At 58.6% G+C, this 45,757-nt stretch carries 36 protein-coding genes and 3 pseudogenes; 12 read left to right on the forward strand and 27 right to left on the reverse strand.

The annotated features are described in order from the left end of the window. The 12 genes and pseudogenes from EDD52_RS24125 to EDD52_RS20240 all read right to left on the reverse strand — a co-directional run. A pseudogene (locus EDD52_RS24125) lies at positions 1 to 428 on the reverse strand (IS21 family transposase); the annotation flags it as partial. A gap of 112 nt (positions 429 to 540) precedes the next feature. After that, positions 541 to 693 carry a hypothetical protein gene (locus tag EDD52_RS23755; protein ID WP_165907602.1) on the reverse strand — a complete coding sequence of 51 codons (153 nt, stop codon included), beginning with the start codon at positions 691 to 693 and terminating at the stop codon, positions 541 to 543. 11 nt (positions 694 to 704) lie between these two features. After that, complete coding sequence (gene kce, locus EDD52_RS20195) at positions 705 to 1,640, reverse strand: 3,5-dioxohexanoate:acetyl-CoA acetone transferase (RefSeq protein WP_132248379.1); 936 nt, start codon at positions 1,638 to 1,640, stop codon at positions 705 to 707. Next, complete coding sequence (locus tag EDD52_RS20200; RefSeq protein ID WP_243652037.1) at positions 1,552 to 2,664, reverse strand: branched-chain amino acid ABC transporter permease; 1,113 nt, start codon at positions 2,662 to 2,664, stop codon at positions 1,552 to 1,554. Before EDD52_RS20200 ends, kce begins: the two co-directional genes overlap by 89 nt. Further along, the gene (locus EDD52_RS20205) at positions 2,661 to 3,524 is read right to left on the reverse strand and encodes a branched-chain amino acid ABC transporter permease (RefSeq protein ID WP_132248380.1); all 864 of its coding nucleotides are present in this window, start codon (positions 3,522 to 3,524) and stop codon (positions 2,661 to 2,663) included. The genes EDD52_RS20200 and EDD52_RS20205 overlap by 4 nt, the downstream gene beginning before the upstream one ends. A gap of 1 nt (position 3,525) precedes the next feature. Continuing rightward, positions 3,526 to 4,233, reverse strand: coding sequence for an ABC transporter ATP-binding protein (locus tag EDD52_RS20210; RefSeq protein ID WP_132248382.1), 708 nt, complete (start codon positions 4,231 to 4,233; stop codon positions 3,526 to 3,528). Next, entirely contained in the window at positions 4,226 to 4,954 is a 729-nt protein-coding gene (locus EDD52_RS20215; RefSeq protein ID WP_132248384.1) for an ABC transporter ATP-binding protein, read from the reverse strand. The genes EDD52_RS20210 and EDD52_RS20215 overlap by 8 nt, the downstream gene beginning before the upstream one ends. A gap of 57 nt (positions 4,955 to 5,011) precedes the next feature. Continuing rightward, entirely contained in the window at positions 5,012 to 6,286 is a 1,275-nt protein-coding gene (locus EDD52_RS20220) for an ABC transporter substrate-binding protein (protein ID WP_132248386.1), read from the reverse strand. Positions 6,287 to 6,341: 55 nt separating this feature from the next. After that, the gene (locus EDD52_RS20225; RefSeq protein WP_132248388.1) at positions 6,342 to 7,271 is read right to left on the reverse strand and encodes a 3-hydroxyacyl-CoA dehydrogenase family protein; all 930 of its coding nucleotides are present in this window, start codon (positions 7,269 to 7,271) and stop codon (positions 6,342 to 6,344) included. 3 nt (positions 7,272 to 7,274) lie between these two features. Then, entirely contained in the window at positions 7,275 to 8,072 is a 798-nt protein-coding gene (locus tag EDD52_RS20230) for an SDR family NAD(P)-dependent oxidoreductase (protein WP_132248390.1), read from the reverse strand. Between the two features lie 3 nt (positions 8,073 to 8,075). Continuing rightward, positions 8,076 to 8,420: a cupin domain-containing protein gene (locus tag EDD52_RS20235; RefSeq protein WP_132248392.1), complete on the reverse strand. Its 345-nt coding sequence runs from the start codon at positions 8,418 to 8,420 to the stop codon at positions 8,076 to 8,078. A gap of 68 nt (positions 8,421 to 8,488) precedes the next feature. Further along, on the reverse strand, positions 8,489 to 9,325 hold the full coding sequence (locus tag EDD52_RS20240) for a cyclase family protein (protein WP_165907603.1): 837 nt from the start codon (positions 9,323 to 9,325) through the stop codon (positions 8,489 to 8,491). A 214-nt stretch (positions 9,326 to 9,539) separates the two neighbouring features. Between EDD52_RS20240 and EDD52_RS20245 the strand changes: the two genes are divergently transcribed. Next, on the forward strand, positions 9,540 to 10,304 hold the full coding sequence (locus EDD52_RS20245; RefSeq protein ID WP_132248394.1) for an IclR family transcriptional regulator: 765 nt from the start codon (positions 9,540 to 9,542) through the stop codon (positions 10,302 to 10,304). Between the two features lie 499 nt (positions 10,305 to 10,803). Here EDD52_RS20245 and EDD52_RS20250 read toward each other — a convergent pair whose 3' ends face one another. After that, complete coding sequence (locus EDD52_RS20250) at positions 10,804 to 11,817, reverse strand: zinc-binding alcohol dehydrogenase family protein (protein WP_132248396.1); 1,014 nt, start codon at positions 11,815 to 11,817, stop codon at positions 10,804 to 10,806. A 454-nt stretch (positions 11,818 to 12,271) separates the two neighbouring features. Between EDD52_RS20250 and EDD52_RS20260 the strand changes: the two genes are divergently transcribed. Further along, on the forward strand, positions 12,272 to 12,487 hold the full coding sequence (locus EDD52_RS20260) for a helix-turn-helix domain-containing protein (RefSeq protein ID WP_243652038.1): 216 nt from the start codon (positions 12,272 to 12,274) through the stop codon (positions 12,485 to 12,487). Positions 12,488 to 12,920: 433 nt separating this feature from the next. Continuing rightward, entirely contained in the window at positions 12,921 to 14,348 is a 1,428-nt protein-coding gene (locus EDD52_RS20265; RefSeq protein WP_132248400.1) for a multicopper oxidase family protein, read from the forward strand. A gap of 499 nt (positions 14,349 to 14,847) precedes the next feature. Here the strand turns inward: EDD52_RS20265 and EDD52_RS20270 are convergent, their stop codons facing one another. The 8 genes from EDD52_RS20270 to EDD52_RS20305 all read right to left on the reverse strand — a co-directional run bounded on the left by EDD52_RS20270 (position 14,848) and on the right by EDD52_RS20305 (position 23,579). Next, entirely contained in the window at positions 14,848 to 15,345 is a 498-nt protein-coding gene (locus EDD52_RS20270; protein WP_132248402.1) for a nucleoside deaminase, read from the reverse strand. After that, positions 15,338 to 16,309 (reverse strand): ABC transporter ATP-binding protein, encoded by a 972-nt coding sequence (locus EDD52_RS20275; RefSeq protein WP_132248404.1) that lies wholly within the window; start codon positions 16,307 to 16,309, stop codon positions 15,338 to 15,340. Before EDD52_RS20275 ends, EDD52_RS20270 begins: the two co-directional genes overlap by 8 nt. Beyond that, positions 16,306 to 17,298: an ABC transporter ATP-binding protein gene (locus EDD52_RS20280; protein WP_132248406.1), complete on the reverse strand. Its 993-nt coding sequence runs from the start codon at positions 17,296 to 17,298 to the stop codon at positions 16,306 to 16,308. Before EDD52_RS20280 ends, EDD52_RS20275 begins: the two co-directional genes overlap by 4 nt. Further along, complete coding sequence (locus EDD52_RS20285) at positions 17,295 to 18,731, reverse strand: chlorohydrolase family protein (protein ID WP_132248408.1); 1,437 nt, start codon at positions 18,729 to 18,731, stop codon at positions 17,295 to 17,297. The genes EDD52_RS20280 and EDD52_RS20285 overlap by 4 nt, the downstream gene beginning before the upstream one ends. Next, positions 18,731 to 19,912, reverse strand: a complete 1,182-nt coding sequence (locus EDD52_RS20290; protein WP_132248410.1) for an amidohydrolase family protein — start codon at positions 19,910 to 19,912, stop codon at positions 18,731 to 18,733. The genes EDD52_RS20285 and EDD52_RS20290 overlap by 1 nt, the downstream gene beginning before the upstream one ends. A gap of 5 nt (positions 19,913 to 19,917) precedes the next feature. Beyond that, on the reverse strand, positions 19,918 to 20,874 hold the full coding sequence (locus tag EDD52_RS20295; RefSeq protein ID WP_132248412.1) for an ABC transporter permease: 957 nt from the start codon (positions 20,872 to 20,874) through the stop codon (positions 19,918 to 19,920). Between the two features lie 13 nt (positions 20,875 to 20,887). After that, positions 20,888 to 21,871 (reverse strand): ABC transporter permease, encoded by a 984-nt coding sequence (locus EDD52_RS20300; RefSeq protein ID WP_132248414.1) that lies wholly within the window; start codon positions 21,869 to 21,871, stop codon positions 20,888 to 20,890. A 130-nt stretch (positions 21,872 to 22,001) separates the two neighbouring features. Next, positions 22,002 to 23,579, reverse strand: coding sequence for an ABC transporter substrate-binding protein (locus EDD52_RS20305; protein WP_132248416.1), 1,578 nt, complete (start codon positions 23,577 to 23,579; stop codon positions 22,002 to 22,004). Positions 23,580 to 23,742: 163 nt separating this feature from the next. On the opposite strand from EDD52_RS20305, the gene EDD52_RS20310 reads away from it, so the two are divergent. Together EDD52_RS20310 and EDD52_RS20315 are read left to right on the forward strand one after the other, a co-directional pair. After that, on the forward strand, positions 23,743 to 24,432 hold the full coding sequence (locus EDD52_RS20310) for a GntR family transcriptional regulator (protein ID WP_132248418.1): 690 nt from the start codon (positions 23,743 to 23,745) through the stop codon (positions 24,430 to 24,432). Beyond that, a complete protein-coding gene (locus EDD52_RS20315) occupies positions 24,429 to 25,103 on the forward strand; it encodes a flavin reductase family protein (RefSeq protein ID WP_132248420.1) in 675 nt (224 codons plus the stop codon). Before EDD52_RS20310 ends, EDD52_RS20315 begins: the two co-directional genes overlap by 4 nt. 1,164 nt (positions 25,104 to 26,267) lie before the next feature. Here the strand turns inward: EDD52_RS20315 and EDD52_RS20320 are convergent. From EDD52_RS20320 to EDD52_RS20335, 4 genes are read right to left on the reverse strand one after another with little or no spacing between them, the layout of a single operon-like run. Beyond that, positions 26,268 to 28,091 carry a TniQ family protein gene (locus EDD52_RS20320; RefSeq protein ID WP_132248422.1) on the reverse strand — a complete coding sequence of 608 codons (1,824 nt, stop codon included), beginning with the start codon at positions 28,089 to 28,091 and terminating at the stop codon, positions 26,268 to 26,270. Beyond that, entirely contained in the window at positions 28,091 to 29,095 is a 1,005-nt protein-coding gene (locus tag EDD52_RS20325; protein ID WP_165907604.1) for a TniB family NTP-binding protein, read from the reverse strand. Before EDD52_RS20325 ends, EDD52_RS20320 begins: the two co-directional genes overlap by 1 nt. Positions 29,096 to 29,097: 2 nt before the next feature. Further along, entirely contained in the window at positions 29,098 to 31,317 is a 2,220-nt protein-coding gene (locus EDD52_RS20330) for a Mu transposase C-terminal domain-containing protein (RefSeq protein WP_132248426.1), read from the reverse strand. Continuing rightward, the gene (locus tag EDD52_RS20335) at positions 31,314 to 31,988 is read right to left on the reverse strand and encodes a hypothetical protein (RefSeq protein ID WP_132248428.1); all 675 of its coding nucleotides are present in this window, start codon (positions 31,986 to 31,988) and stop codon (positions 31,314 to 31,316) included. The genes EDD52_RS20330 and EDD52_RS20335 overlap by 4 nt, the downstream gene beginning before the upstream one ends. 892 nt (positions 31,989 to 32,880) lie before the next feature. Here EDD52_RS20335 and EDD52_RS20340 point away from each other — a divergent pair. Genes EDD52_RS20340 through EDD52_RS20355 form a run of 4 tightly spaced genes read left to right on the forward strand, consistent with a single transcriptional unit; the run spans position 32,881 to position 40,309 of the window. After that, complete coding sequence (locus tag EDD52_RS20340; protein ID WP_132248430.1) at positions 32,881 to 35,319, forward strand: type I restriction-modification system subunit M; 2,439 nt, start codon at positions 32,881 to 32,883, stop codon at positions 35,317 to 35,319. Beyond that, on the forward strand, positions 35,316 to 36,488 hold the full coding sequence (locus EDD52_RS20345; protein WP_132248432.1) for a restriction endonuclease subunit S: 1,173 nt from the start codon (positions 35,316 to 35,318) through the stop codon (positions 36,486 to 36,488). The genes EDD52_RS20340 and EDD52_RS20345 overlap by 4 nt, the downstream gene beginning before the upstream one ends. A gap of 43 nt (positions 36,489 to 36,531) precedes the next feature. After that, complete coding sequence (locus EDD52_RS20350) at positions 36,532 to 39,600, forward strand: type I restriction endonuclease subunit R (RefSeq protein WP_132248434.1); 3,069 nt, start codon at positions 36,532 to 36,534, stop codon at positions 39,598 to 39,600. Further along, entirely contained in the window at positions 39,590 to 40,309 is a 720-nt protein-coding gene (locus EDD52_RS20355; protein WP_132248436.1) for a M48 family metallopeptidase, read from the forward strand. The genes EDD52_RS20350 and EDD52_RS20355 overlap by 11 nt, the downstream gene beginning before the upstream one ends. 234 nt (positions 40,310 to 40,543) lie before the next feature. Here EDD52_RS20355 and EDD52_RS20360 read toward each other — a convergent pair whose 3' ends face one another. Further along, positions 40,544 to 41,167, reverse strand: a complete 624-nt coding sequence (locus EDD52_RS20360) for an HNH endonuclease (protein WP_132248438.1) — start codon at positions 41,165 to 41,167, stop codon at positions 40,544 to 40,546. A gap of 2 nt (positions 41,168 to 41,169) precedes the next feature. Next, a complete protein-coding gene (locus tag EDD52_RS20365; protein WP_132248440.1) occupies positions 41,170 to 42,639 on the reverse strand; it encodes an AAA family ATPase in 1,470 nt (489 codons plus the stop codon). 301 nt (positions 42,640 to 42,940) lie between these two features. Between EDD52_RS20365 and EDD52_RS20370 the strand changes: the two are divergent. The 3 genes and pseudogenes from EDD52_RS20370 to EDD52_RS20380 form a co-directional block, all read left to right on the forward strand. Continuing rightward, positions 42,941 to 44,074, forward strand: a pseudogene (locus tag EDD52_RS20370) (IS3 family transposase). Between the two features lie 17 nt (positions 44,075 to 44,091). After that, positions 44,092 to 44,370, forward strand: a pseudogene (locus EDD52_RS20375) (transposase); the annotation flags it as partial. A 299-nt stretch (positions 44,371 to 44,669) separates the two neighbouring features. Beyond that, on the forward strand, positions 44,670 to 45,757 hold a 1,088-nt coding region (locus tag EDD52_RS20380; protein ID WP_243652039.1), incomplete at its 3' end, for an IS110 family RNA-guided transposase.

A 45,757-nucleotide genomic window follows, 5' to 3' on the forward strand; every position in this document is an offset into this window, starting at 1 on the left:
CAGCTTGCACTCGACCCCGTCAATCACACCAAGCGTCTCGCCAAAATCCACCTGCGCGTGACCGGGCGCGTGCGACAGCGGGACGAACACTTCCTTTGATCGGCGTTGCTTCTCGCGGACATAATCCGTGACGATCGTGATCCCCCGGTGAAGCCATGCTCCTCCCGCAGCCGGGCATGGATGCGCTTGGCCGTATGCCGCTGCTTCTTGATGACCCGTTTGTCGTCTTCGAGGATCTGATCGATAATCGGAATGAACGGATCAAGCTTCGGGCGGACAGGCAAAGCAGTTCGCCGATATCCCGGGGGAACGGAATGCAGCAGGATCTTTGCCACCGTTTTGCGGTCGATCCCAAAAAGACGACCAGCTGCACTCTTGCTCATACCATCAACATGGCACGCTCGATGGACACGGTTGTATAAATCCACAGAATACATCTCCCCACCCTCCGCTCAGCAGCTTCAGGTGTCAGACTGCGGAATTTTACTCCGCGACGGTCAGATCATCAGACCGTTTCTGCGGACATTTTGTCTCCGGGATTCACACCAGGTTGATCAGATGGCTTTCGAATTCATGCCCGATCTCAGCGATGACGATCCGTACCCGTTTCGAACAGCTCGACATCGGCGCATGCCACAGATGCAGCCCGGAGAGGTCTTTCAGAGAGGCATCCTGAGGTTCGATCCTGGGCATTGTCTTAGTCCTTAGAAATTGACCCGGTCGCCGCCCTTGAGCGCGAGGATCTCCCGCGCTTCGTCGGGCGTTGCAACCTCGCAGCCGAGGTCTTCGACGATGCGGCGGATCTTGGCGACCTGCTGGGCGTTGCTTGTCGCCAGTTTTCCGCGGCTGATGAACAGGCTGTCCTCCAGCCCGACGCGCACGTTGCCGCCCATCTGGCTGGCGGTGGTGGCGAGATTCATCTGCGAGCCGCCCGCGCCCAGCACTGACCAGCGGAAATCGTCGCCAAACAGCCGGTCGGCCGTGCGTTTCATGAACACCAGGTTATCGACCTCCGGCCCGATGCCGCCAAGGATGCCAAAGATGAACTGGATGAAGACCGGCGCCTTGAAGAGCCCGATATCCATGCAGAATTTCAGGTTGTAGAGGTGGCCCACGTCGTAGCATTCATGCTCGAACTTGATGTCATGCGGGGCCAGCGTGTCGGCGGCTTCCTTGATGTCACGAAAGGTATTGCGGAAGATATTGCCATCGGAATTGGCAACGTAGTCCTTCTCCCAGTCGAACTTCCAGTCGTCATCCTTGTAGCGGTTGGCAAGCGGGTGGAACGAGAAATTCATGCTGCCCATGTTCAGCGAACACATTTCGGGGCTGAACGTCTTGGCCGGTGTGATCCGGTCCTGGATCGACAGGCTCAGCGAACCGCCGGTTGAAATATTCACCACCGCGTCCGTCGCCTGCTTGATGCGCGGTAGGAAGGGCTGGAAATCCTTCACGTCGACCGAGGGAGCGCCGGTTTCATTATCGCGCGCGTGCAGGTGCAGGATCGACGCGCCTGCCTCGGCCGCATCCATCGCCTGCTGGGCGATGTCGTCATAGCTGAAGGGCAGCGCATCCGACATGGTCGGCGTGTGGATCGCCCCGGTGATGGCGCAGGTGATGACGGTCTTTTGGCGTGCCATTGATCAGGCTCCTTTGGATGGGTCTCGCTTGACGCGGTAGCCAAGCGGAAAGAGTTGCAGGTCGAACCGGTCGCGGATGAAACCCCAGACACCCTTGGGCGCTTTCAGCATCATCACGATGGCGAAAAGACCCAGAACCATCAGGTAGATCGTTCCGAGATCGGCCAGCGTTTCGCGCAGGGCGAAGAAGATCAGAGTGCCGATGATCGGCCCTTCGATGGTGCCGATGCCGCCGATAACGACGATGAAGATCACGAAGGCGGTCCAGTCGTTGACGTTGAACGCGGCCGTCGGGCGAAATCCGCAGCTTTTGCAGGGAGATGAGTGCGCCGATCATGGCGGTGAGCGCCGATGTCGTGACGTAGACAAAGAACTTTGTCCGCCAGATGTCGATGCCCAGAGAGCCAGCCGCCAGTTCGTTGTCGCGGATCGCGGTCAGTGCCAACCCCTTGCGCGAGCGCAAAAGCAGGTAGACCACGGTGACGACCAGAAGCGCCGCGCCCAATGCCAGCCAATAGCTGAGAGCCTCACGCGCAGAGCGGCCATCGGCCATCGAGCGCACGATATCCGTGGGAAGCGATGTGCCCGAACCGCCGCCAAGCGCCGACACCTGGGCAAAGCTCAGCCGGAAGACCTCGGCCATGACCCATGTGCCGATGGCGAAATAGGCACCCCGCAGGCGGAAGATCAGCGCGGCGACCGGGACAGAGATCAAAGCGCCCAGCACGCCGGCCGCAGCAATAGCGACCAGAGGCGGCAGACCCGCAAACATGGTCAGCGCGAACAGCATGTAGCCGCCAAAGCCCACATAGGCTTGCTGCCCGACCGAGACCAGCCCGGCATAGCCTGCCAGAAGGTTCCAAAGCGAGGCCAGCGACAGGTAGAGAAACAGCTCTCCCAACAGTCGCAGGTCGGCACGACCCGCCCACCAGGGGGCAGCGATCAGAAGTGCAACGGCGATTGCGCCGATCACGGCGGCCGCTCGGGCCGCGGCAGAGCTGCGGGTTACAGTGTATTGGGTCATCCGCTGATCCTCGGGAAAAGGCCGTTCGGACGCACGGCAAGGACGATGAGAAAGGCGAGGTGCCCGGCCAAAAGCTGCCAGCCGGGATTGATGGCAGCGCCCAGTGTCTGCGCCACGCCAAGGATGATGCCACCGGCCAGCGTGCCCCAAAGGTTGCCAAGCCCGCCAATGATGACCGCCTCGAAGCCGAAGATCAGTCTTCCGCCCCCGATCGAGGGGTCAAAGCTGGTGCGGATGCCCAGAAGCAGCCCCGCGACGGCCGTCACGGCAAGGGCCAGCGCCATGGCCTGACCAAAGACATGGCGTTTGTTCAGACCCATGAGTTGCGCGATGTCCTGATTGTCGGACACGGCGCGGAAGGCTCGGCCAAGCGCGGTGCGATAGAACGTCCATTGCAGCCCGGCAACCACCGCCACGGCGATGGCGAAGGTCAACAGCGGCAGGACGCCCACGGCCAGCGGGCCAAGCGCGATACTGGCAGTCTCCAGCGCACCTGCATCCAGTTTCTGCGGATCGGCGGAATACCCTTCAAGCAAGGCGTTCTGGATGATGACCGACAGGCCGAAAGTGACAAGCAGGGGCGGCAGGATATCGTCGCCCAGGGTTTGGTTCAGCACAGCCCGTTGCAGGACATATCCAATCCCCGCCATGGCCGGGACGACCACGATCAGCGCCACCAGCGGATGCAGACCTAGCATCACGGTGGTCGTCAGCCCCAGATAGGCGGCCAGAACGATCAGGTCGCCATGGGCGATATTGACCAGCCGCATGACCCCGAAGATCAGGCTGAGCCCCGCTGCAAAGAGCGCGTAGAGCCCGCCCAGAAGGGTGCCTTGCAGAATTGCATTGATCCATTCCATGTCATTCGATCCCGAAATAGGCGCGGGAAATATCCTCGCGCGAGACGGTTGAGGACGCGCCTTCAAGTGAGACGCGCCCGTCTTGGAGGCAGTAGACCCGGGAGGAGACGGCAAGCGCCTTGGTCACGTCCTGCTCGACAATCACCGCCGACATGCCGCCGCCGACAATACCGGGGAGCGCGTCGTAGATGTCCTTGATGATGATGGGCGCAAGGCCAAGGCTGATCTCGTCAAAGAGGATCAGGTCGGGGTTCGACATCAGGGCGCGACCGATGGCGACCATCTGCTGCTGCCCGCCCGAAAGCGAAGTGGAGGCCTGATGCTTGCGCTCGTCGAGGATCGGAAACAGCTCATAAACCTTGGAGAGCGACCACGGGCCTTTTCGGCCGACACGCCCCCCGATGATCAGGTTCTCCTCGACCGAAAGCGACGGGAAAAGCTGCCGCCCCTCGGGCACAAGCGCCAGCCCACGTGCGGCCACCTGATCGGCACGAAGCGCCCCAATGGGCTGATTGCGATAGCGGATCTGGTCCGGCCCGTTGCGCATCAGCCCGGCAATCGACCGCAAGAGCGTTGTCTTGCCCGCACCGTTGGCGCCGATGATCGCCAGCACCTCGCCTTCGTCAACCGTCAGATCAAGCCCGTAGAGAGCCTGAAAATCGCCGTAGAAAGCTTCGAGTTTCGAAATGTTCAGAATGGGTTCAGGCATCAGCGTCGATCCCCAGATAGATTTCCTTGACCTCGCGGCTGTCCATCACTTCGCGCGGATCGCCCTCGGCTATCTTTCGGCCGAAATCGATCACCACCAGGCGGCTGACCACTGCAAGCAGCGCATGGACCACATGTTCGATCCAGATGATCGAAACGCCCGTGGCGTGAACGTCCTTGATGGTCTGCACCAGCGAGTGGCATTCGGCCTCTGTCAGCCCGCCCGCGATCTCGTCCAGCAACAGCAGCTTAGGCTTGGCACAAAGCGCGCGGGTCATCTCCAGCCGCTTGCGGTTGAGCAGCGTCAGGCTGCCCGCCGGGGTGTTGGCCTTGTCCATCAGCCCGGTCTGTTCCAGCACGTCAAGGCACAGGGTTTCCGCCGCACGGCCCGAAAGACCCGCGGCCTGGGTGGCCGCGATCATGGCGTTCTCGAAAACGGTCATATGGGTGAAGGGCTGCGGCACCTGAAAGCTGCGGGCAATGCCCATACGGCTCCGTGCAGCAGCGCTTTGCGCGGTGACGTCCCGCCCGTCGAAATGCACCTTGCCGCTGTCGGCGGCAAGCGTGCCGGTGATCAGGTTGAACATCGATGTCTTGCCTGCGCCGTTCGGCCCGATCACACCCAACGCTTCGCCCTGGGACAGCTCATAGTTCAGCTGGTCGGCCACCTTGACCGCGCCGAAGGCCCTGGACAGGCCTTCGAGTTTCAGGATCTTACTCATGTGAGCCTCGTGATACAGAGCCATGGGCGGCACCGGGCGCGCCGGTGCCGCGATGTTTCAGAGCAATTTCAGCTCGCCCGTGGTCGGGATTTCCGGCGCATGCGCGTTGGCCACGATCTTGAGGTCAAACGCGTCGCCCTCTTTCTGCCACTGCCCAGAGACAAGCGGCGTCTTGGTGACGTTGTTGATCGGACCATTGGACCAGTCTACCGGACCCACGATGGTGTCGAGCTTGGTCCCGGCGACCGCGGCGGCGATGGCCTCGTAATCCCCCAGATCCTCGGCCCGCTTGACCACGTCTGCGACCACTTCGAACAAGGCATGTTTGAAGCCGATCGGCTGGGTCCACGGACGGCCAGAGGCTGCCGTGTACCCCTCGGCAAGCGCCTTGGCCGACGCGCCAGTCAGGGACGACGCGAAGGGGTGGTTGGGAGACCACCAGACTTCGGAGGAGAGCCCGTCTCCGCGCTCGCCGAGGGATTCGATGACTGATGGGAACAGCAGCGCCTTACCGATCGTCACGATCTTGGGGTTGAAACCCTGCTGCGCCGCCTGCGCCCAGAAAGTCGCAAAGTCAGGCGCGATCATGTTGCCGGTGACGATCTCGGCGCCCACGTCCTTGAACGCATTGATGTAGCTGGAAAAGTCATCCGTCAGTGGCTGATAGCGACCGGGATCGGTCAGGCTGTACCCGGCGGCTTCCAGCGGCTTTGGCAAACCAAGCTCTGCGTCGCCCCAGGCATTGCCATCCGCGTCGTTCGGGAACAGCCCGCCGACCACTTTCGCCACACCCGCGCTGTCCCACATATCGAGGAAGGCCGCGATCACGTCTTCGAGCCCCCAGAAGAAGTGGTAGGTATAGTCGAAGCCTGTCCCCGGCACGCCGTTGCGGCCAAAGAAATACGGCTGCCACGGGCAGTCGGTGGTGATGCAGGGCACCTCGTTGATCTCGGCCTGGTCCGACACCGGGTTCACAGTATCGGGGGTCGAGGCCGCGACGATGATGTCGACCTCGTCACCAAGGATCAGGTCCGCCGCGACCTCTGCCGCGCGGTTCGGGTTCGACTGGCTGTCCTTCGAGATGATCTCGATGTTCCAGGTCTTTCCGTTGTTTTCGATACCGGCGTTGAAGTGGTCCTGAATGGCGGCCAGCACGTAATCATCGGCCTCGGCAAACCCGGCCAGCGGCCCGGTGCGGGGGCTGACATGGCCAACCCCGAGGGTCGGGTTTTGCGCATAGGCGCGGGTGCCGGTCAGGACCGCCGGGGCGGCCAGCATCGCGGCGCTCGCGGTCAGGAATCCACGGCGTGTGGGGGTCAGCAATTTTTTCATTTTTATCTCCTCCTCCCGGCCTCCCCGCCGGGTTTGTTGTGAAGTCACTGCAGTTTCAGTCGTCCAGAATGCCTTCGAGCCGGGTCAGATGGCGGGCCACCCGGGCGCGCACTTCGTTGGCTTCGGTTTCTGTCCATTTGCGGAAACCTTCGCCGGTTTTCATGCCCAGTTTCCCGTCGCGGACAAGCTGTTCAAGATAAGGCGACGGGCCCTGACGGCTTTCGAGATCGAACAGAACGTTCTCGTGGATATCCAGCGTCAGATCGGTGCCGACCAGATCGGCGTTTTCCAGCGGGCCAAGCACGGCAAGGCGGCGGCCAAAGCAGGATTTCACCACTGTATCAACAGCCTCCGCGTCGCAGATCCCGCGCTCGACAAGGCTCACCGCTTCGCGCCAAAGCGCGTGCTGCAAGCGGTTGCCAATAAAGCCGGGCACGTCTTTTTCCACGATCACCGGCGTCTTTCCGGCACTTTCCAGCAGGGCATACATCCGCCGGGCCACATCCCCATCCGTCCACTCGGTCTTGATGACCTCGACCAGTGGGATCAGGTGCGGCGGGTTCCACCAATGGGTTCCCAATGCGCGTTCGCGCAGCTTCAGCCCCTCCATGATCCTGGTGATCTGGATGACCGAGGTGTTGGAGGCCAGAACCGCGTGGTCCGGCGCGTGCTCCTCCACTTCGGCGAAGATCTGGCGCTTGAGGTCCAGCTTTTCCGGTGCGGCCTCAAAGACGAAATCCGCATTGCGGACAGCCGAACCGATCGAGGAACACAGCTCGATCATTTTCAGCGCGCGGGCAATCTTTGCCTCGTCCGCACCCAGAACCTTCAGGCTGTCGGAAATCCGCTTCGGCGCGGATTTCAGCGTCTCGGCATGCGGGTCCGAAATGGTCACATACTGCCCGGCACGCGCCAGCGTCAGGGCGATGCCGTGACCCATAAGCCCGGCACCGATAACGGCCATCTGCTGCTTTTTGGGAACCATCGTTCAGCCCGCCGTATAGCCACCGTCAGCATATAGAATATGCCCGGTGTAAAAATCGGATGCCCTGGAGGCGAGGAACAGCAGCGGCCCTGCGAGGTCTTCCGGTTCGCCCAGTCGGCCCTTGGGCACGCGGGCAAGGAAACCGGCGCGCACGGTCTTGGCCTTTTCGTCGTCGCCAAACATCCAGGCGGTCAGCGGCGAGCGGAAAACAGTGGGCGCAATCGCGTTGACGGTGATGCCGGTGGGGCCAAGTTCGCACCCCAGCGCCTTGACGATGCCATCGGTCGCGGCCTTGGAGGCGCAATAGGCGGTATACCCCGCCGGATGACCCAAAAGCCCGCGTGCCGAGGACACCAGAACAATCTTGCCGCCATCGCCCTGCGCCTTCATCTGCCCGGCTGCGGCCCGTGCCAGCAGCCAGCTTTGCGTGACATTGGCATCCATGACGGATTCAAAGGTTTCGGGCGACATGTCATTGATCAGCGCCACCTTGTTCATACCCGAGGCCACGACAAGAATGTCGAGCCGCCCGTAGGCCTCGACCGCCTGAGCGACCAGACCATTGCAGGTTTCCTCGTCCGAGGGGCGCTTGTTGATCGTGGTCACCTCGGCGCCCGTGTCGCGGCATTCCTGCGCGATCTCGTCCAGCGCCTCCTGATTGCCCGCCACAAGCACCAGCTTGCAGCCCGCCCCGGCAAGAACGCGCGCGGCGACCATGCCGAAAGCGCCCGAAGCCCCGGTGATCAGCGCCACCTGCCCCTTTACCTCGAACATCGATAGGGGATTTGACAATGCGTTCATCTCTCAGGCCTCCGGCGGGTATGGAATGACGACCAGCATCTTGCATGTGTCGTTAGAGCGGTTCTCGATCTTGCGGACTTCATTCGGCGGGATGGTGCAGCTGTCCATCCGGCCCAGCACGACCTCTTCGTCGCCTACGATCACCGTCATCTCGCCTTCGAGCACGACATAGACCTTCTCAACAGGGGTGCTGTCGGGCCCTGCGCCGCCGCCGGGCAGAAACTGGCTGAACCCCACCCACTGATTGGTCGGCCCGCCCTCTTCGAAACCCTGAAGCCTGAGCCCGTGGCATTCGAAATGGTTGGGCGCGGTATAGGGTTGAGCATCCTTGAAACGTTTTACATGCATGGTGTCCTCCCTCGCACTCGCATCGTGAAAAGAAGCCGCCGGTTCCCCGGCGGCCAGTCAGGGAGTGATCAGAATTCGGACCCGTCATCGATGCGGAAGTTCTGCGACTTGTCGATCATCGCAACAAGGCGCACGATGCAGCCGTCGCCGCGGTCCCAGTTCCAGGGGAAGAATGCAAAGGTGCAGCGCTTGCCCGTCACCGCGTCCAGATCGCCACCGACATTTTCGATACCCATGATGCCGTTCTTGAACAGGATGTTGTGCACCGGCTCCCAATCGGGGAACGCGTCTTTCCAATCCACGCCGCCGGACCATTCCTTGTACTCTTCGGCAAGGTGGGGCAGCAGAGGACCATTGCGCTGCGGGCCGATTGCGGTGGCCAGTGGGTGGTCATTGGCTTGTGTGTCGTGGCCTACGACCTTGACGCCCTTTTCGACCATCCATTCGCCAGCCGACGCAACGAAGCCGGGGCAATAGGCAAAGTAGTCGCCATCTTCATACTGCTTGTGCCATCCGGTATTGATGATGAGCACGTCGCCTTTGCGGATCGCATGACCACAAGCTTTTTCCAGATCCTCGCCGGTGATCGGTTCCCATTTCTTTTTGGGCAACGACACGACGATGCCGGTGCCGAAAAAATGCGGCAGCGGCACTTCGTCGATGAATGGCGTGCCCTGCACCACGTGCGCCGGCGCGTCGATGTGCGTGGTGGCATGCATCGTGGTGGTGATGCGCTGGCTCAGCACACCTGACTTGGCCATGTAGTGAATGCGTTCGATCTTGGTATCTTCGAAATAGGGCCAGTTGGGGTTCTGAAACCCGAAACGGTGGCTGAGATTATAGAACTCCAGCCCCATGTCGTTATCGGTATTTGCCTGAAACTCGATTCCGCGGATCTCGACCATCGGATGCACCTTCTCTGTTCACCGGCGAGGTGCCGGCGTCGGATTGTATGTCTATGCAGGAAGCTCCTCCTACTGTACCGAATACCGGTACATACTGACCACCATGCGGTCAATAAAAACTTGTAATACGGTTGCCATGCACCGCATTGCGATACATAACTAACGAAACAGAAACCGCCCCATATTGAACTGAATCGGAAGGTGCAGACGTTAGATGGTTGAAGAAAATGACAAAAAAGACCGCAGCGGCATTCAGGTCATTGCGCGGGCTGCCGCCATTCTGCGCGTTCTGAAAGAGGAACGGGGCGGGCTCAGCCTTGGTCAGATTGCCCGTCGGGTCGACTTGCCCCGCTCCACGGTACAGAGAATCACGGGCGCCCTGTCCACAGAGCGGTTCATCATTCAGGACCCGAATGGCGGCGGTATCCGGCTGGGTCCAGAGCTGGGAGCCTTTGCCGAAGCGGCCAATTTCAATATCGTGGAACGCTGCCGCGCGATCCTGAACGAGGTCACTCAGAAGACCGGCGAAACCACGGATCTCGCCGTGCTGCGTAATGGCGGGATGATCTTTCTTGACCAGGTGCCTGGGTTGCACCGTTTGCGCACCGTGTCCTCCGTGGGAGAGGTCTTTCCCCTGACCACCACTGCCAACGGTCTCGCCTGCCTTGCGCTCATGCCCGAAGACGAGGCGCGCCACCTGATCGACCAGGAAACCGCCGGTGGATTATCAGATGATGAGCTCAAGGCGCTGCTGGCCAATCTGCAAGACATCCGCGCGAGCGGGCTGGCCCATGATATTGATGAACACACCGCCGGAATTTCCGCCATTGGATTTGCGTTCCGTGACCTCAGCGGGAATTACCACGCGATTTCGGTGCCGGTTCCGACAATGCGCTTTGCCGACATACGGTCGCGTCTGGAAACCGCGCTGCAGGAGGCAAGACAAAAGGTGCAGGCGGAGTTTTCATCCGGGAAATAGCTGCGATCTATTGGCGTGGATCTGACCGGAACGGGTGCTGACGACCTTCGCCGCCAGAAGCGCCTTCAGGTCGGCCACTGCTTTCGATGCCCCTAGGCTACCCTTGTAGCCCCATTGGCGCGAACTCACTGCAAAAATCCACTCAGATCACATGCCGACTGCGTTTCATCAAAGACAAGTCCGAGGATTACGATCAGTGCCTTGCCTGTCATTCCTGCAATGCAAAATCGATCTGAATTTGGGTGCCATCGGGATCGCGCTGGCGGAACTGAGCGATCTTTAACTGCTCCAGAACAAACCGCTGTTAAGGAATAGCCCCATCACCGCCCTCCTCGACCGGGCAGATCGCAGCGTCATCCCCCGCTAAAGCCACGCGCCCGGGAATGGAAAATCCGGGCGCGGACCAGAGCGCAGGCTTTTGACGTCGCCAGACCGATCCATCACCGTTTTGAGCTGGGTCGTTCGGATATTGTCGCGATCAAGCCTGCGCATATACAGTTCAGAACCCTTCCAGAACGATCTTGCCCTTGGCCTTGCCACTTTCGATCAGCGCATGGGCACGCTTGAGGTTTCCTGCGTTGATCCTCCCGAAGCTTTCGGTTGCGGTCGACCGGATCTTGCCCGCATCGATCATGCCAGCCACCGCATTCAGAATTTCACCCTGACGCGCGATGTCGTCTGTGGTGAAAAGCGAACGGGTGAACATCAGTTCCCAATGGATCGACACGGCCTTGCCTTTGAACGGCATGATGTCGAACCCTTTGGGGTCATCGATCAGACCAAACCGGCCTTGCGGCGCGATGAATTCGGCGATCTGGGGCACATAGGTTTCGGAGTAGTTGGTCGAGAAGACAAAGGCAGGCGCACCGATGTTGAGGGCTGCGATCTGCTCTGGCAGCGGTTTGGAGTGGTCCACGACGTGATGGGCGCCCAGTTCCCTGACCCAGTCCTGCGTTTCCGGACGCGAAGCCGTGGCGATGATCGTCAGGTCGGTCTGCTCTCGCAGAAGCTGGATCGCGATGGACCCCACGCCGCCAGCCCCACCGATGATGACAATGGCATTGGCCGCACCCGGCACCGGATCAGCAACCTTGAGGCGGTCAAAGATCATTTCCTGAGCCGTCAGGGTTGTCAGCGGCAATGCCGCGGCAGCAGAGGTTTCAATGGTTTTCGGCGCGTGACCGACAATGCGCGCATCAACAAGGTGATACTCGGCATTGGTGCCATCGCGGTTGATCGCGCCTGCATACCAGACCTTGTCGCCCGCCTTGAACTGGCTGACCTCGCTTCCGATCTCGACAACCTCCCCCACTGCATCCCACCCCAGGATCACGGGTGCGTCACCCTCGGCGGGGCGGTTCTGGCGAACCTTTGTATCGACGGGGTTGACCGACACGGCTGCAACCCTGACCAGAATATCGTGGCCGGTCGCAGTTGGTTTGGCGACCTCAAGGTCGATCAGGGCGTCGGCGCGATCAATTGCGCCGTTTGTGGTGTAGCCGATGGCTTTCATCTTCGTTCTCCGAATGGATGGATGGTGCGCTGTCCGTCAGGGGTGCCGCGCGTTGGTTGGGCAAGGTTTGGTTTTCAGGGCAAGTCAGGCCTGGTCGCTGGCGTCTTCACACGTTTTTCGCGCCATGCGTAAGTTACTGATGTCGGGAACAAGTCCATCGCAGAGTGAGGGGGCTTTGCCCGTGGTTACCCGCGAACAAAGCGGCGCACCCACCCTGCGGATTCGACAACGGACGCTGCCAACCCACGGGCGCGGGTTCCGGTCAGATCATAGGGCGAAACCTGGCGAAAGGGGCGCGGTGTACGCTTTGCTTGGACTGGTTCGCGGTTGCGCAGCACCGCGTGAGCGTTGGCCGCGACTGCAGTTTTGGGCATTGGTGGAGTCCTCTAAAGACCTGCTCTGTTGAGCATCATATAAAGTGCAGAAATTCGCAGATAAACGGGCGCAATGCGAAATGATAATTCGGAAATTCCGCATAATACTGATCGAGAATTTCCGCTTGTTTCTGACCATGACCGAAGACGGCAGCCTTGTCGCAGCGGATCGCGAGGCCGGGCTTTCCGCCATCACGGTTTCAGAACATCTTGCAGCGCTTGAGGCGCGTTACGGCGCGGTCCTGTTCAACGGCACGACGCGCTCGCCAAGCCTGACGGATGAAGGCCAAGCCTAGTTGAACATCGACAAGATTACGTTGAGCGAGATCGGGCGCGGCCACGGCGCGTGATCTCATTCACCGAGGCCCTGAACGCATTATTCCAAAGTCGGACCGCTATTAGCGGCGACCTTTCCAGACGCCCCCAATGCTGTTCGGCATCTGGCTCCAAACCGTTGGGATGCAGGCCCCGCTTCAATGATAGCCGGATCAATCTCCGCGCTGTTCTCCACGGCGCACGGCTGCACGCCTATTGCGAAGCGCGGCGTGGTCACTGGCCTGATGCTCACGGCAGCACTCAATGCGTTCCGGCGCTCGCCTTCCCCCGGCCGTGCGAACTGCGCCGTTCGATAAGTTTCGAAACCCGCACTGCTCATATGATACTATTCGTGACAGTAGCGCTGACCTCGGTCACCATGCCATCGGTCAACCTGTGAAAAGGAAACTGCCAATGCGCGCATTCTCTCGCCGCTCTGCTTTGCAAGCGATTGGGGCGTTTGCCGGAACGGCATTGTCGCCCCGCGCATCCTTTGCCGGTGACGGCCTGCCCGTGCTGCGGGCAGCGCCCTCAAAAGCCCAGCTTGCCCCTGAAGGATACCCCGCCACACCGGTCTGGGCCTATTCGACCGGGGCAGCAGGCACAGTTCCAGGCCCGGAAATCAGGGTGACCGCAGGTGACCGGGTCAGGTACCGGCTGGTCAATGATTTGCCGCAACCGACCGCCGTGCACTGGCATGGCATTCGGATTGCAAATGCGATGGATGGCGCGGCGCCGTTGACCCAGGCGGCCGTTCAACCAGGGGGTAGTTTCGGCTATGACTTCGTCGTTCCGGATCCCGGAACATACTGGTATCACTCGCATAACCGCAGCGCGGAACAGGTCGCACGTGGGCTTGCCGGCCCGTTGATCGTGGAGGATCAAGACCCCTGGCTGGGCGAAGACGGGGCCGCGACCCGCGAAATTGTAATGGTTCTGGATGATTGGCTGCTTGGCGGCGATGCGAGGATTGTCGAAGGCAGATGGGACGATCTGCACGCGGCCTCACATAACGGGCGCATGGGAAACACGGTTACGGTGAACGGCGCCGCCTATCCCGAATTGGCTATCCGTCCCAAAGAGCGTGTGCGGCTGCGCATCATCAACGCTGCCACGGATCGGATCATGCCGCTGTCATTTCCGCACCTGTCTGCGCGCGTGATTGCGTTGGATGGTCACCCTGTCATGCCACGGGATGTAGAAACGCTTGTTCTCGGGCCAGCCCAGCGTGCGGATGTAGTGATTGACGGTCGCAGCGATGGCGAGGCCCGCGCCGCACTTCTGCTCGATCCCGGCAACGGGGAATGGGTGGATATCGCAGGCTTCACCCATTCCGGCGAGGCGCTTTCGACACATGGCCCTGACGTGCGGCCCCTGCCCGCATGGCGCACACTCCCCGCGCCGGACTTGTCGAACCCGCAACACGAAACGCTGCTGATGGAGGGCGGCGCCATGCGTGGGATGCAGGAGGCGCGCTATAACGGCGAAACGATGGGCTTTCGCGAACTGGCCGCCAACGGCGTGGTCTGGGCGTTCAACGGGGCGGCAAATGACATGAGCGCACCGATGTTCAGCGCCAATCTGGGCCGGACCGTCCAATTGGAGATGACCAACCGTTCGATGTTCCCCCATGCGATCCACCTGCACGGCCATCATTTCACGGTTCTGGCACGCCATGGTTCTGCCAACACCAAAGGCGACGTGCGCGATACCGTCTTGATCGGTGCGGATGAAACCGTTGAAATCGCTTTCGTGGCCGACAATCCCGGTGCGTGGATGATCCATTGCCATATGTTGTCACATCAGAAATCGGGCATGATGGGCTGGTTCGAAGTGGCCTGACATCCGCCGCCCCTGCCCTTCAACGACGAACAAGGGTCATGCCGATGCCTTTGGGCGTGGTCAGATCCTCAAAGACCAGCGCGCCGATAAGTATCAGGCGCGACTGTGGCCGAAATCAACTTGAACCCCTTCTGATGCCTTCGTGGCAAAGGGGAGTGTTGGACGGCATGTGGCTGGCACGTAGCGTTACCGTCGGCATCGGGAAGGGCAGTGGCACGGGCGATTACCTTGCCCATTGAATCACCGAAAGGGCACCGCGATACGATCTTGCCATGCCCAACCCAGCGCTTTTCCTACGATCCGAAGAGAGACGAGGTTCCGAGCCGCATCAAATCCATTTACGAGGCAGGATACGCCTTGCGATTGGGAGACCATCGATGCCCAAGCGGATAGCTTCTCAGCACGCGGCACGGCAGACATCACGCGCGCGACATGGACACAAATGGCCGCCCACCACAGGCGTCGGCCATCATGGAACGCGATGGAACATGGCCGACGGTCAGACCCGCGACCGCGCAAGACTGGCCCAATCGTGCAGGATCTTTGTGGCCTCCACGTCCAGATGTTGTTCCGACGGCATGATACGCTCGGTGACTGCGTGCCCGCACTCATGGGTCAATCGGTCGACATCCACCGGAAAGCGCGCGGCCTCGGGCAGATCCGCGATGGCCCCACCGGCCTGCGCCATGTCGGCGGCGTAGTAAAGCGCTGCGATCCCGGCGATGTTCATCGCCGCCACACAAAGTGCACAAGGCTCACAGCTTGAATACAACTCGCAGCCGCGCAGATCGACCGTTTCAAGATTGCGGCAGGCATCCCGGATCGCCTCAGTCTCGCCGTGCGAGGTGGGATCGTGGTTCATCACCGAGCGGTTGATCCCCTCGCCGACGATCTTGCCGTCCTTGACGATGACCGCACCGAAAGGCTCTGTCCCCGGGGTCTCAAGAGCCTTTGCCGAGATCTCGATGGCGCGACGCAGGAAGGTTTCATTATACATCGGGAGTTCCTTCTTCGGCCGCGAAACAGGCAACCCGGCGGTTGTGGACATGCGCACGACGCTGCGGACGCTCTGACTTGCAGCGATCAAACACAAGCGGGCAGCGCGGATGAAAGCTGCATCCCGATGGGGGCGAGACCGGCGAGGGCACCTCCCCCGCCATCGGGCTGCGATCGCGCCGCGGTGCCTCCAGATCGGGGATCGTGTCAAGCAGCAGCCGCGTGTAGGGATGCAGCGGGTTGGCAAAGAGGTCGGCCGTCGGCTGGATCTCGACGATGCGGCCCAGATACATCACCGCGATCACATCGGCCATGTGGCGCACAACGCTAAGATCGTGGCTGATGAACAGATAGGTCAGCTCCATCTCTTTCTGCAGCCGTTTCATCAGGTTCAGCACCTGCGCCTGCACCGACACATCAAGCGCCGAAGTCGGCTCGTCACAGACCAGAAACTCCGGCTCCCCGGCCAGAGCCCGGGCGATGGAGATGCGCTGCCGCTGACCGCCGGAAAACTCGTGCGGGAATTTCAGCCCGTCGGCTGGTGCCAGTCCCACGGTGCGCAACAGCTCGTCCACTCGTGCCGAGACGTCAGCCTCTGGCGTGTCAGGCTTCAGCGTGCGCAGCGGCTCGGCGATGATCCGGGCGACACGCCAGCGCGGGTTGAGGCTGGCAAACGGGTCCTGAAAAATCATCTGCAGACGATCACGGTCGCCATGAAACCGGATGCTGCCGCCAGACGGGGGATGCAGCCCGGTGACCAGCTTGGCGATGGTGCTTTTTCCGCAGCCGCTTTCACCAACCAGCGCCAGCGTCTGGCCGCGCTGGATGATGAAATCGACACCATCGACGGCGCGCAGGGTCTTGCGTGGCTTGCGCTCGATCACGCGGTTGAGCCAGGGGGCAGAGACGTCAAAGCGGCGTTCCAGCGCGTCAACTTCCAGTATGGCATTGGGGCGAACGGTCATGCGGCTTCTCCTTGATCGACAGTGCCGGTCTGCGCCAACCAGCAGGCGGCGCCGGTGGTCTCGCCGCTGGCGATGCGCGGTACTTCACTGCGGCAGCGCGGCCCGGCATGGGCGCAACGCGGGTTGAAGGCGCAGCCCGGCGGGATGGCATTGAGCCGCGGCATCGAACCGGGGATCATCTGCAATTCCTCCACATCCTTGCGCAGCGACGGGATCGAGCCCATCAGCCCGGCGGTGTAGGGATGGCGCGGGCGCCGTACCACGTCATCGACCTCGCCGATTTCGGCCAGCCGCCCGGCATACATCACCGCCACCCGGTCGGCGGTTTCGGCGATCACGCCCATGTCGTGCGTCACCAGCATCACCGCCGTGCCCCGTTCGCGGCAAAGCCGTTTCAGCAGCGCCGTGATTTGCGCCTGAATCGACACGTCCAGTGCGGTGGTCGGCTCGTCAGCCACGATCAGTTCGGGCTCGGCACACAGGGCCAAGGCGATCACGATCCGCTGCCGCATACCGCCAGAGAATTGGTGCGGATAGCTGTCGATACGCTCTTCCACCGCCGGGATGCCGACCTCGCGCATCAGCTCTTTGGCGCGCTCGCGGGCCTGACGCTTGTCCAGATCGGTGTGCAGCCGGATGGTTTCGACCAATTGGTCACCGACCCGAAACAGCGGGTTGAGCGAAGTCAGCGGATCCTGAAAGATCGCGCCGATCCGGCGGCCGCGCACCGCCTGCATGGCGCGGTCGTCAAGATCGTCGATCCGGTCGCCTGACAGGTGGATCGTGCCAGCAGCGATCCGTCCCGGCGGCTCAAGCAGGCCAAGGATCGACATGCCGGTCATCGACTTACCGGCACCGGATTCACCGACCACGCCGAGGATCTCGCCACGGTGAATTTGCAGCGAGATATCGTCGACAGCGGTCAGCACGCCCTTGCGGGTGGGAAATTCAACGCGCAGATTCTGCACGTCAAGAACAACATCGCTCATGGCGTGGCCCTTTCGTAGCTGGGGGTGAAGATCTTGGACACCGGTGGGTGGCCTGCGGTGCGGTCCGGGTATTTGGCGATCAGCCCGTCAAACTGCGCCTGAGCGAGAGCCGCGTCTGCGGTCTGGTCGACACCCGGGATCAAGCCATCGGCCATCACCCGCCGCCCATCGATCCAGACGTCGCGCACATCACGGCCAGAGGCGGAAGTCATCAGCGTCTGCACCGGGTCCGGTGTTTGCAGCGTATGGCGCAGGTCGATCACCGCGATATCGGCCTTGGCGCCGACCGCCAGCCGACCAAGATCGGGCCTGTTCAACGCCCCCGCACCGCAGAGGGTGGCAGCGTCGAACATGGCTTCGGATCGGATCGCATCCACACCCCCGGCCAGCCGTGCGGTCATCATGCCGATCTGCATGTTGAGGATCATGTCGGCCGGGTGCGTATCGGTGCCAAGCCCGATATTGATGCCCATGGCGCGAACCTTCGGGAAGCTCTTCAGCATGCCGCCATGGCGCGCGGCGACCAACGGGCAGTGCACCAGCGTGGCCCCTGCCCCGGCGATCTTATCAAACTCCGCCTGGGTTGCCTGCGTGCCATGCGGCAACAACCAATTCGGATGCAGCACCTTGATCCGGTCAAGCCATTCGATGGGGGCGCAACCGTGCTGTTCGCGCACCAGCCGCAGCTCTACCAAGGACTGGCTGCAATGCTGACGCACCGGCGCGCCCATCTCGGCCGCGATATCTGCGGTGCGCTGCAATAGCCGCTCGGTGCAGGTTTCGATCCGGTCAGGGGCAAACATTGCGCGGATGCGCCCACCGGCAATGCCATCGATCCGCTGCGCGAAGTCGGCAGCGTCTTCCAGACCGGCCAGCCCCCGCGCCTCGTCAAAAATGGCACGGATATTGCCCGTTTCATCCGTCACCTGCCCGCCCGTACGATAGGCCGGACCAAGATAGACCCGCAGGCCAAGATCTTCGGCCGCCGCAGCCGCCGCTTCGAACTCTGCCACGGTTTCGCCCCATTCGCGATAAAAGAGCGACGCGATGGGCAGCGCCGTGGTGATGCCGTTTCGGATCAGTTGAGCGAAGGCGTGGCGCTTTTGAAACGCCAACTCCTCTGGCGTGTACATTTCATACTGGCCACGTTTGACGTAACTTTCCGGCCAGACCCGCCCCTTTTTCCACGCCGGACCGTTGTCGTAGCCAAGGATCGTGGTGTCCAGATCGGACAGCGCATCAAGATCGATGAAACCGGGAGAGATCACCGCCGCGCCATAGTCGATTCTACGCGCGACCCCCCCGTCGAAATCGGTGCCTACATGCAGCAGCTCTGTCCCGTCGATCACCACCACGCCGTTTTCATAAACAACGTGGCGGCCATCGCGGTAGCCGATCACCCATTGTGCCGAAAGAAGCGTGCGTCCTTGCATCACGGTGCCTCGATCACGCAGGCGCCGTCGCGGGCAATGACCGCACCCGCCTTCAGCACCAGCTTGCGCGGAGCGTGGGTAACAACAGCTTCGGCGAGGGTTTCGCCCTCGACCAGCAGGCAATCCGCACGGCAGCCGGGCTCCAGCCCATAGCCGTCAACCTCCATGATCGCGGCACCGCCAAAGGTGCAGATTTCCAGCGCCAGTTCCACCTCGTCATCGCGGCGCAGGTTGTTGCGCATGCCGATCTGCATCGCCTTTTCCAACATGTCCGAGTTGCCATAGGGCCCCCAAGTGTCGCGGATGCCGTCGCAGCCCGCGCCGGTGAGAATGCCTTGGGCCTTGAGTTCTTTGACCATGGGCACAGGCGCCGAGGCGGGTGCTGTCGTCAGAATATGGATGCGGTTCTCGGCCAGTTTCTCTTGCAGGCCCGCCACATAGGCACGATCCACCGCACCAAGGCAAAAGGCGTGAGAGATTGACACCTTGCCCTGCATGCCAAGCGCTACGGTCCGGTCGATGATTTCCTCCATCGAGAACCAGCCGAGCGCGTCGCGTTCATGCAGGTGAATATCGATCGGCTTGCCGTGTTTCCCGGCCAGCGCAAAGACGGTATCGAGATGCCCTTTGGGGTCATGCTCCATCCCGCAGGGATCGATGCCGCCCACCAGATCGGCACCCATCGCCAGCGCCTCGTCCATCAATTCGGCCGTGCCAGGGCGGGTCATCATTCCCGACTGCGGGAAGGCCACGATCTGGATATCGATCATTCCGGCGAGCTTTTCGCGGGTGGCCATCACCCCCTCGATCCCGGCCAGACCGTGATGCGTGTCTACATCCACATGGCTGCGAATATGGGTGCATCCGTGCGACATGGCGAGGATGGCATGACGCTCGCTTTGCACCTGTGGATCAAGGCCCAGCGAGACCTTGACCTCGCGCTCATTATTGATCTTGTCGATCAAGCGCGGGCCGACCTCGTTGCGATACCATGGCAGGCCCAGCAGCGATTTGTCGAGATGGGTATGCGCCTCGACCAGACCGGGGATCAGGATGCGCCCGCCGCCGTCGATCACCTCGGCTCCAGTGGGCGCGTCGGCGGAAAACACGCCGTCAGTGATATGCATATCTGTTGCCGGGCCACCCATCGGGCGCACATTCTTGAGGGTCTTGGAAGTCACTGTACTCACCGCAGTTTGGGGTTAAGCGCGTCGCGCAGCCAGTCGCCGATCATGTTGACCGACAGCACGATCAGGCAAAGCTGGATCGACGGGAAGACCACGATCCACCAGAGGCCGGAAAAGAGATACTGGTTGCCGATGCGGATAAGCGTGCCGAGCGATGGCTGGTCCGGCGGCATGCCCACGCCAAGGAAGGACAGCGTCGCCTCTGACAGGATGGCGAGACCGAAGTTCAGCGTCGCGGCCACAAGGATCGGGGTCAGGCAGTTGGGCAGGATGTGGTGCAGCATGATCCGCCAGGATTTCACCCGGATCAGCTTTGCCGCCTGCACGTATTCCTTCTTGGCCTCGACCATGGCAGAGGCGCGCACCGTGCGCGCATATTGCACCCAGGACGGCACCGCGATGGCAAAGATCAGGATCGGCGCCGCCAGCACGTCCTTCAGCCCTGTGGGCAGCGAGGCCGAGGCAATGGCGGTGATCAGGATGGCGATCAGGATGAAGGGCATCGACAACAGCACGTCGCCCACCCGCATGATCACGTTGTCAATCCAGCCACCGAAATAGCCCGCCACCAGCCCCAGCGCGAGGCCCACGGCCAATGCCAGCAGTACCGACGCAAAGCCGATGATCAGCGAGATGCGCGAGCCATAGAGCACCGCCGAGAGGATATCGCGCCCTTGCGTGTCGGTGCCCAGAAGATAGGGCCATTGGCCGCCCGCCTCCCAGATCGGCGGGATCTCGGAATTCCAGAGCTCCAGTGCTGCAAGGTCATATGGGTTCTGCGGTGTGATCAGCGGCGCAAGAAACGCAGTCACGGCCACCAGCGCCAGCAGCACCGCGGCAAAGATCGCCGAAGGATGCGCGCGGAAGGAATACCACAGGTCACTGTCACGCAGCTGGGTCAGCCGCGAAGGGCGCTTCGGGGCGGCGGATGTGGTCAGGGGGATTGAGTTGTCCATGGGGGTCTCCGGTTCAGCCATTGCCACGGGCGCTGTCGTCGCGCAGGCGCGGATCAACCCAGGCATAGGTGATGTCGACAAGGGTATTGAGGGCGACGAAGATGAAGGAAACGATCAGCAGGTAGGCCGCCATCACAGGCAGATCGACGAAGGTGACCGCCTGAATGAACAGCATCCCCATCCCCGGCCATTGAAACACCGTTTCGGTCACGAGGGCAAAGGCGATCAGGTTGCCGATCTGCATGCCCGTCAGCGTGATCACAGGCATCAGGCAGTTGCGCAGTGCGTGCCGCCATTGCACGCGGGCGGTTGGCACACCGCGGGCGCGGGCGAATTTGATGTAATCGGCGCGCAGGGTTTCCAGCATCTCCGCCCGCACCAGCCGCATCACCAGCGTTACCTGAAAGGTTGAAAGCGATATTGCCGGCAGGACCAGAGCCGCCCGCCCCGAGGGCGTCAGCAACCCGGTCGACCACCAACCGATGTCCACCGTCTCACCCCGGCCAAACGCCGGCAGCCAGCCAAGCGAGACCGAGAAGGCCAGGATCAGCAGGATGCCGACCACGAAGCTCGGCAGTGAGACCCCCACGATCGACCCTAACTGCAACATGTTGGCCAATCGGCTGTCTCTGTAGACCGCGGTGATCACCCCGGCCGGGACACCGACCACCAGCGAGATCACGGTCGCTACCAATACCAACTCGAATGTCGCCGGAAAGCGTTCCTTGATCAGCACCATGACGTCCTGCTGGTTGCGATAGGATATGCCGAAATCGCCTTGAACCGCATTGGTGACAAACCGGGTGTACTGGGTCACGAAACCATCGTTCAGCCCCAGCCGTTCGCGCAGCTCCACACGGTCTTGCAGGCTGGCCTGCTCATTTACCATCATCTCTACCGGGTCGCCGAAGAACCGGAAGATCACGAAGGCCAGCAGTGCCACCGCCAGCATGACGAAGACCGCATTCGCGGTGCGCTTGAGAAGAAAGGCGATCATTCCGGTCTCCAGTGCCAGTCAGGATCAGCGAGTGCTCTCGCTCTCTGCAACTTGTCGAATGAACATACGGGGGCGAGGGTGCATCACCCCCGGCCGACCGGACCGCCCCGAAGGGCGATCCGGGGGTTGTTCAGGAACCTGCGCCCATACGCGCAAACCACAGCCGCGGCTTGGCATCGGCAAAGAGCGGCATCTCGGCCACCTCCCCCGTCACCGCCCAGGCCATCGGCTGCTGGTGCAGCGGGATCATGATCATCTCGTCCTTGACCATCTGGAGCGCCTCGGTCTGAAGCGCCAGCCGCGCCTCAAGGTCAAGCTCCTGTCCGGCGGCGTCAATCAGCGCGTCAAGCTCAGGGTAGGACCAGCCGCCCCAGTTGAAGACGCCGGCATTGCCCGTCTTGGAGTGGAAGATCTGCAAAAGCGGCGAATAGCTGTCGAGCAGCGGCAGCGTTGCCCAGCCAAGCGTGTAGACGTCAGTCTTGCCGTTGGTCCGCTTCGGCGATTGCACCGCGCGGGGCGCCACGTCGAGCTTAGGGGCAAGGCCGATGCGCGACCACATCGAGGCAATCGCCTGACAGAATTGCTCTTCGTTCACCAGCCCGTCGCTGAGACAGTTGAATTCAAACTCCAACCCCTCGGGGACACCGGCCTCTGCCAACAAAGCCTTCGACGCTTCGGGGTCATATCCAGGCAGGTTGTCCAGCGCTTCGACATAGCCGGGAATGGGCGGTGCGACGGTGGCGCCGGCCGTGCGGGACTTGCCGCGCATGACCTTCTGGTGGATGAGGTCAAGATCGATCGCCTTGTACAACGCCTCGCGTACCGCCTTTTCCTTGAACGGGTTCGGCGCGCCAGTGGTCAGCGCATCACGGAACGGAAAGCCGATCATCACGGTGCGCAGATCGACACCTTCGAGCACTTCGACATTCGGCGCAGCGGCAAGTCGCGGCAGATCCTGCACCGGCGCGTCATTGGTAAAGCTGATCTCGCCAGAAAGCAGCGCCGCCACCCGGGTCGCCGCCGAATTGACCGGCGTCAGCTCGATCTTGTCGAGGTTATGCTGCGGCTCGTCCCACCAGTCGGCATTGGCAACGAAGACTGTCTTGGCATCCGGTTGGCGGCTATCGACGATAAAGGGCCCGGTGCCATTGGCGTTGTAGGTGGCGTAACCCTCCGTGCCGGCGCCCACGTCGGTCGGCATCAGCGCGTCGTTTTCGGTCAACCATTCCTCATCGAAGATATGGATATTTGTCAGATCGTTGAGCAACAGCGGATAGGTGCCGTTCAGGGTAATGTCGACACTGTGGTCATCCACCACCTTGGAGCTGACATAGGCGGGCAGATTGCCTTTCAGCGGCGAGGTCTCGTGGCTCACGCGGGTCAGCGACGCGACTACGTCTTCGGCGGTAAAGGGGTTGCCGTTGTGGAAGGTCACGCCCTCGCGCAGCTTGAACCGCCAAGTGATCTGATCGTCGAGGATCTCCCAGCTTTCGGCCAGCGCAGGTTCGATCTTCAGATCCTTGCTGTAGCGCACGAGGCCCTCGTAAACGTGGTTGAGCACGTTGATGGTGAAGCTGTCACCAAAGGAATACGGGTCGAGCGAGCCGATGTCGCGATTGGCGCCCCATTTCAGAACGTTTTCGGCCTGCGCAGTGCCCGACAAAGCAGCAACTGCCGCCGTTGCGAGCATGAGATGTCTTAGTTTCATGTTCTGGTCCTCTTCCGACTGGATTGCATTTCAGAATCGACAAAATTGGATACGATGTCTTTTGGGTGGCACAGTGGATACAGACTTTCAAGTAAATTGTATCCGATTGACTTACAAAACTGTGTACGATATTGATTGTGCGAATTTGATAGGCAGACCGATCATGAGTGAAAACAAGACGACGCTGACCGACGCGGTGCATGACCTGCTGAAGAAAGCCATCATTGAACAGGCGTTGACACCCGGCATGCGCCTGCCCGAGGATACCGTAGGCGAGCAGTTCGGCGTGTCGCGCACCATCGTGCGCCATGCGTTTGTCCGGCTTGAACACGAGGGGCTGATCGCCACCCGTCGCAACCGGGGCGCCTTTGTCGCCGAACCGACGCGCGACGAGGCGCAACACGTGTTCGAAGTGCGGCGTTGCCTGGAAAACGACGTGATTCGGCTACTTTGCCAGCGTATGCCCGCCAGCGGCTATGAACGGCTCGAAGCACATGTGCGTCAGGAAGAAGCGGTGAAGGGCAAGGATGGGCCGGTGTCGATCCGTCTTGCCGGCGAGTTTCACATGCTGCTGGCAGAACTGACCGGAAATCCGGTGCTGACCCGCTATGTTTCAGAGGTGGTCCTGCGCTGTTCGCTGATCATGTCCCTTTATGCTCGCAGCCATTCGTCGGACTGCGCAGTGGATGAACATTCGCAGATCATCAATGCGATCCGTACCGGCGATGCGTCACGCGCGATCAACATCATGGAACATCACCTTGGCGCCGTGGCCGATCGCGCAGAGCTGATTGCACGCCCGGATAGTATCCAATCCATCCTCTCACATTATGGCAAGGAACTGGCCTCATGAGCACGCAAACCGGATATCGTGCCTTTGACTTCGCCGACCTTTCCGCGCGCGAGGCTTACAAGATGATGATCGGCACCATCGTGCCGCGCCCGATCGCTTGGGTCACCACGATCTCCACTGACGGCGTCGTCAACGCCGCGCCCTATTCCTTTTTCAACTGCCTGTCCGCCGATCCGCCGATCCTCGCACTGGGGGTTGAAAACAAACCCGACCGCAGCTTCAAGGACACCGCCTATAACATCCGGATGACCAATTGCTTCACCGTGAATATCGTCGACCGCGCCAATGTCGCGGCAATGTCGGTGACAGCCGCGGATTTTGCACCGGAAGTGGATGAGCTGGAAATGGCCGGGCTAACCGCCGTGCCGGGCGACCGGGTGGCATGCCCCCGCATCGCCGAAGCCCCTGTGGCCTTCGAGTGCGAGCGCTACCTCGGCATCGCCATCAGCTCGGCACGTGAAATCATCCTCGGACGAATTGTTCGGGCGCATATCCGCGAAGACATCATTGACCCACGCACCTTTTATTCCGACCACGAGAAACTCGACGCGCTGGGACGTATGGGCGGGAACGGCTATGCTGGTACATTCGACTACTTCGACCTGCCAACGCCTTCTGCCGAGGAGGTGTTCAACGCCATCGAAGATCAAATCCGAATTGGCAAGAGTTGAAATACAGGGAACAGCTCGCCGACGACCGTCTCAAGCAGCCGACGTATAGATTGAACCGCCCCGGGTTTGCCGGAAAGCAAAACCGGCAAAGGATCAGCCCTATGACGAAGAAGAGATTCACCCCGTCTATTCTGCTGAACTTCGCGAACGCGGTGTTCGGCTGTTCCGCGAGCACCGCGCCGATTGCAGCCGCGATAGCGCGTCAAACCGTGCGACTGCCCGGAGCTGCGCTATTCTCCTGAGAGTCAGCAAAGAGCCGGCCTCTCGGTAGGTCGCGATAAATCCTTCGGCACCCAGAATGCGAGCGAGGCGCGCCATCTGCTTGTGCCGGTCTACAGCCTTGGGCTTGTTATGATGGTGGACATTCGCGACACGAGGCCCTCAGAGACTATGTCCGGATAGACGCCGCGCTACACGCAGGAGCAGCAAGCCGTACGTAAACCAGACATAAAATGACAACAAAATGGGGTGGCCTTTGGCCGCCCCATTTACGTTTCCGCCCCGGAGAGATTTGCTCGGATCAAGGGCCATCGGGTTTGCTTGTGCTTTGAGACAACCTATTGCCGTGCCGACGGACACGACCGCGCCATTCAACGCGTTGATCTCATGGAAGTTACGCTGTTCCGGACGACCCAGCGCTCAATCATCAACTGCAACACATCCGTCGGGGAGCAATAACCTTACCCTGCCCTGCCGCCCCGTCATGAAGAATTCCAAACTGGACAGGAATTTCTTCAAATTCGGTTTTGGACGGCACACCTGCCGCACCATATCCCTTGGGACAGAGTCGAACCTCGGGCATTATGCTTCAGGGGCTATCAACGAGAAAATCGGGCGTTTCCGCCCGATAGACTTCTTATGCTTGCAAAATGGACGTTCTAACCCGGCCGATGGCCACAAATTGGTGGTCAGAACATTACACAACTGTTCCGGCAACCATTTAATGGCCATCGAAACCATCTAAGTTATTGTTTTTATTTAGGACAAAGAAAGAGCCGGCCAATAGGTTGACCATTTCGCAAGCAATATAGGTCCACTCGCTTACGGCGCAAAACAGCCCAATAAGATTTACCGGATCCTGAAGGAATTTTCCAAACAAAAAAGCCGCCCTACTGGGCGGCTTTGGAGTTCGAATACGAGAATGGGCATGTAAGCCCCATTATGTTAAGTGAAGAGAGCTTCGCGCAAATCTGAGATCCGGTAGAAATCCACACCCACGGAAGCCTTGGAAACTGCGGGCCGAACTCCTGATCTTTTCAGGCGTCCCACGACTTCCCCAACTTGCAGATCATACTGCTCTGCAAGACGAGCCGGCGTAGTAAAGGTTGCCTTGAACCCTGCCACGCTATCGGGATCGAACCGCAAGATTTTGTGATCCTGATCTGGACCGATAATCTCGAAGACCGCCAGCTGAGTTGTCTCGTCATGATGGTCAACCAGCCGCCAACCAACCTCTTTCGGTATCTTGAGGGCTGAGAACGCTTCCATCGAAGACATTCCCGCGGTGACAGTTTCTTTCTGACTTTTCACTTCGTCCGGATCCACCAAAATCGCGCCGATCCCTTCCAGGTCATTAACGCAGGCTACGCGACCGAGAAAGCCTCCGAGGATCAAGTGCACTACTACCACCGCCGGAACCTTGGCCTTTTCCGCAGCTTTTGAAATCGTCACCATCCCAGCAGATGGTTGGTCATTCAAAACCGCCTTTGCCTGAAGCTTGCCAACCAGCATGGCAATCTCCTCCTGATCAACGGATTTCTGCGTCCGACCTTTAACTCCGGGGCTCCCAGAATAGATGGGTGTGAGCAGGCGATCAGAGAAAAGCTGATCCACCAGAGGGCGGGCGCAATTCATGAAATCGGGCAAAGAAATCACATGAACCATGCGTTTTATGCGGCTCGCAACCTCCCTGCCTTTGCCCACCGGGATCGGGAAGTGCGCAGGGGCGTTTTCCGGAATGACGTCAGCAGCCACCAACACGCTGCGCAGGGTCCGTGCATCCAGTTTTTGCTCCTTGGCCAGCGACGCCACAGTGTGCAGCAGACGCTCAGGCAGTGCGACGCCCAGGACCTTCTCCCCAGCAGCGAGCGCAATGTTTTCAACGATCACCTCCCTAAGAATGCGGACGATGTCTCCTGGCTCTTTGAGTGACTTGGAATGTGCCAAGGCATTGTAGAAGCATCCGAAAATTTTGCGCGCACCAGGGGTGCCAGATGCGCAATCAAATTTGCGGATTTGTGACTGAAGTGCTGGACGAATGCCGTCCTCGCCTTGCGAAGTGCATTCGAACCCCATCCGCCCGGCAAAGTCCCAGTCATCTTGGGACAGTTCAGGCAACTTCTGCTGGGGTCCAAATGCCAGCAACGCACCGAGAAGTTCGGTCGCACGTGTTGCTTGATCCAAAGTCTGTGCGTCCAGCCAGACCGGCCCGGATTTTCCATCCAGACGGCGCAGAACATAATCCTGGAGCGGGGACACTGAACGGCGCGGTGCCTTTGCGATCATCTCATCAAGCTCGTCTCCACGCTCAGGCACGCGCCGATTGAGTTCATGAAACTTGTCATCCCACTTAGCCTTCGCCTGCCTGACGAGTGGAATCGAGTGGTGCGGACATGTCCTCACCACAGAGAGAGACCACTCCCAACGTCCAAGGCGCCTGCCAGTCTGATCGTCTTCTGCCAAGCACGCAGGGCAGAAGACGGTGAAAGGGTTGGCCAGAAACTCGGCAGAGACCATCTCGCCGCGGAGATCATATGCCCGCTTCCCGATCCGCACGGCGGCATTCGCGCGCAGATTGGCAAGCGGGACACCAGAGACCTCAGCCAACCGGCTAAGCGCCTTCTCGTTATTGGAAGCCATATCTTCGGGGGCAACTTGGAAATCGTGAAGGAATGGCACCAGGTGGCCACCTGTGTGGGTCTCAGCGAGGAACGCTGCAAAAGACAGAGGGCTTTCGTTCTGGTCGAAGGGGATGTGAGGTGCCAGCATTAGCGTTCTCCCGCCGAAGTGAGCTTCGTCTCGCCCAGATCAATCGTGGCCCAATGGCGTGCCAGAAAGACATTCTGGCCCATGGCGCAACCTTCCTGCATACCCCAGCTCTCGGCGAAGTGGTTGATCATCAATTCATTGGCATCTTCCAATGCCGCAATTTCGAGGGCCGCGAGGATGTTCTCGATACAACGACCGAAGCGGTTGCGACTGGCGTGCACAAGCCGATCCACCAGGTCATCCGCCGAAGGAGGCTGCATGCCAACAGCGTCGCAGAAATTGGCGATGACACCGGTCAAAGCCCTCCGGTCCGAATGCGGCGAGACATCAGCCAACGGCAAACGCCAGTAGCGACGCGTGACTTGGGCATCACAGGAGGCGATCTGCCAGAGGCTCTCGATGCCGCTCAGCACAACACTGACGGCGCCGTCCCCCTGCATCAGGTTCCGGACTGTTTTCAGGAACACATCAACCTTGAAACGTGTGCCTGCACCAAAAAGGTCGTGTGCCTCGTCGATCCAAAGGATCGCCGTTCCACGCTGCTTGAACCGGTGCCGCACCTGCCGCATGAGGTCGTCCTCAGTCACTGCGTTTGAGCGCGAGGCCGCTGGATATCCGCTTGCGTGCAGGATCTCGATCGCAAGGCTTTTGGCCGTAGGAGGGCTGGGCACACGAACCCCAACCCATGGCTGATGCGCAGCATTGCGCGGCTGAAGCGCGGGGTGGGTTTTGAGACCATGCAGCACAAGGGATGTCTTACCACCGCCAGCAGGCTCTACGACGGCGATCCCGCGGGCATCGCCATTCTTGGTGTAAAGGCGAGGTGCGGCAATGACGTTGCCCTGCTCATCGCGCTGCAGCAACCGGTCGAGGTAGCTGCGGAACTGGACGTCCCGCGGCGTCGAGAGATGTTTGTCCCGCAGCCGATCGACGGCTGCGAGCTTCGTGTTGATGGAAGGAAGTGCTGTAGGTGTTGTGTTGATGGTCGGAAATGTTGCGCTCATGTTCATTTATCCTCTACGGTCCAAGCGTTACTTTCATCAGCCCCATCGGCATCGTTGCCAGACTGATGATCGGGAAATTGGATCGTCCCAAAGCTGCCGGAAGCAATTTCCGTAAGGTCAGGCTGATCATTTTCACCGGATGCGTCCGAGGGCGATGAACCCACCATAGGAAGGCTGGTACCCCACGCGCTGCGTTGACCGTCGTAGGGGTTCTGAGCCTCGGTTTCAGAAGTCTTGAAACCGATGAACAACCGGTCCTCTTCGTAGTTCATCCGCTCATCAGACCAATCTTCCACAGTGAGGCCAACGTGCGTCATTGCAGCACCGTTTGTTTCTTTGATGAAATCGAGCGCTTGCCGGACCACAGAACGATCAACTTCCGCATTGCGATTATTCTGCGCCCGAATTTCTGCTGCCGCCTGCAGCCACTCCTGTGCCGAGACGCCACGATACCTGTCAAAGACTGCAGGAACTTCGAACCAGCGACCGCTCAACTCTACCCAGATTGCGCCGATGTCTTCAGGGTACCAGCGAACGTTAACCTTCCGCTCTTCGGATTGCGCCATATAGCGGGCCAGGACTTCAGAATGGTAACGGACGCCAAAGACCGTGATCCCTTTGCGAGTGACTGTGCGCTCATGTTCTTGCCCAAAGATCAAACGGCGACGGCCAAGGTCAGGCGGCGGCTGGACACCGAATTTCTCGACCAGGCGGTTCCAGCAGTCCAACGGTGTCTCTCCATTCAGCCCGCTATGCGCCGAGCGGTGATAAACATCGACAACATAGCGCACCAAGACCGAGCAGAACTCCTCCGGGTTCAGACAGGCACGCTCTCCGGAGTCATAGTCGCCGCGGGCGGCAATGTTGCTGAATGTACGCCCACTCAACCTCGGCATAAGCTGCGTGGCAAAGGTACCGAAGACACGCTCGATCCGGCCCTTCAGTTGCGGATCTCCCGCCGGGCAGTATTCCACTGTAATCCCCAAATCGGACGTCCGCGTCCGGACAAGCATCGAAAGGTTATAGCTCGCGCAGTCGGTCACGATATGCGAAGGCCACCCGAATTGGTTCCACGGGGAAAGACCGCCGCAAGCGTCCGCCCAGACGCCCTTGTCGCGCATCATCATTTCGATGACCCGCAGGGCACTCTGCGAATTGGGGGTACGGGAAATCACCATACCGACAATGCAGCGCGTCGCAGAACAAATTGCGACGGTGATCCACCAGCGCGCTTTCTTCTTGTCCAGCCCGAGCTTTTTCTTCTCCTCGGCTGTCAGGTGGTGGAACAACCCTCCCTCCGCCATCAGCGTAATGGCATCAACGTCCCACTCATCGAACTCTACACGCTGCATGGGCCTTTCCACCTGCAGGCCCATACCTACTGGCGCGAAGTGACGGTTTGCAGCTTGACGGCTGTGCCGGGTCAACGTCACATCGAATGGGTTGAGCTTGCGGATTGCCTGCCGCACGGTTTCGCGAGAGGGGCAAACCAGTTCTGGTTGTCCTTCGGCACGACGTTTCGCGTTCTCATCGACGAAGGCGTCTTTCACTTCCCCGAAAATTATCGCCTGAGATGGTTGTTGATCATCGAGGTATTTGCTGACGATCTGACCCATGATCATCAGCTCATCTGCAGTAAGGCGCCGGTCACGGTTCCCACGCTCGACCATGTTATCGTAGAGCCCTGCCAGACCAAAACGCCGCTCTTTACGCTCCCATTCAATCACCGTCTTGGCGCCCAGCTTTCTTGGAACGGCAAGACTTTCACTGCTGTCTTCCGGATGGCCCTCAGCCAAAATTTCCCCGACGCGAAGTTTGATAACCCCAAGGTAAGGCCTAACAGAATTAGCTGAGCGGCTGACATTCTTAGTCTCGTCCATCAACAGCTCACGGAATGCTTGAACTGTTGCCATCCGCATCGCTGCCTTTTTTTGTGCCTCCGGCCCCCTGAGGGAAAGAAGTTCATTGTCCGGCAGAATGCGCTCGCGCAGATGCTCAGGCTGATGTTCATTCGGTGTGCAGGCAAAATTCCCGACCGACAGGTAACGGCTGATCTCCGCGTTGGTCATTACCTGGGGAACGCCTACCCCTTTCGCGGCCACAAATGTGTGGCCCTCCTCACGCGTCTCAAAGTAGCGATAGGGCTGCTGTCCGATCACGATGCCGTCGTATTTCGAGAACGAAAATTTTGGCTGCACCGGGCTTGGTTTACTGGCGATCATTTGGAAATCCTCCGACGCACGTAGGCCTCGTGGGCAATACGTACCTTTTTGACGAGTTCGAGTTCATGAGAACGGATCAAGCGCACGATCGCCCGAAAGCCGCGCGCGCCAAGGCCAATCGCATCGACCAGATCCTGAATTTGAGCAGTGGCGACCATCTTAGCCATCGCCGCGCGAGCAGCCGCATCAGCTTCGAAATCCGCGTGGCGCATTTCGTGCATGATTTCGGCGTTGAAGTACTCGACCGGATCAATATCGCGTTCAGTCATGACAACGACTTCGTCGGCAAAATCCGGCGTCACCTGTGCTGCGATCCGCGCCAGTTCGAGCTGAACTTCGGGATGAAGGCGGCGATACTCGGATTTCACCATGATGGCCTTACGGCTACCATCTGCCATCAGCGCCACGAAATCAAAGTGATGATTTCCTGGTTCGCCGTCAGGTTTCACCCACGCAAACGGCACTTGGTTTTCCAAGCCCACGACATCGGGCCGGGCAAGCGTTACGAGTGCAACACGAAGTTCGGTGTTGCTCTCGACGTCCATTGTTTCACCTTCGTCAGGCCCGAAGGTGAATTGGCCTGTAAAGTGATTGCGGCGCCCTTTTGCGACTTTGCGATCTGTTTTCCGGCGCACGGGAAAGGTCACGCCGCCTCCTGGTGTAAGTTTCATTCCTTGTCTCCATTTGACATAGGGGTATCGCTCGCCGGAATTTGCTCCGACGCTGCCCGCAGGCTGCGATACAAATTGTTGGTAGTGTTTTGGGCCGCTCAGTGTTTCAGGCGGCTCCGATTACAAGCCCCTCGATGAATTGGCTTGCTGGCTTGTGCTGGGTTACTCTGTGTCCTTGACCATCATGATCATCTCCTGCTGGGTTGCCCACTCAACCGACGCCGTCCTGCGACTGTCGATTAAGAGGTTGGCCGGATGCCTGTTTCACGAAGAAAAAACTGCGTTCGGATCAGTATCTTTGGCTGTTAGCCTTCGCTTGAGGACGAGAAACTACCCATCTCGGATGCTCGAACAACAGCTGATTTTGGCCAAAATTTATTTGCAGAAACCGTTTCCGTCGAAATAGAAACGATCCCATACGTCAATCAAAATAAGCTCAAGTATTTGATTAATATATAAAAATACAGGTCGAAGGACAAACCTCAGAATGGGCGCTCTGGGGTTTTCTTTTCTGGACCTTTGGAAAGGGGACCAATCAGTGACAGACACCCAATAATGGCAGCGACATTTTTGCAACGCACCGAAGCAAAGCGGAACTGTAAATGTAGGTTCGAAACATCGCGGCGGTCATCGGACACGAGAATAGGGCCGCGAATCGCAGGATGTCTTTAACGAAGATCGCTGAGCGCGCGGCAAGCGCAGATGCAGAAACGCCCGCTTCCAGCGCCTCTCTGAATTTGCAGCAAAGTAGGTTGCCCGCTTACAAGTTTCGCCTGGCAGGCACTCCGCCAAAGCGGGTAATGTTCTTGAGAAGCCTGAATATTTCCTGTCTTAATAGAAAAAACAACCAAGCCCGCTTCTGAAGCAGGATCATCGGCATAAGAGGTGCAGCATGGCAATCAAGAAAAGTGATATTTACCGATCCCTCTGGGACAGTTGCGACCAATTGCGAGGAGGCATGGATGCCTCACTCTACAAAGATTACATCCTCACCTTGCTCTTCGTGAAATACGTCTCCGACCGGGCGGGTCAGGCCGACGCCCTCATCGAGGTGCCAGAAGGCTGCTCTTTCGAAGACATCCGAAGCCTGCGCGGAACTAAGGAAATCGGCGAAGGCATCGACACAGCTATCGCAGGCATTGCGGAAGCGAACGACCTAAAGAACGTCATCGACCGCGCCTACTTCAACGATACCGAAAAGTTCGGTCGCGGTGCCAAGATGATCACCACGCTCACCGCGTTGATCAACATTTTCAGCCGCGAAGAGCTGAACTTCAGCCGCAATCGGGCAGATGGCGACGACATTCTGGGCGATGCCTACGAATACCTGATGCGGAATTTCGCGACGGAGTCAGGTAAGAGCAAGGGACAGTTCTACACGCCTGCGGAGGTCTCTCGTATCGTGGCGGCAGTCGCAGGCGTCAATCGCGCCACCAGCCCACAGCAGACCGTATACGACCCCACCTGTGGGTCCGGCTCACTGTTGCTGAAGGCAGCCGACGCCGCCGATGTCAGCCTGACCATCTATGGGCAGGAAATGGACATCACCACGCGCGGCCTCGCCAAGATGAATATGATCATGCACGGGCGCGAGGATGCTGAGATCGCCCAGGGCGACGTTATTGGCGAACCGCAATTCAAGGCATCCGAAACCGAACTACAGACCTTCGACTTCCTCGTCGCCAACCCGCCCTTCTCTGCCAAGGCTTGGGGCTCTGGTCTGACCGCCGATACCCGGTTCGGACGCTTTGATCTTGGCATGCCACCGGACAAGAATGGCGACTTTGCCTTCCTCCTGCACATCCTCGGCTCGATGAAGGCCACAGGCTCCGGCGCGGTCATCCTGCCCCATGGTGTGCTGTTTCGCGGCAACAAGGAATCCGAGCTGCGCGAAAAGATCCTCAAGCGCGGCTATATCAAGGCGATTATCGGCCTGCCCGCGAACCTGTTCTACGGCACCGGCATTCCCGCCTCGATCATCGTTCTCGACAAATCCGGGGCCTGCGCCGAGCGCCCTGTATTTATGATCGACGCCTCGCGCGGCTTTATCAAGGACGGTAACAAGAACCGCCTGCGCGAGCGGGACATCCACAAGATTACCGACGCCTATACCCGCGAGGCCGAAATCAAAGGCTACAGCCGCCTCGTCCCCTATGCCGAGATTACGCGCAACGACTTCAACCTGAATATCCCGCGCTACATTGACGGCTCCGATCCCGAAGATCTTCAGGACATCGAGGCGCACCTGAAGGGCGGCGTGCCGAACCGTGATATAGACCTGCTGGCCGAGTTCTGGGATGTCATGCCGGGCGTGCGCGCCACCCTCTTCGGGCCGAACCCACGCGCAGGCTACTCTGATCCCCTGATCGAGCCGGAGGAGGTTCGCACGACCATCCGCAACCATCCCGAATTCGGGGCCTTCCGCAACCGAGTCCATGCCATCCTCGACGGCTGGGCGGGACAGAACGCGCCGCTCATGGATGGCATTCAGATCGGCGACAAGCCGAAGGACCTGATCCACACCATCGCCGAGGAGATGCTGACCCGCTTTGCCGAGGCCCCACTGATTGACCAGTATGAGGCCTATCAGCGGCTCATGTCATACTGGTCGGACACGATGCAGGACGACGTGTTCATCATCGCCCATGATGGCTGGGACGCGGCCAAGGAACTGCGCGAGGCCCGAAAGGAGACCGACGCCAAAGGTAAGGTCAAATGGCTGGAAGAGGCCGACCTGACGGTGAACAAGGTGCGCCTTGTGGCCGATGTCATCCCGCCCGCGCTGATCGTCGCGCGGTTCTTCCCCGAGATGCAGCAGGCGCTGGACGATGGGCAGGCCAAGGCAGAGGAACTGGGCCGCGAGATCGAGGAACTGGTCGAGGAACACGGGGTTGAGGGCGGACTGCTGGCCGATGCGCTGACCGAGGCGGGCAAACTGACCGCCGCTTCGGTGAAGGCGCGTATGAAATCCGGCGAGGCCGACGCCGATGAGGACAAGTTGCTGAAACAGTTGGCCAAGGTGATGACAGCCGAGACGGCGGCCAAGAAGGCGGTCAAGGAGGTCGAGGAGGCACTAACCGAGGCCACGCTGAAGAAATACCCCGAATTGACCGAGGAGGAAATCCGCTCCCTGGTCGTGGATGACAAATGGCAGACCGACATAGCCGAGCTGATCGAAGCCGAGATTGAGGCGCGGACCGAGCAGATGACCGCCCGGGTGCGGGTCCTGACAGAGCGGTATGGGTATACGTTGCCCGAAGTTTCCGCCGAAATGAACGCACTTTCAAAGCAAGTCGACGAGCACCTCAAGGCTATGGGGTTCGTAGCGTGAAAGATACGAACTTGCCTGATGGGTGGATAGAGCTTCCGATTGAGAAACTGGCCCAGATCACAACCGGTTCTCGCGATACCAAAGATCGCGAGGAGAACGGTGAATACCCTTTCTTCGTCCGTTCGCAGACCGTTGAGCGTATTAACTCAGTCGGTTTCGACGGTGAAGGCGTGTTGACTGCCGGCGATGGTGTCGGAACCGGAAAGATATTCCACTACATCAACGGAAAGTGCGACTTTCACCAGCGTGTCTACTTGGTGCACTCCTTTAGCCCCGCGATATCAGGCCGATACTTCTACTTTTATTTCCGCTCGTTCTTCTATGATCGCATCATGTCAATGACGGCGAAATCATCTGTGGATTCTGTTCGCCGCGAGATGATCGCCGACATGTTAGTTCGACTACCTGAAAACCCAAGAGAGCAGAACCGGATTGTGGAAGCGCTTTCGGATGCGGATGCGTTGATCGAGGGGCTGGAGCGGCTTATCGCCAAGAAGCGGCTCATCAAGCAGGGCGCGATGCAGGACCTCCTGACCGCCAAGCGCCGCCTTCCGGGGTTTTCGGGGGAGTGGGAGAAGACGCCTCTTGGCGATATCGGCCCCTTCGTCGGCGGGGGCACCCCCAGCATGGCAAGAGAGGACTTCTGGAAAGACGGAACGGTTCCATGGGTTTCGTCGTCTGATGTTCGCATCGGCGAATTGCATGGTGCCGAGCGATTGATAACTAACGCGGCTGTAAAGGGATCGAGCACACGAGTTGTTGAGCACGGCTCAATCCTGTTCGTTACTCGAAGTGGCATTCTTCGACGCTTCCAGCCGGTCATGATCAACTCGGTGCCTGTGGCAATCAATCAAGACATCAAGGCCCTGCTGCCGCGTTCGTCCGCGTATTCGCCTCGCTACGTATTTCATGCCGCGGTTGCTTCTGGCGATCAGATCCTCCGCGATTGCATGAAAACAGGCACAACGGTCGAAAGCATTGATCTCAATGCACTGCGTCGTTTCCAAATCAACTGCCCGCAAGATCAGGCGGAGCAGGACGCTATAGCGGCCGCCTTGACCGACATGGACGCCGAAATCCAAGCCCTCGAAACGCGCCTCGAAAAGGCACGGCAGGTGAAAGAGGGCATGATGCAAAACCTTTTGACCGGACGGATCAGGTTGGTCTGACAATATTTTGAGCAAATGAATTTCAAGAGATAGGGACAATGCCATGGGCAAGATCGGCGAGGCGGAACGCAAGGCACAGAACAGGGTCATCGACCTGCTCAGCGCACATCAGACCGACGCGCCCGGTGGCCTCGGCTGGCGCTACCTCGGTGATTGGCAAAAGCGCGAGGGCAATACCAATATTGAGGAGGATCTGTTGCGTCCCTGGCTCCTGTCGCGAGGTTACGCCCCTGAAATCGTCACCAGGGCTATTACCCTACTGAAGCGCGAGGCGCGAATGGAGGGCACCAAGCTCTACGAGGCCAACCAGAGCTTTTACGAGATGCTCCGCTATGGTGTGGCCGTCGCCCCTGGCCCGGGTGAGGCCCCCGTCACCGTCCGCTTTATCGACTGGTCTGACCCCGCCGCCAACGACATGGGCGTCGCCGAAGAGGTCGCCATCAAGGGAAAGGACGCCAAGGCCTGGAACAAACGTCCCGATCTGGTGCTTTTCGTCAACGGCATCGCGTTGGGTGTGGTGGAGTTGAAAAAATCCACCGTGGGCGTCGCCGAAGGCATCCGTCAGACGCTCGACAACCAGCGGCCCGAGTTTATCCGACATTTCTTTACCGCCGTGCAGATCACCTTCGCCGGCAACGACAGTGAGGGGCTACGCTACGCCCCAATCCAGACGCCGCAGCCCTACTGGCTGGCCTGGAAGGAAGACAGCGAGATCACCGGCCCGCTTGACCGTGATGTCACGCATATGATGACCCCCGCGCGGTTCCTTGAAATCATCCACGACTTCACCCTGTTTGACGCAGGCATCAAAAAGATCACGCGCCCCAACCAGTATTTTGCCGTGAAGGCCGCACAGACCCGCGTGCGGGAAAAGCAAGGCGGGATCATCTGGCAGACGCAGGGGTCCGGCAAAAGCCTGATCATGGTGATGCTGGCGCGCTGGATCAGGGAAGCATTCCCAGATGGCCGTATCCTGATCGTGACAGACCGCAAGGAGTTGGACAGCCAGATCGAAGACGTGTTCGGCAACACAGGCGACAAGGTGCGGCGCGCGCGGTCTGGCAATGACCTAATGGCCGCGCTGGCCGATCCGACCGACCGCGTTATTTGCTCCCTCGTCCATAAATTCGGCAAGCGCGAAGAGGGCGAGATGGAGGGGCTGATCTCCGACATCCAGAACGCCAACATCGGGGCACCTGTCGGCGAGTTCTTCGTGTTCATCGATGAGGCTCACCGCACGCAATCCGGCAAGCTCGCCAGCGCGATGCGCAAGGTGTTGCCAGAGGCGATGTTCGTCGGCTTTACCGGCACACCATTGCTGAAGTCAGACAAAGGCACTTCCCTGGAGACATTCGGCCCCTACATCGGCAAGCCTTACCGCTTTGATGAGGCGGTCGAAGATGGCGTGGTATTGGACCTACGCTATGAGGCACGGGATATCGATCAAAGGATCAGCGCACCAGGTAAGATCGACGCCTGGTTCGAGGCGAAGACCAAGGGCCTGACTCCGATCGCGAAGGCGGCCTTGAAGCAGCGATGGGGCACTTTGCAACGCGTGCTGTCGAGCCGCGACCGACTGGAGCAGATCGCCAACGATATCATTATGGACATGGAGATGAAGCCACGGCTGCATGCCGGGATGGGTAACGCCATGTTGGTGGCGGGTTCGATACCTGAGGCTTGCAAGTTCTTCGAAATTTTTAAGAAGTCCGGCTCTGTATTGGCGGAGAAATGCGCGATTGTGACCTCTTACAAACGCGCAGCACCTGAGATCACCGGTGAAGAAACCGGCATGGGCGAAACAGAAAAGCAATACGTCCATCGCGTCTATACGGACCTCCTGGGCGAAACCTCAGAAGAAGATTACGAAGAGGAAGCCCTGCGGCTGTTCAAGAAAGAGCCTGGCCGCATGAAACTGCTGATTGTAGTCAGCCGCCTCCTGACAGGATTTGACGCTCCAACGGCCACCTATATCTACATCGACAAACAGATGCGCGATCACGGCCTCTTTCAAGCTATCTGTCGCGTTAACCGCCTTGATGGGGAAGACAAAGATTTCGGATATATCGTCGACTACAAAGATTTGTTCAGGAATATCGAAAGTGCTGTCGAAGATTATACATCCGAGGCGTTCGATGCCTTTGACAAAGAGGATGTTGAAGGGCTGATCACCGACCGCGCTGAGCAGGCAGATCAGGACCTACGGGTGGCGCGAGACGCTTGGCTGGGCCTTATGGATAGCGTCGAACAGCCAAAATCAGATGACGAAATCTTTGCATATTTTTCGAGCCCACAGGGGATCAACAACGATCCCGATGCTGAAGAAAAGGCTCGGCGACGCCAAGCACTGTATAAGATCGCCGGTCGCTACGCCCGCGCCTATGCGAACATTGCGGCGGAGCCCGAAGGTTCGAGCCTAAACGACCTGGAGTTAACCGAGTGCCGTTGTGAAGTAGAGCGTGCCATCGGGATTAAAGATGCCGTCAGATTGCATAGCGGCGACGCGGTGGATATGAAGCTTTTTGAACCTGCTATGCGGCATCTGATCGATAACTATATCCGCGCAGACGACTCGGAAGTCATCTCACACCTTGGTGACATCAGCCTTATTGATCTGGTTGTCAGTAAGGGCTCAGACATTGAAGACAGCCTGCCTCCTGCCTCTAAAGGCAAGCGCCAGAACGTGGCGGAGGCGATTGAAAACAACGTTCGAAAACTGATCATCGAGGAGAGCCCCGTCAACCCGCGCTTCTATGAAAAAATGTCGGAACTTCTCACTGATTTGGTGCGCCAACGGCGTGATGAGGCCATCGAATACGCCGAATATCTCGAAAGGATCGCAGCCTTGGTTAGGGATGCAAAAGCGGGACATGGCAAAGAGTATCCCGAGACGATCGGGAGCGTCGGCCAGAAGGCATTATTCGATAACCTGGAGAACGACGAAGCGCTTGCCCTGAAGGTAGACGCCGCGGTCCGAGCAACAGCGCCATTCGGTTGGCGTGGTAACAAAATGCGCGAAAGGAAGGTCTGGCGCTGCTTGGAGCAAGTCCTGGATGACGCAAGCGCTGTGGAACGGGTTTTCGAGATATTGAAGAATCAAAATGAATACTGAGGTTGCTGAGATCGGCGGCCTCGACGTTGAGATCGTCCGCAAGAAGATCAAGAATCTACACATAGGTTGCTATCCGCCCGAAGGTAGGGTCAGGGTTGCCGCCCCAGAAAATGTAACCGCGGATGCAATCAGGCTCGCCGTCTTGACCAGGATGTCCTGGATAAGGCGCAAACAGACACAGTTTCTGAGCCAAGAACGCCAATCTCCACGCCGCTACATTTCCGGCGAAACACATTTCCTTTTTGGTCGGCCACTGAGACTTGAAGTGCAGGAATGGGACAAGAAGGTACACCGGTTCTTCAGGATGGGGAACGATAAGCTTTTGTTTAACATCCCAGAAAGCACTGAGCAGGAGAAACTACGCCGCTGGATGAATGCCTGGCTGAAATCTGAGCTTCGGAAACTGGCGGCGCCTCGACTTGAGAAGTGGGCTTTGCATTTGAAAGTACAACCGCGAAAATGGGGTATACGCCCAATGAAAACTAAGTGGGGCAGCTGCAATCCTGACAAGAGCATTATTTGGCTAAATGCGGAGCTCGCAAAAAAGCCTGAGCGGATGATTGACTACGTTATCCTTCATGAACTCGCGCACCTTATCTATCCTACACATGACAAAAAGTTCATTCGGGTTTTAGATAGCAATCTTCCTCATTGGAGAAATATACGCTGCGAGTTGAATGAACTTCCACTTGCCGCTTGGACTGAGTGAACTGTGGCGAAAAAACGAACGCACTTTCTGAAAAAAATCCGGTTAACTGAGCGAGTATGACACCGCGAGTAGAGATGGCGAGAGAGCGAACGTCTTTTGCGCAGGTGAAAAGCGGCAGCAACGCGCAACAATGTGATCATTGCCTATGAACCATGTCTTCGGCCAAGCCCGAGATCGCCCTTGGAAGAATACATCCAAACTAACAGTTTCAATCACATGGCGAAAACCCGTTTCTCACAAGAGAGACAGAAGGTCTGAAATCAAACCTTTTATCTTAGCTTGATCGCCGCTGTTGCCTTGAAGTGCCTTCGCCTCTGCCTCAATTCGCTCGACCTCTTCAAGACTTTCCCAGTCCACGTATTTTTCGGCGAGCCTGAGTAGACCACAGGTTTCAATAGTTTTTCGCCCTTTTTTGGATTTTGGATAGAAGAATAGCCCGCTTTTCTTGATGTGCTCATCGTAGTTGTCGAGATGTGGATGAACTATAAAGTAAATCGCACTTTGGGTTGGGACATTTTTTTTGGCTTTCGTGTTTGAAACCTTCTTGTTGGACTTTGCAGTATTGCAGTCAGGGCAAGAAATTGCGAGGTTCAGAGGCTCAAATGCAAATTGGGCAAAATCACTTAGCGGCAAGACGTGCTCTACCTCCCAAACTTTATGACTGTTGGAATGGGTGATTTCTCTACAATAGCAGCAAGTGTAATCTTGAGACTGGATTCCGAAATCCTTGATCGCCTTGCGCAAATTCATGGCTGCCTCACACCCCCACACATCACAGGATGCATCGTCAAGACGGCCTTGGAGGATCTCTTCAATCACAGCCTGCTGCTCGCCGCTGAATGAAATTTTTGCGTACATTTTTATTTTGTCAGATTTGAAATGTCATCAATGGCCCTTCCCAACTTGGAACTTGCACCAAGATCCTTGGAAAGCTTCTTCAGCATTGCAAGGCGTCTTTTGAAATCTAAAGATCCAACTTCCCCCCGCGCAATCGCATTTGCCGCCCTAATTATCTCCTGCTTGACGTATAGATTGTCGTCATCAATCACACCAAACTGAGTTGCGACGATTTCGTCAATCGACCTTGCAAAATGGCTTTCGCGCTGATGGCTACCATCTAATACATGCGTCAAATTAAGCACTGTTGTGTCTTCTTTCTTGGCGTCCGATACTATAATGGGGGAGTGTGTTGCAACGATGAAGTGACACCCACGAAATGCCGAAAATGTCTCCCTGAGTAGCTCCAAATATCTATCCTGCCACTCTGGATGAAGGCTGATCTCTGGTTCATCAATGAGAATAAGAGATGAATCCTGGATTCCTGACGCAATCCCAAGTATTCCGGAAATAATCGATATTTCCCCTGAGCTTGCTTGAAGAATTTCTAAGGGGTCGCCGTCGTCGTGACGTCGGAGGAAAACCTCACGAAAATTGAGCAGCCTCAAGTCCTTCAGAAGAAATAGCTCGCTGAGCAGGGCCGCAGCATTAGTGTCTTGCCCAATCTCTACTTCGATACGGCCTTGAAAAGGTCCGTGGTCGTAGTTTTCTTTTGCATGCAGCAAGGCTCGGCGAACCCTGTCCAATCCTGTGGGATCCGTCTGTAATAATAGTCCCAGGCGATTCATTTTCCCTGTGGAAGAGTTTTCCAAGACAGCGTGATCAATGGGATTTCCCGAAATTAGATCTTCTATAAGCCGTCGAGCGCTTGACATCACCCCTAAGGAATATGCCACCTGCACGACGGGCCTCAGACCCAGAAACTCGAAAACCAATTTTACTTTTGATAATTGGTCTGCGGTCCGGGTTTCGTTCAAGAAAATTCCTCGAATCGTTCGCAAAATTGCCGATCTGAAGTTCGTTCTGCCATTCGTATCTCGAAGCCCAACATAGTAGTAGCGTTGCTCATGATGCATAGACTCATCGTCCCGATAAGGGACGCGTTCTCTAATAACATCTCTTGACAGCCGGAATTTGTCGAATGGTGTGGTTGCACTGGCCACAATTCGGTTCGGAAGTACATCCCGCGGGCGGGTTTTTCCGTCACTTGAACCTCGGCCGTCCATGACGATCTCAGTGAGATTCTGACCTGACGATGTAGTCATCGAAATATTAAGAGATGAACTCCTCCTTGATGTAAATTCACCAATTTCCAAGCAAAGAGATTCAGCGATATCAGATAAAAGCTGACTTTTTCCAATTGAGTTTCTCCCTAAGATTATTGTGAAATAATTTCTGTCATCAATCGTATCAAAATCGGAAAATCTCAAATCCTTACCGAATAGAGGGTGAGCGCTACTCTTTTCGCCACGACCAATCTTGGAGCGTGTCATGACGTTTTTAATTTGGAAATTCACAACGTATGCTCTCTGGTTTGCGGTGAGGGGTATGCCTAAGCCATTTTAGTCCCAGCCACTTTATAAGTTAGTGCGTACCAAAGTTACAGGGTTCTGTCATACCATTTTGGTATCCAGCTCCTCATGGTTGACCTTCCCCCCGGTTTCCGGGCCATTGCGAACTGGAATTTTCCACCTTTGAATGGACGAAGGAGGAAGACCCATGAAGCGGAAGCGTTTCACAGAGTTGGAATGGGACCGTGGCCCCAGCGGGGCCGCGTAAGCCCATGTAAACGAGATCATCAGTGTGCTGAAGGAGAGCGAGGCAGGCGCGAAGACGGACGACGTTTGTCGGCGTCACGGCATCAGCTCGGCGACCTTCTACAGTTGGCGCAAGAAGTACGGTGGCCTGGAGGCTGGCGACGCCAAGCGTCTGAGGGCCTTGGAAGTGGAAAACGCCAAGCTGAAGCAGATCGTCGCGGACCAGATGCTCGACATGTCCGCGATGAAGGATCTGCTGCAAAAACATTGGTGAGCCCATGGCGAAGCGACGAGCTGTGGGCTTTCTGATGGCCGAGCGTGGGTTCAGCGAGCGGCGCGCCTGCCGGATCGTTGACCTGGCGCGGTCAGTGCAGCAATACCGACCGCAGCCAAAAGGCGACGAGGCCGCAATCAAACGCATGAAGGAGCGGCGTCGGAGCACCGGCGCTATGGCTATCTGCGCCTGCACGCGATGCTGCGTCGGGAAGGTCTCGTTGTGAACCACAAGCGCACATATCGGCTTTACACCGAGCATGGCTTGCAGGTTCGCACCAAGAAGCGCCGTAAACTGCCCAGGCGGGATCGCGTAGCACCGCAGGTGCCGGAGAGGCCCATGCAACGATGGTCCTTGGACTTCGTCAGCGATCAGTTGGCTGACTATCGCCGGTTCCGCGTACTCAACATCGTCGATGACCACAGCCGGTTCTGCCCCGGTCAAATTATCGACGTGTCGATCCCTGGGGCTCGCGTTGCCCGGTTCCTCGATGACTTGGCGCTGCGCGTTGGCCTGCCGGAAGAAATTATTCTGGACAACGGACCCGAAGGCACCAGCAAAGCCATGTTCGACTGGTCCGAACGAACCGGTGTGCGGCTGCGATTTATCGAGCCCGGCAAGCCTGTGCAGAATGCCTTCGTGGAGAGTTTTAACGGCAAATTCCGGGACGAGTGCCTGAACCTTCACTGGTTCCGATCACTACGCCATGCGCGCGAGGAAATCGGTCAATGGCGAAACCACTACAACAGCAAGCGCCCTCATTCGGCGCTTGGATATCTGTCACCTACGGAGTTCCGGACGAAAACCACCGCGTCAGCGCTTGAGACTCTTGCGGTCTACACGCTGCCGCTCAGCACTCAAACCCAACCGGAAGATTCCAGATCAAACCGGCCCTAACCGCGGGGGAAGGTCAGTTAGGGCTGACCCCTCGCAACCACTCCAGCGGCGGCAAGGAACGATTGGGCAAGATCACCAAGATGGGTGACCGATACCTGCGCCAGCTCATCGTGGTCGGAATGACATCGCGAGTGCGGCAGGTCGCCAATCATCCAGACCGCGCCGATCCATGGCTGACGAAGTTGTTGCAAAGAAAGCCAGCCCGGCTTGCGACCGTCGCCATGGCAAACAAGACTGCGCGGATCATATGGGCCGTGCTGACCAGAGATGAGCCCTACAAACCGCACGCGGCGTAGGTCGGCGCGCGCCCACGAGATAGCAAGACCGACGATGTGATGGTGTACCATTCAGCCGCAATGATCAGGACGCTCCGCCGAAAGTCCCGGGCGCAATTGCCCGCGAAGCAGATAGGAACCTGATCTGCGGATCCCATCAGGGCCAGCGGTGATGACCGCGCAAACAGGCCGGACACAAGACCGCTTCTGAAAAGGTACACGCAGTCTCATTTAAGCCTTGCTATGCGGGAGCCAATGGTATGGACCCCGCTGCCTTCGGGCGGCCACGATAAGACATTTGCAAAGCAAGGAGATGTATCATGGAAATTGTGCGGATCGGATTGGATTTGGCAAAGAACATTTTTGAGGTCCATGGTGTGGACGCTCAGGAAAGAGCAGTTCTAAGGAAGACATTGCGGCGGGATGCCGTGGCGCAGTTCTTCGCTGATTTGCCGCCTTGCATAGTTGGCATAGAGGCCTGTAGCGGATCGCATTACTGGGCGAAGGTGTTCACAGATATTGGGCACGAAGTCCGCCTGATCTCACCGCAGTTCGTGACGCCCTATGTCAAATCCAACAAGAACGACCGAAACGATGCCGAAGCGATTTGCGAAGCCATCAGCAGACCGTCGATGCGCTTCGTACCGGTCAAGTCTGCGGACCAGCTTGAGATCCAGGCCGTTCATCGCATCCGCCAGAGACTGGTGTCGGATCGGACCAGGTTGGTAAACCAAATCCGGGGGCTGTTGGCGGAGCATGGTCTGGTCGTCGCCCGAGACATCTCAAGGATCCGGTGCGCATTGTCGCAGATTGCCGATGGCACATATGCTCAGCTGGGTGACATGATGGTCGATCTGGTCTGCGACGTTCGCGAAGAACTCTGTGAACTGGATGATCGCATTGCAGCTTACACCAAACGCATCCGAGACCTCTTTCGTTCTAACGAGATGTGCCAGCGCATTGGCAGGATTGAAGGGATCGGGCCGATAACGGCTACAGCGCTGGTCGCCGCTGTTGGTGACCGGACTTGCTTCAAGAACGGACGGCAATTTGCGGCTTGGCTTGGACTTGTTCCCAAACAGCGATCCAGTGGCGGCAAATCCCGCCTCTTTGGGATCAGCAAACGCGGAGACCGATACCTGCGTACCCTGTTGATCCATGGCGCTCGCGCAGTTCTACGGAAGGCAGGTGGCAAAACAGACAAGCGAAGCCTGTGGATCGAGCGGATGCGCGATCGGCGGCACTCCAATGTTGTGGCCGTCGCGCTCGCTAACAAAAATGCCCGGGTCGTTTGGGCTGTTCTGTCCGGTCGCACTGAACCGCCCCGGGTTTACCGGAGAGTAAAACTCTTAAAAGGTGAGCCTCATGACAAACAAGAAACATACCCCGAGCTACACGGCCGAGTTCC

The organism is Primorskyibacter sedentarius (assembly GCF_004342065.1).
GTDB lineage: Bacteria > Pseudomonadota > Alphaproteobacteria > Rhodobacterales > Rhodobacteraceae > Primorskyibacter > Primorskyibacter sedentarius.

Bases quoted from the DNA above. Each gene is read 5' to 3' on its own strand.
- EDD52_RS20325 (WP_165907604.1), bottom strand. From the start codon at position 29,095: ATGAGCGCAACATTTCCGACCATCAACACAACACCTACAGCACTTCCT.
- EDD52_RS20260 (WP_243652038.1), top strand. From the start codon at position 12,272: ATGATAATTCGGAAATTCCGCATAATACTGATCGAGAATTTCCGCTTG.
- EDD52_RS20340 (WP_132248430.1), top strand. From the start codon at position 32,881: ATGGCAATCAAGAAAAGTGATATTTACCGATCCCTCTGGGACAGTTGC.
- EDD52_RS20270 (WP_132248402.1), bottom strand. From the start codon at position 15,345: ATGTATAATGAAACCTTCCTGCGTCGCGCCATCGAGATCTCGGCAAAG.
- EDD52_RS20335 (WP_132248428.1), bottom strand. From the start codon at position 31,988: ATGAAACTTACACCAGGAGGCGGCGTGACCTTTCCCGTGCGCCGGAAA.
- EDD52_RS20365 (WP_132248440.1), bottom strand. From the start codon at position 42,639: ATGACACGCTCCAAGATTGGTCGTGGCGAAAAGAGTAGCGCTCACCCT.
- EDD52_RS20210 (WP_132248382.1), bottom strand. From the start codon at position 4,233: ATGCCTGAACCCATTCTGAACATTTCGAAACTCGAAGCTTTCTACGGC.
- EDD52_RS20250 (WP_132248396.1), bottom strand. From the start codon at position 11,817: ATGAAAGCCATCGGCTACACCACAAACGGCGCAATTGATCGCGCCGAC.
- EDD52_RS20355 (WP_132248436.1), top strand. From the start codon at position 39,590: ATGAATACTGAGGTTGCTGAGATCGGCGGCCTCGACGTTGAGATCGTC.
- EDD52_RS20245 (WP_132248394.1), top strand. From the start codon at position 9,540: ATGGTTGAAGAAAATGACAAAAAAGACCGCAGCGGCATTCAGGTCATT.
- EDD52_RS20305 (WP_132248416.1), bottom strand. From the start codon at position 23,579: ATGAAACTAAGACATCTCATGCTCGCAACGGCGGCAGTTGCTGCTTTG.
- EDD52_RS20205 (WP_132248380.1), bottom strand. From the start codon at position 3,524: ATGGAATGGATCAATGCAATTCTGCAAGGCACCCTTCTGGGCGGGCTC.
- EDD52_RS20350 (WP_132248434.1), top strand. From the start codon at position 36,532: ATGGGCAAGATCGGCGAGGCGGAACGCAAGGCACAGAACAGGGTCATC.
- EDD52_RS20265 (WP_132248400.1), top strand. From the start codon at position 12,921: ATGCGCGCATTCTCTCGCCGCTCTGCTTTGCAAGCGATTGGGGCGTTT.
- EDD52_RS20230 (WP_132248390.1), bottom strand. From the start codon at position 8,072: ATGAACGCATTGTCAAATCCCCTATCGATGTTCGAGGTAAAGGGGCAG.
- EDD52_RS20235 (WP_132248392.1), bottom strand. From the start codon at position 8,420: ATGCATGTAAAACGTTTCAAGGATGCTCAACCCTATACCGCGCCCAAC.
- EDD52_RS20330 (WP_132248426.1), bottom strand. From the start codon at position 31,317: ATGATCGCCAGTAAACCAAGCCCGGTGCAGCCAAAATTTTCGTTCTCG.
- kce (WP_132248379.1), bottom strand. From the start codon at position 1,640: ATGGCACGCCAAAAGACCGTCATCACCTGCGCCATCACCGGGGCGATC.
- EDD52_RS20215 (WP_132248384.1), bottom strand. From the start codon at position 4,954: ATGAGTAAGATCCTGAAACTCGAAGGCCTGTCCAGGGCCTTCGGCGCG.
- EDD52_RS20360 (WP_132248438.1), bottom strand. From the start codon at position 41,167: ATGTACGCAAAAATTTCATTCAGCGGCGAGCAGCAGGCTGTGATTGAA.
- EDD52_RS20285 (WP_132248408.1), bottom strand. From the start codon at position 18,731: ATGCAAGGACGCACGCTTCTTTCGGCACAATGGGTGATCGGCTACCGC.
- EDD52_RS20320 (WP_132248422.1), bottom strand. From the start codon at position 28,091: ATGCTGGCACCTCACATCCCCTTCGACCAGAACGAAAGCCCTCTGTCT.
- EDD52_RS20300 (WP_132248414.1), bottom strand. From the start codon at position 21,871: ATGATCGCCTTTCTTCTCAAGCGCACCGCGAATGCGGTCTTCGTCATG.
- EDD52_RS20240 (WP_165907603.1), bottom strand. From the start codon at position 9,325: ATGGTCGAGATCCGCGGAATCGAGTTTCAGGCAAATACCGATAACGAC.
- EDD52_RS20315 (WP_132248420.1), top strand. From the start codon at position 24,429: ATGAGCACGCAAACCGGATATCGTGCCTTTGACTTCGCCGACCTTTCC.
- EDD52_RS20275 (WP_132248404.1), bottom strand. From the start codon at position 16,309: ATGACCGTTCGCCCCAATGCCATACTGGAAGTTGACGCGCTGGAACGC.
- EDD52_RS20225 (WP_132248388.1), bottom strand. From the start codon at position 7,271: ATGGTTCCCAAAAAGCAGCAGATGGCCGTTATCGGTGCCGGGCTTATG.
- EDD52_RS20280 (WP_132248406.1), bottom strand. From the start codon at position 17,298: ATGAGCGATGTTGTTCTTGACGTGCAGAATCTGCGCGTTGAATTTCCC.
- EDD52_RS20295 (WP_132248412.1), bottom strand. From the start codon at position 20,874: ATGGACAACTCAATCCCCCTGACCACATCCGCCGCCCCGAAGCGCCCT.
- EDD52_RS20310 (WP_132248418.1), top strand. From the start codon at position 23,743: ATGAGTGAAAACAAGACGACGCTGACCGACGCGGTGCATGACCTGCTG.
- EDD52_RS23755 (WP_165907602.1), bottom strand. From the start codon at position 693: ATGCCCAGGATCGAACCTCAGGATGCCTCTCTGAAAGACCTCTCCGGG.
- EDD52_RS20200 (WP_243652037.1), bottom strand. From the start codon at position 2,664: ATGACCCAATACACTGTAACCCGCAGCTCTGCCGCGGCCCGAGCGGCC.
- EDD52_RS20220 (WP_132248386.1), bottom strand. From the start codon at position 6,286: ATGAAAAAATTGCTGACCCCCACACGCCGTGGATTCCTGACCGCGAGC.